This window comes from uncultured Cyclobacterium sp. (genome assembly GCF_963977555.1).
In the GTDB taxonomy this organism is placed as follows: Bacteria; Bacteroidota; Bacteroidia; order Cytophagales; family Cyclobacteriaceae; genus Cyclobacterium.
Map to the genome: position 1 here is coordinate 173,014 of NZ_CAXBPD010000009.1, position 57,671 is coordinate 230,684.

Here is a 57,671-nt window from a genome sequence, read left to right on the forward strand (position 1 = left end):
AATACCTGAGCCCATAGGTAGCTATCATAAACAATTTGGGACGAATTTCAATGTGTTTTCTCAACCCCACCCATACATCCAATTCCTTTCTTTCCGAGCCAGAAGCATTGGGATTTTGGTTGATCCTTTTATTATTCCTTTTATAAAAACTCCCACCACCTATGATACTGAGCTGGTCTTTAATAAAATAGGAATAGCTAGGCGTTAAACTGAAGAAATCATTCTGTTGGATCCCTTCATCAAATAAATCTACAGACCTATCACTCCATCCGAATTCCAAGCCTACAGCATGATTTCCTTGCGAAATCTGAGCATTTGCCTCTTGATCCATGGCATAAATCCCCAAGCAAACAAAAAGGATTAAAAACTCCTTCATTGGTCTTTTTGATTAATGAAATAAACGATCCCTATACTATTGGTGCTGATTAAATCAAAGGCAAACCGGGAATCATCATAACCCTGATTTGTTCCTGAAGAATTATAGGACTTATGATAAACCAAACCACCCAAAGCAGCTTCTACCATCCATTTGGGGCTAATTTTATAGGATGCACCAGGGGATAAAGAAAATCCAAATGACTTGGGCTTATTTTCCTCATCAAAGGATGAATTATAGGAAGCTTTGGGTTCAAGAAAAAGATAAAAATTATCGACCACAGGAAAATACCTTCTATAAAACAAGCCTATACCACCTGATACACTATTAGAACTGATTTTCTCGTTACTTGATGTAATGTTTTTATTCCTATAAAAATTAACCTGAGGATTGATACCGATAACAGATAGGTCGCTAATAAAGTAACCTAAATTTGGACTAAGGTTTATAGCAAGATAGGTGGAGCGGCCTGGGTTTGAGTTTTCAGTGGTATTTATGGAGAAACCAAAATTACCCCCAACAAATAAATCTCCTTTATCGAATTGCGCAAAGGCAGTAGAGACCCCGGAAATAAAAAAGAGCAATAAGAGACCATGTTTCATATTAAAGACCTGTGTTAAAATTTATGAATTTTATTACTTATTTAGTTAGGAAGAGCTAATCGAATTTTATTACGAAATACTTAGTCCGATAGTTGTGGGTTATTACTAATAATTTATTTTTAAACAAATAATTCTTCATGACCTGCTTAGCAGACCATATCCCATGTCCAATGCTACAGGTAAATTGAATTGGTTTTTCTTAGAAAACTTATACTAGAGAAAAAATCGACTCATGAATCTCCTAGTTATCAGCCCCTTTGGATTTAGGTAAAAGAAATAACGCTTTACTCGTTCCCTATGGTTTAAAAGCAGGCAAAGAAAGCAACTATTAGACAAAACCCTCCCCATATATTTTAGGCCCTGCCCTCTCCTCTTTGAAAGGAAAGCCTTATATTTGCCCCTCGATAATCAGGAAGCAATTGACAATATGGATATTCAAGAAAGCATTTTAAAGACAATAGCGAAGGCCTTTGAGCAATTATTTAATCATAAGGTAGACAGTGAAGACCTAAGCCTTCAACCAACTAGAAAAGAATTTGAAGGCAGCTATACCTTTGTGCTTTTCCCTTATCTCAAAATAACCAAAGGTTCTCCTGAACAATCTGGGGAGAAAATAGGTAATTATTTGATAGAAAATCATCCTTCTGTAGCTGATTTCAATGTGGTTAAAGGATTTTTAAACATCAGTCTTTCTTCTGCATTTTGGGTAGACTTACTTTCCCAATTAATGACGGAGCAAACTCCTGGACATTTTGCGCCAAGAAATCAAAAGGTAATGGTAGAATACAGTTCACCAAACACCAACAAACCGCTACACTTGGGACATTTAAGGAATAATTTCCTAGGCTTTGCAGTTTCCAATATACTCAATGCCTATGGTTATGAAGTCATTAAAACCAACCTGGTAAATGACAGAGGCATTCACATTTGCAAGTCAATGGTCGCTTACCAAAAATTGGGACATGGGGAGACTCCTGAAATGGCAGGGATGAAAGGTGACCACTTGGTGGGCAAGTACTACGTACTCTTTGATCAGGAATACAAAAAGCAAATCAAAGAGTTAATGGCCGAGGGCATGACTGAGGAGAATGCAAAAAAAGCAGCGCCATGGATGAAAGAAGCACAAGAATCCTTGGTGAAGTGGGAATTAGGCGATGAGGAAACGGTTAGCCTTTGGAAAAAATTAAACAACTGGGTTTATCAGGGGTTCAATGAGACCTACAAAAAGATGAACGTTTCTTTTGACCAATATTACTACGAGTCAGACACTTACCTTTTGGGAAAAGACATTGTCACTGAGGGACTGGAAAAAGAAGTATTCTTCAAGAAAGAAAACGGCTCTGTTTGGGCAGATTTAAGCCGAAAAGGACTTGACGAAAAGCTTGTCCTGAGAGCTGATGGCACATCTGTTTACATGACCCAGGACATGGGCACTGCAGACTTGAAATTCAAAGACCATGGCATAGACAAGTCTGTATATGTAGTAGGCAACGAACAAGATTATCATTTTGAAGTTTTGTTTAAAATAATGGGCTTGTTGGAGCGGCCCTATGCCAATAACTTATTCCACCTTTCCTACGGTATGGTAGACCTACCATCAGGAAAAATGAAATCTCGTGAAGGAACAGTCGTAGATGCCGATGACCTGATCCAGGAAATGGTAGATACTGCACGAACCCACACCCAAGAACTTGGAAAAATAGATGGATTTAGCCAAGAAGAAGCGGAAAAACTGTACGAAATGCTGGGTTTAGGGGCTATTAAATATTTCCTTTTAAAAGTAGACCCTAAAAAACGAATGTTGTTCAACCCTCAGGAATCCATAGAATTCCAAGGAAATACCGGTCCATTTATCCAATATACCCATGCCCGTATTGCTGCTATCCTAAGAAAGGCAGATCAAATCGGTTTGGATTATAGCTGCAATAACTTTGACGGATTAGGCGAATTGGAGAATGTTGAAAAGCAATTGGTCTTTATGCTTTCAGATTATTCTAAAAAAATAGCCCTGGCAGCCGAAGACCTTTCGCCAGCAATAATAGCCATGTATTTATTTGATTTGGCTAAGGAGTATAATAGATTCTATGCGGAACTCCCTATATTTAGTGAAGCCAAAAATGAAATCCAGTCCTTTAGGGTAACGCTGTCAGATAGAGTAGCTAAAACAATCAATGCTGGAATGAAGTTATTGGGAATAGATGTACCACAAAAAATGTAATTATGAAATCAATTTTCTACGTTTTCGCTATAAGCTTGGTCGCTTTGCAGTTCTCCATTCAAAATCCACTTACAAATACTGCAGTCAAGTTCAATTCTCTGGATAATTTAAGCCCTAAAATCATGATAGAAGCAAAAAGTATTTATGATTTTACCTTAAATGATATCGATGGTAATCCTGTTGATTTGGCTAAATATAAAGGGAAAAAATTATTACTAGTCAATGTGGCTTCAAAATGTGGGTACACCCCGCAATATGCCGAATTACAAGAACTTTATGAAGCCTATGAAGATAAGCTTACTATACTTGCCTTTCCTGCCAATAACTTTGGGGGACAAGAACCAGGTAGCAGCGAAGACATCAAGTCATTTTGTTCAGAAAACTATGGCATTTCTTTTCCTATTTTTGAAAAAATTTCCGTCAAAGGGGTTGACAAGCACCCGCTTTATAGATGGCTTTCCGATAAGGATATGAATGGTTGGAACAATGAAGAACCAACTTGGAATTTCTGTAAATATTTTATTAATGAAAAAGGGGCTTTGGTAAAGTTCTTCCCTTCCGCTGTTAAGCCAATGGATGAAGAGATTATAAATTTAATTAATTCCTAAACCCATTGCCCGATCTATATTTGAAAAATGGATAATTTAACTACATTTCCACTGGTGAATTTTAGCTATCTCTTTTACAATTATTAAAAATTATTGAACTTGATCATTACCACTAAAAGACAAGCATGGACCCATGCGCTGAGACTTAGAACACTCCCACTTGCGTTATCGAGTATTTTCATGGGGAGTTTTATCGCTTTTCAAACGTCTGGGTTCAGGTGGTCAGTATTACTGTTGGCAGCAATCACAACTACCCTATTACAAATCTTGTCTAATCTAGCCAACGACTATGGTGACAGCATCAATGGTGCAGACCATGATGGAAGACAAGGACCTGTAAGGGCTGTTCAATCAGGGCTTATAAAGGCTGCTGAAATGAGAATAGCAATGATTATTTTTTCAGCCCTGTCCTTAATCAGTGGCTTGATACTTTTATTCATCGCTCTGGAAGACATATTTAAGTTTCTATTGTTTTTGGGCATTGGTTTATTGGCTATCGTTGCTGCAATTACCTATACTTCAGGAAAAAAACCTTACGGTTACGCCGGTTTAGGCGATATTTCGGTCTTTCTGTTTTTTGGTTGTGTTGGCGTCATGGGCACTTACTACTTGCATACCATGACATTTGACCCTGTTCTTTGGTTGCCAGCAGCTTCTATTGGACTCCTAAGCACGGGCGTGTTAAACATCAATAATATAAGAGACATAGCTTCTGATAAAGCCGCAGGTAAACTTTCCATTCCTGTTAGGATAGGAAAAAAAGCAGCTCAAAAATACCACTGGGCACTTATCATTACTGCATTGTTATTGTTATTGGCTTTTATACTAGTTGAGCAAGCTTATGGGGCATTGGCCTTTTTATTTATGGCACCTACTATTTTAAAAACTGGCTGGGCAGTTGGTAAGTTTGAAGCCCCTGAAAAACTAGATCCTTATTTAAAGGTGATGGCCTTATCTACACTCTTTTGCGTATTATTTTTCGGAATAGGTTGGATGATTTTTTAAAGTATTGATTCATTTTGCACCTAAATTGGTTACTTTTATGTAGTTTAAATGAATAGTTAAATTTAACAGCACAAATTCTATGAAAAGTATTTTAGTACCTTACGATTTTTCAGAAGAGGCTGAATATGCCTTTGAACTCGCTCAAGAATTAGCTACAAAAGCTGCCTGTAAACTTAAGCTAATCCACATCATCGAAATACCTACTTCTCAAAACTTTAACACCATGGGTGAAGTAAGTATGGGCGAAAACTTTATAGATAAAATCTATATGGTAGATGTGGTTAACAAAAGAAAAGAACAATTCAAAAAACTTGAGGAAACCCATTCAGGCAAAGCCTATAAATTTAGCACAAACTTATCTTTTGGTAATCCTTATGCAGGTATATCAGGCGAAATAACGGAAATAGGTGCTAGCTTGGTAATTATGGGCTCCAAAGGATCTAGTGGACTTGAAGAAATACTTATAGGCTCGAATACTGAAAAAGTAGTAAGGCACTCAGCATGTCCTGTTATCACTGTAAAAGGTCCAGTAAGTTCCACTTCCATTAAAAAGATTGTATTCGCAAGCGACTTCAGTGAAAACAGCAAAAAAGTTATCAAAAAATTAAAAACACTACAGGATTTGCTTGGCGCAGAAATTAGGCTTGTGAAAATAAATACACCTAATTCTTTTGAAAAATCCATTGACTCAATGGAGAAAATAAGTGCATTTATACAGTCTAACAATTTAGAAAATGTTGGCATAGATGTTTTCAATGCTGACAGCGAAGAAGAAGGAATTAATGAATTTGCAGACTTCATAGAGGCTGATCTCATCGCTATGTCTACACATGGTAGAACCGGATTTCTGCACCTTTTAGGTGGCAGTATTGCCGAAGATGTTGTCAATAGCTCCAAGAAACCAGTATGGACGATGAAATTTAAAAAATAAAGAGAGAATATGGGTAGAAAAAAGAGCAACGATTGGAAACAGAGAGATGGGTTAGTCTATTCAACAGCGGACAACTTTGATTTTGATACAAATAAAGATGGGGAGGAAAATACACTTCCACCTCAACAACAAAATTTAAAGGTTTTGCTAGACAAAAAATCAAGGGGTGGAAAACAAGTTACCCTCGTAACTGGCTTTATTGGGCAAGAAGATGATTTGAAAGCATTGGGTAAAGACCTAAAAGCAAAATGTGGTGTAGGAGGAAATACCATGGATGGGGAAATTTTAATCCAAGGTGACCAAAGAGATAAAGTAATGGATTATTTGGTTAGTAAAGCCTATAAAGCTAAAAAGTCTGGTGGTTAAACCTGACTTTTATTTTTTTAACAGCTTATAAAACATTAAGTTAGCCCTCCGAATTATTTCACCGTCACTTTGGGCTATTTTACCGACGGTAGTTGCGTGTTCATCGACTAATTTTTAGTTGTTTTTATATTATTTTTAAATTTGAGTATTAATTTTTATAGACCGGTAAATCCGGCAAAGTATGAAGATGCGTATAGTATCGAAGTACTTAAGTCAAATAAAAACAGCAATAATGGGACAGTTTAGATTATTGAGTTTTAGCGGGAATTTATACAATTTAAAAAGCGATGCTTTTTATTTGAGTGATGAGGAGAGCAAACAGTTACTATACAGACTAAAATCGTGGCCAGAAATTAAAGAATTGATAATCCTTTCAATTCCGGAGAGAACTGAAATAATATATTTTAGTGATTTAGATCTTGAAGACCGAATATTTGAAGCCATAACTGAAGCTACTTTAAGTGGCGGAGTACCTATAAAAAATGAATTCCACCAAACTTCAGACGAAGAAAAATTATTAGTCCACCTTTCAGAGCTTTGTTTTGGTGTACAATCTTCAAATTATGGGTCCACTCCATTGTTCCCAAGATTTATTCAGGCTTATAACTTAGCACTAGAAAATGGCATGGTAGGTGAATACCTTAAAACATGGTGGAATAATTTAATGGCAACCAATAAACGCATCAAAGAACAGGTGGATTACCAATTGCCTAACTTCTCAATTACCTATACTGTCTCAGACTTAATTACTGAGTTGGTAAAGAGTTTAAAACATCCAAAAATTGCGATTTTAGGATTCAATGCCTTAAGCAAAAGAATTTACAAAAATCTTACTAATAAAGGTTTCAATAAAATCACGATAGTAGATAGAAGCATTGCTTCGTTTTCAACCTTGGCAGATATCGATTTAAACAGCTTTATCTTCGAACCCATCTCAGAAGTTGAAAACGTAATCAATGAAAATGACATATTAATTTCAACTTTAGAGAATTCACTTCAAATTCTTGATCCAGCTTACTTTCAGAAAGAATTTAATACAACCAAAATTTTCATTGATCTGTCTATAAAAAATAATTTAGCAACTATCTTCAATGACAACCAGCAAGTAATTCCATTTAACCTGACAGATATTTACAAAATAGTTGAGCAGAAAATGGAAATAAATAAAAAGTGGCTGAAGAAAGCCAAGCCAATTATTTCAGAAATGAATCTGATATTTTTTGAATGGATAGATGATAAAAAAGGCCAGGAAATGCTGACTATAGCAAATGAACTATTGGGCAAAAACATTCAAAATAGTCAATATACAAAGGTTTTAATCGCTGATGAGCCAACTTTTAAGACAGTAATGTTTGATAATCGAATCATTAACATGCTGCTTAAAAAATCAATTGCAAAAATTAAAAGTAACGCTCAATACAAGGATATCATTAATTATGATAGAATAGTAAATGATTTTTATCAGTACAACTAGCCTTATGGCGCATAAAACCGGCCATTTTATAGTCCTATTTTTATAATCACCTTAGGAACGAATTGGTGTTTTTTAAACTGAAAGTCCAAAAATCTTAGGAAAGCCGATTGATTTTGATGTAAAAATAGTGACTACAAACAGCCTAATCAATCACTTTGACTATTACGAAAGCAGAATAAATGAAATTAGGCGTTTTGCTTTCCCTACAATACTCCTGTAACTATTTAAAAAGAATAAAAAGAGTCTTTTTTTATCACAGTAAACCTCATTTTTTTTTGCAAATTTGCAATAGCTGACTAAATTTGCACTACTATGATGAATACAGGAAGTTTACGCTTTACCTTAAAATTTTTATATCCGGCAAATGCACATATGCATCATGCAGGTCATCATTGCTCCTAAATGGAGGTTTCCTCTGCCTCTAACCTCCTACCCCGGGGGAAACAATTCAAACTAAATATATTCTAAGTATTTATTGTATACATAATTCCATGGAAAACATTATCAGGATTGCCGTTCAAAAAAGTGGGCGTTTAAGTGACGATTCCCTCAAACTCATTAAAGAGTGTGGCATAAAATTTCATAACGGCACAGGTAAATTAAAATCTACGTCAACCAATTTCCCTATAGAATTTTTGTTCCTAAGAGATGATGACATTCCAGGATACGTTGCCGATGGTATTGCAGATTTAGGAATAGTAGGAGAAAATGAGCTTGTTGAAAAAGACAAAAATGTCGATGTCCTTAAGCAATTGGGCTTTTCTAAGTGCAGGCTTTCTTTGGCTATCCCAAAAGGAGAATCTTACTCAGGTATCGAATATTTTGAGGGCAAAAACATTGCCACCTCTTACCCTAAAATTCTTGGTGATTACCTTAAAAAAGTAAATATCAACGCTGATATTCACGAAATTAGTGGCTCAGTTGAAATTGCTCCAAGTATTGGTTTAGCGGAAGGGATATGTGACATTGTTAGTTCAGGATCTACATTGATGATGAACGGCCTTAAAGAGGTGGAAGAAATTTTCCAATCCCAGGCTGTACTTATAAGTCACAAAGCCATCAATGCTGCCAAGCAGACTTCAGTTGAAAAGTTACTCTTTAGAATAGATGCTGTCCAAAAAGGCAAAAAGAACAAGTATGTCCTTTTGAATGCACCAAATACTTCTTTAGACAAAATTATTTCATTAATACCTGGTATGAGAAGCCCAACTATTTTGCCATTGGCAGAAGAAGGATGGTCTTCTGTTCATTCTGTAATTAGTGAAGACCAATTCTGGGAAAACATTGAGGAACTAAGAAATGCTGGAGCACAGGGTATTTTGGTTGTTCCCATTGAGAAGATGCTTATTTAGGAATAGATTGAACACTGATGGGAAATAGCCTCAATTCATTGTTTATTCCCATTACAAAATTCATAGCGTATGAAAATCCTGGTCAACCCTGATAAAAAGATCTGGAAGAAAGAACTGGCAAGACCAGTCCAAAAAACTAAGGACATAGAAAAGATTGTAAAACCGATCATGAAGAAGGTGAAGCGGCAGGGAGACAAAGCCCTTCGTAAATTCGCCTTTGAATATGACCATGTGGAAATTGACTCCATAATGGTAGATCCTATGGAGATTAAAAATGCTGGAAAGCAAGTTGATAAAGCACTGAAAGATGCGATTAAAACAGCCAAGTCCAATATTGAGAAATTTCATAAATTACAAGAATCGCCACCTTTAAGCACAGAAATAATGCAAGGGGTGACTTGCATGCGCAGGAGTGTAGCCATTCAGAAGGTAGGTTTGTATGTACCAGGTGGTACAGCGCCCTTGTTTTCTACTGTACTTATGCTCGGCATACCTGCAAAATTAGCAGGCTGTGAAGAAATTATTCTTTGCACCCCTCCAGATCAAAAAGGTCAAGTTCATCCAGCCATTTTATATGCTGCCAAGTTAATTGGTATAAGCAAAGTAATTAAAGCTGGAGGTGCCCAAGCCATTGCCGCCCTTGCCTATGGAACAGAATCAGTTCCCCGTGTAGACAAGATATTTGGTCCTGGAAATCAATATGTAACAGCAGCAAAGCAAATAGCTGCTAAAAAAGGAGTTGCGATCGATATGCCTGCAGGCCCTTCTGAGGTTTTGGTCTATGCGGATGAAACTGCTATACCAGCATTTGTGGCTGCTGATTTACTATCACAAGCTGAGCATGGAGCAGACAGCCAGGTAATTCTTGTAAGTCCTTCGGAAAAAGTAGTGGATAAAATCATTGTTGAAGTCAATGATCAATTAGAACATTTGCCACGCCAGAAAACAGCGAGGAAAGCATTGGAAAACAGTTTGGCGGTTGTGATTGAAGACATGGATATTGCTTTGGAACTGATAAACGAATACGCTCCAGAGCATTTGATCATTAATATCAAGGAAGAAGACAAAGCTGTAAAAGGAATTATAAATGCAGGCTCGGTATTTATAGGGAATTTTACCCCAGAATCTGCTGGAGACTATGCTTCTGGTACCAACCATACCCTCCCTACCAATGGCTATGCAAGAAGCTATTCAGGTGTGTCATTGGATAGTTTTGTGAAGAAAATCACCTATCAGAAAATCACAGAAGAAGGGCTAAGAGCTTTGGGCCCTGTGATAGAAGTGATGGCAGAGAATGAACAACTTATGGCCCACAAACAGGCTGTTAGTATACGTTTGAATTACCTGGATAAAGAAAACAAATAGATGGCATTTGATCTTCAAAAGTTACTTAGGCCGCATATAGCTTCACTGAAACCTTACTCATCTGCTAGGGATGAATATACTGGTAAAGAGGGGATTTTTCTAGATGCAAATGAAAATGCACTGGGTTCAGTATCAGAACAACCTTTCAATAGGTATCCAGATCCATATCAGACCAAGTTAAAGGAGAAACTAGGGGCAATCAAGCAGGTGTCACCCTCCAATATTTTCTTGGGCAATGGCAGCGATGAAGCCATAGATTTGTTGTTCAGGGCTTTTTGCAGACCGGGAATTGACAATGTTATCATCATGCCCCCAACTTATGGCATGTATGAAGTAAGTGCTGGTATTAATGATGTGCTAACAAAGAAAGTCTCCCTTTCCCCTGCATTTGACATGGAGGTGCAAAATGTATTGGATGCAGTAGATGACCATACAAAAATCATTTTCATTTGCTCTCCTAATAACCCAAGTGGAAATAAAATTAACCGTCAAGCTATCTATCAAATTCTATCAAATTTTGATGGATTAGTGGTAGTTGACGAAGCCTATATTGACTTCAGTGATGAGGCTAGCTTTAGCCTGGAATTGAGCCAATATTCCAACTTGCTCGTTATGCAAACGCTATCCAAAGCTTGGGGCTTGGCAACGCTACGCCTGGGAATGGCTTTTGCCTCCCTGGAAATAATCGGCATACTTAATAAAATCAAACCCCCTTATAATATTAGTGGTTTGACCCAAGACACCGTTTTAGAAGCCATTGGCAATACCAAGCAACTCCAACAAATGGTAAAGGAAATTCTGGTTCAAAAGGAACAATTAAAGATAGCCCTAGAGACAATTCCTGAAGTTGAAAAAGTTTATCCATCAGCTGCTAATTTTCTATTGGTAAAAGTACCCCAGGCCAATCAGGCCTATCAGCAATTAATTGATAAAAAGATAATCGTCCGAGACCGTTCAAAAGTACAACGATGTGAAGATTGTTTGAGAATAACAGTTGGAAGCGAAGTGGAAAACACACAGTTGATCAATGCTTTAAAAGAAGTCCTTAGGAATAATACTAACAAGCACTAGAAGAGATTGAAGCATGAAAAAAAAGCTATTATTTATAGATAGGGATGGTACAATCATTAAAGAGCCCCCTACAGATTATCAAGTAGATAGTTTAGAAAAACTTGAATTTATACCCCGTGCTATTAGCAACTTGGTCAAAATTGCCGAGGAAGGTGACTATGAGCTTATACTTGTTACAAACCAAGATGGCTTGGGTACAGATTCCTATCCTGAAAGCACTTTTTGGCCAGCACAATTCAAAATGCTTAAAACCTTGGAACAGGAAGGTGTATTTTTCAAGGATATCCATATTGACAAAACCTTTGAACATGAAAATGCACCGACCAGAAAACCTGGTACTGCCATGCTCACAGCCTATCTCAACGGAAATTATGATTTGGATAACTCTTACGTAATAGGTGATAGGGAAACGGATGTAACCTTAGCTGTAAACCTTGGTTGCAAATCCATTTTTTTTGGGAAAGAGGTAGTCAATAATGCTGACAAGAGTGTTGACAATTGGGATGCCATTTATGAATATCTAAAACTTCCTCCAAGGAAAGCTGAAGTCATTCGCAAGACCTCTGAAACCAATATATCCATACTATTGAATCTTGACGGTTCAGGAAAAAGCAGCATTAGCACTGGGCTTCCTTTCTTTGATCATATGCTAGACCAATTGGCCAAACATGGAGGATGCGACTTGGAAATCAAAGTTGAGGGAGACCTACACATAGATGAGCACCATACTATAGAAGATACTGGTTTGGCCTTGGGTGAAGCATATCTGAAAGCCATGGGAGACAAAAAAGGCATCTACAGGTATGGTTTTTTGCTGCCCATGGATGATTGTTTGGCTCAAGTGGCCATAGACTTTGGTGGTCGCCCTTGGATCGTTTGGGAAGCAGATTTCAAACGTGAAAAAATCGGAGACATGCCAACAGAGATGTTTTATCATTTCTTCAAGTCTTTTAGTGATACTGCCAAATGTAACCTAAATATCAAAGCTGAAGGAGACAACGAGCACCATAAAATTGAAGCCATATTCAAAGGCTTGGCAAGAGCCATTAAAATGGCGGTTAAAAAGGACCTCAACGCACTGGATCAACTTCCAAGTACAAAAGGAACATTATAGAATAAAACCTAAGTAGGAGAATAATCAGGGCTTATACCGATTAATACTTCTTCAAAGGCATTAAAAGCAATAGGCCTCATTTATAAAATGAGGCCTATTGCTTTTTATTCAATTATTTTATTCTAAAAATCAATTAAAGTCTTCTTTTAAAGTTACTAAGAAACTAACCAAGTCCCTAATCTCCCTTCTACTCAAAAATTGCTTCATGTCTGGCATACTCGAAGGCGCATCTTTCCTTTCTAGTATTTGACTTTTCATTATCAGGGTATCAGGCTGATTACCCATCTTCAAAGTAATGCTTTCTTCTGTTTCGTCCATTTTGATTCCAGCTAGCTTCTCCTCATTGTCTAGAGAAAGGGTGACAACACCAAATCCTGGTGCAAGCCGATTGCTTGGGTCAATAATTGCTTCTAACAATTGTTCCCGAGTCAAATTGGCTCCTACACCATTCAACTTAGGCCCTGCATTTCCACCAAAATCATCATAAGCATGACATTTGATACACTGAGCAGTTGAATGTTGAAAGAAAATCTTTCTTCCTTTTACAAGATCGCCGCCATATAAACTGCCACTATAAGAAGCCAAAAGGTCGTCTTGACTCATGCTTTCGTGAACCTGATCGTACCTTTCTTTAAGTTGGTTATCCTCTCTTTTCTCCATGGCTTCAAAAAATTCGAGTTCAATGGCTTGAGGTAACTCCCCTTTTTCGAATTGTACCAATAATTTCTCAAAGATTGCTTTGGTACTATTTTGATCCAGTTTTGCCAAGGTTGTGACGGCAGCTTGCTGTTCTTCTACCGTTCTTTTCTGAATAACTTCATCTAAAAGCGCCGCTTTTCTTTCATCAGGAATTTTGAGCTCCTCAAGAAGATCGAGTCCTGCCACCCTTACACTTCTCTCTTTATCAGAAAGTGCTTGTTCTAAAGCTTTATCCATTGGTGATTCTGGGATTTTAGCAATTGCCCTTAAACTTTCCGCTCTAACTTTTGCATCCTTGTCATTTGAAAGTACAGCGAGTAAGCGCTCATTGGCTTCTGAAATTTTCAACTCACCCAAAGCCCTCACTGCTTCTTCACGAATCAAATGGCTATTGCTTGTAGTTAAATCCATTAATACCTTTGATGCTGAAGCCTGATAGCCCTCAATATCTCTGCTAAATTCACCTCTATACCATCCATCAACCCTGTCCAACACAGAGGGAGAAGTCCAAGTACTCAATGCTGCTATGGCCTCTACACGCATTGCCTCAGGGGCTTTTGCTTGATTGGCATAAGTCAATAAGTTATTGAATGCTTCCTCAGACCCCCACCTTAAATTGGCACTGATAGCTCTTCGAAGTAGCGGTTCTGAAGTATAATCTCCAGTCACCAACAATTTCCCGAGAGCTGGTATGGCTGCTTCAATAGAAAAATCATCATTGATGGCTCTGGCTGCCTCAGCAATTATGTATTCACTTTTATCATTTAAGAAGGCTACAATACCTTCGTCTCTTAATCTTCTAAGTGCAATTACAGCCCCAAGTCGCACAGCATCTGAAGAATGGCTTGCCAAATCAGCAATCGCTGAAGGCTTCCCTACCCTGGATAAGGCAAGACTGGCTGCATGCCTAATGTATAAATCTTCATTGTCATTTTCCTGAAGAAGTGTTACCATGTCTTCAAAAGCACCTTCATACTTCATTTTACCTAGGGCTTCTGCAGCAAAAAACTGAACCCTTTCCACATCTGATGTAAGCAGCGGAAGTATATATTTGGCTGCATTTATAAATTTTAAATCCCCTAGCCATTTGGCTGACTGAGCGACTATTTCAACATCATTGTCTTTCAAATAAGGCAATAAAATTTCCGCTCTTTTAGGATCTTCTCTCGCGAGCTGAGAGATTCCCCAAATGGCATGGATCCTCGCCAACTGACTATCTTTTTGGGCCAAAACTGCAGAAAATACTTCCATTCCCTCTTCTGATCGCTTTGCCAATTCAAACTGTGCTTTTTGTCTGACACGTTGGTCTTCGAAGCCTAATAATGTGGAAAGTTCATCTTTAGATAAATCAGCATATTTTTTTGCTAAATGAGATGCAGTAAGTTTTCTGATATCAGCAGTTGCAGTTTGATCAGTAAATTTCCAAATCCTTCCGTAACCTTTGTTCACCCAACCATCAATCCAATCAGAGAAGTACAAGGCTCCATCAGGTGCGAAGTCCATTCCGGTGGCAAGAATGCCCGTGAGAATCTGCTCCGTTTCTCCCATTTCAAAACCTGCTCCCATTGGTTTTAGGTCAAAAGCATGAATCCCAGATCTAGCAGCATTGCCACCAAACTCTGCAACAAAGAACTTGTTTTTCCATTGTTCGCCAAGGCCGGTTCCCGGATTGTGCTGCATCCCTGTAGGGCCATTTACATAGTTGGCTATAGTAGGTATATAATAAGCTGCCTGATCTTCATTTCTTGGAAGATGCATCTTTTCATCCATCCAAACCTTGTATCCATTGTTCTTAGGGTCACGGTATTTGCCAAACTGCCAATTGATTCGCCAACCTGTATCTGATCCTTCCACTAAATAGACGATTCTTTCCCGTTCGCCTTTATGATCTCCATCGTTGTCTACACTTATAAGATTGCCATAATCATCGAAATCAAATTCGTGGGTATTTCTAACACCATAAGCGAATATTTCAAAATCCGAACCATCTGGATTGGCACGAGCTATTACGCCACAATTGGGATAATCGAGAAGGTTTCCCTTGTCATCTTCCCCACTAAATCCTATATCGCCTATTCCCCAATAGATTTTACCTTCAGGCCCCACTTTAAGCCCAGACATATTGTGTCCTCCAAAACCAATATGCACACCAAATCCATGGGCAAGGGATTTTTTCTCGTCCATAAAACCGTCCCCATTGGTATCTGTCATCCTCCAAAGATCAGGCGCCACACCTACAAATAGGGCATCATCATAATACAACACCGCACCAGCCACGTCAGATGTTTCTTCATTAAAATCACTGGCAATTAATGTGGAACGATCTGCTTTACCATCACCATCTGTATCTTGGATTTCAAAAACGTTCTCTTTTTCAATAGTGAGGTCCTTCCAGTCATGTGAGCCATCTCCATTAATGTCAGGAAGCCATTCGTTTTTAGCACTGTTTTCTGGAGCCAATTCTTTATGGATAAATGCTTTTCGCTCGGCTACATTTTTAAATTTAATGGAAGAAATCTCCCAATCCTGGTGACTTCGAATATCAAATTCTGAGATTTTTCTTCTATTTGTTTTTGAATAGTAAGCATTGCCCTGATCATCTATTTGTAAGGAAATTGGATCAGCTACCAATGAGTCTACTGCCCATAATTCTAATTTGAGATCATTATTAAACACAGGGTTGACCAAGCCTTCGATGGCGACTGTTTGTTTGTTAACTTCTTCCTGGGTCAGTTGTTTTACCTGAAGTGGTGCAGCATTTTCACCTGAGTTACATGCAGTAAGGACAGTGCAGAAAGCAAGGATGTTTAAAATCTTGTATTGTGCTGTCAATTTAATTTTTCTCAACATGGATAATCAATATAAATTAATGAGATGAGCTATTTAACTAAAACTTGATAAAAAAGATTAGTGTTCTTCTTTATCTAATGTTACTAGAAAACTTACTAAATCTCGTATTTCTCTTTTCGTCAATAAAGCCTTCATATCAGGCATAGAAGACAAAGCATTTGACCGCTCTTTTATCGTTTCTTTTGCTATAATCATATCTGGTTCATTTCCCACCTTTAAAGTAAGGCTATTTTTATCCTCACTTAACACGATTCCTGAAACGCTTTTATCACTGTTAAGTTTTATGGTAACTACACCAAAACCTGGAGCCAAACGATTGCTCGGGGCAATAAGGGCTTCAAGCAAAAGCTTCCTATCAAGCTTCTTGGCAATTCCATTTAACCTAGGTCCAGCAATGCCTCCAAAGTCATCATAAGCATGGCAACGAATACATTGGGCAGTCTGGTTTTGGAAGAAAATCTTTCGCCCTTTCGCAGCATCTCCACCAAATAGACTTCCATTGTAACTAGCCAATACATCTCCTTCATAAAGTTTGTCCGTTATGGCTTTGTACTTGGTCAACAAATTCACATTGCCTAATGTTTCGAGCGCTTCACTTAATTCCAACTCAACTGCCGCAGGTAATTTTTTATTGCTCAATTCATCCAAAAGTTTCTCAAATACAGGAGTAGCATAACTTTTATCCACCTCTCCCAAGGTGGCGATGGCTGCTTGTTTTTCTTCAACTGATTGATTCATAATTACTTTCTCTAATAAAGCAGCTACAGTATTAGCAGGTAAATCTAATTCTCCCAAAATTCCCAAACCAGCAACCCTGACACTTTTATCCTTGTCCGTAATGGCTTGTTCCAAAGCGATATCAATGTTTTCTGAATCTGATTTAGCCAAGGCCAATAATGCAGCCTCTCTTACTTTTGAATCCCTATCTGTTTTAAGTATAGACAGCAATTTATCAGAGGTATCGGCCACCTTTATAGTCCCAATAGCATTCACAGCAGCATAACGAATGGAGGCATTAGAATGATTGGTTAATTTCAACAATGGTGCAGAAGCCAATTGTCTAAGAACATTGGCATCCCGCTTCATCTCTCCTCTATACCTTCCGTCCACCCTGTCCAAGACGGATGGATTATCCCAGGTGGACAAAGCATTGATGGCTTCAATCCGCATGCTTTCAGGTGCAGATTCCATAGCGATAAAGTGCGAAATTTGATTTAGGGCCTCTTCGGTACCGACCCTTAGATTAGCATTTATCGCCCTTCTTAACAATGGTTCAGAGGATAGATTTTCTCTGGTGAGTACCTTACCCAATGCTGGCAATGCCTCTTCGATAGAAAAATCATCGTTGATTGCCCTGGCTGCTTCAGCTAAAATATATTCATCTTTGTCGGATAAAAACACAGCCACTTCACCAGCCTCCATGCGCCTTAAGGCAACCACGGCAGCAATCCTCACAGCCTTTGATGGATGTTGATGTAAAGCTTCAACGGCTGCAACATCCCCTATTCTAGCCAAGGCCAGGCTTCCAGCATGGCGCAAATAAACATCCTCCTCGTTATTTACTTCTAGGAATGCGATTAATGGCTGGACCGCTGTTTTGGCTTTAATTCTGCCCAATGCCTCTGCGGCAAAGAACTGTACTCGGACCGATTGGTCTTGAAGTAGAGGAATTAACTTATCCTCAGCCCCCTCAAACCTGATATCACCAAGCCATCTAGCCGCTTGCGCCCTGATCTCTTGGTCAGCATCATTAAGCAATGGAACTAGCAGTTTACCCACTTCATCTTCACCTGAACGGGCAAGCTGAGCGACTCCCCAAATGGCATGGATTCTTGCCATTTTTCCACTGTTTGGATTCAGTTTAGCCTTAAATATTTCAAGTCCCTCGCCACCTCTTTTGGCTAATTCAAATTGGGCTTTGTGTCGAACCCTTTTATCAGGGTTGTCCAGCAAATTGCTCAACTCAGGATTCTTCTTGTCCTTGAAATTAGCCTTGATAAGGGTTTCTGTATCTTTTCTCAATTGGCTGTTTACCCCTTTAGTAACTTCCATTTTCCAAATTCTCCCATTGTCCTTGGTGCCCCAACCATCAATCCAATCAGCAAAATAAAGGGATCCGTCAGGACCAAAGTCCATTCCAGTGGGCAGTAAGCCTCCCATGATCTGCTTGGTCTCTGTCATTTCAAATCCAGCTCCCATTGGTGCCAATTTGAAAGCGTGTATTCCTGATCGAGCAGGATTTCCTGAAAACCCAGCTACAAAAAAAGTTTCTTTCCACTGTTCTCCCAATGCAGTCCCGGGATTGTATAACATACCTGTGGGGCCGTTAATGTAATTTTTTAAAGGCGGAAGAAAATAAGCTGCCTGACCATCATGTCGAGGTTTATACATTTCCTCATCCATCCAAACCTTGTAATCATTGTTTTTAGGGTCCCTGTACTTGCCAAACTGCCAGTTGATTCTCCATCCTGTATCGGACCCGTCTACTATATACACCAGGCGTTCACTCTCTCCTCTGTGATCACCATCATTGTCTACGCTGATAAGATTGCCAAAATCATCAAATACGAATTCATGGGTATTTCTTACCCCCATGGCAAATATCTCAAAATCACTCCCATCTGGATTAGATCGAGCAATTACGCCCCTATTCGGATATTTATGAGTGTTCCCTGCCTGGTCCTTTCCATTAAAGCCAATGTCTCCAATCCCCCAATAAACCCTGCCATCAGGGCCCATTTCAAGACCCGACATTCCATGCCCTCCAAATCCAATATGCACACCATATCCATGAGAAATAGACACTTTTTCTTTAGTCAAACCTGTTTTGGGGTCTTCTTTGACCCGCCACATATCAGGTGCTGCACCTACAAAAAGGTCGTCGCCATATTTCATTACCGCACCTGCTACATCGGTCACCTCATCATGTAATTCTTCAAAAACCAATTGGTATTTATCAGCCAACCCATCACCGTCAGTGTCTTCCAGGCGGTAAATGTGATCCTTTTCAATGGTCATGTCTCTCCAGTCATTGAATCCATCGCCATTTAGGTCTTCCATCCACTCGTTTTGCGCACTGTTTTCTTCTGAAAGTTCTTCTCTCAGAAAGGCCCGCTTTTCCTCAATTGTTTGTAAAGTAATAGATCTGATCTCCCAGTCCTGATGCCGTCTAATCTCATGTTCGGAATTTTTTTGCCTATTGGTACGGCTATAATACAACTTTCCCTGATCATCAAAATCAATGGATATTGGATCAAAAACCATAGAATCAGAAGCCCAGACACTAACCTTAAGACCTGAGTCTAATTCTGGTTGGATGATCTCCTCCAACTGAGAGGCCCATTCCTTCGTATTTAAAGCATTAAAATTTGTAATTTTTAAATCCTGCTCCTCTTTTGGGCCACAACTAAATACAATCAATAAGCTTGCAATCATAAAATATTGCAAGGGCTTTCTAAAATTCAAATTCAATAGGTTCATAGCATATTCTCCGGTAATTATAAACAATCTGGGTTGAACCCTGATTGTGTGAAAATAGGAAGATGGGTCAATACTTTTATACCTTTCAACAAACAGCACTTCCTCCCTCCTCTTGAAATTTCTGAACTCCCCACTTTACCAAAGTTGTTAACAGAGACAATTTTCAAGTTCAGAAATATAAGAAAAAGATTATTAGTTGAAAATTAAAATTTTATAAAGATAGGAAACTAGTTTTAATGATTAATTCCACTCCTATTAATGGTCAATGCGAGGTGTGAGGGATCACGAAGTTTTTGTTCGCAGTTATTCATCGATCTAAAGTTGTGATAGGCGGTTTTCCATATATGTCCCTTCTGGGCATTTTTCAATGCAGCTTGTTTGTCCAATCCTCCTGCATACCATTCTCCATATTCATGATCGATGAGATATTCTTGAATATAATTCCATTGAAGCTTAAATTTCTCATAATACAACATTGCGTCATCCGGATACAAATCGGCCATGATTAAAAGGGTGTTGAGCCCCTCCGCTTGTGCCCACCAGTTTTTGGTATCCTTGATGACTTCTGGTGTTGATTCCCCTGAAAAATAATATCCCCCATCATAAAATCCCCCTACGTTTTCATCCCAACCAAATTGAAGCGAATGATCCACCATTTTCTTTCCTATTTCCCAGGTAGCATCATCATCTACTAGCCCCAGAACATGTGAAGCCTCCATCATTAAATAGGCCGTCTCTACATCATGACCATAAGAAACATGGTCTATGGAATGGTGCTTGTCTATAGTGGCTTTACCTTCCCCCCTGAAACTAACTGGAGTCCAATCTGGCTGTAAAAACAACTGAAGATAACCTTCGCTCTGAACAATTGTGTCTCTGATCAAAGTCAGCAGTTCCGTAGTTCTTTGCTTCAATAAAGGATCTTTCCAAACAGTATATAATTCAGTAAAAGCTTCTAATAAATGTATAGAGCTGTTTTGGTCTTTGTATCCAATGGTGGATGTAGAAGGAGTACTACTATCTCTAATCAGAGGAGAACCATCCATAGCAAGCGACTGGAAATACCCGCCATACTCAGGATCATAACTGTTTTCCTCCAACCAGTAAAAGGCCTTCTTGGCCAATTCAAGCACTTCTGGATCTGAGGACACCTTATAATAAGCCGCAAGCCCATAAATACCGAAAGAATTTCCATAGGCAGTTTTCGCCCCTTGACCACTGCTTTCTACTTGACCTTCACGACTTAATAAAGTATGAAACCCACCATTTTCTTTGTCCCAAAATTTATCTCTTAAAAAGGTGTATCCAAGCCTTGCTCCTTTCTTATAATGGTCTGTTTCAGAATTTCTCTCTATCATTTTTGATAAGGTCCACAAATGTCTGGCCTGTGAAACAATCATCTTGTCTTGATTTTCAGTAGGATTAAATGCCGCATCAAAGGAACTGATATACCCGCCATATTCGGTATCATAAGCTTTGGGGTACCAATGATTGATTAATTCATTGTTGATGGAGAAAGCGATCTCATCTGCCAATTTAATTCTTTCAGATGTTTGAGCATATAGGGCTTGGCTAAGCCAGCAAGTAAAAAAAACTACAATCGTAAGGAGCTTCATATAATTTTGGGTTTAAATAATTACTTAAATTTAAATTCATTCTTTGGCATTTCCAACTGAACTATTTCTAGGGCGAAAAAGGAAATAAATCTATAATAGATACCCTATTTAAAACAATTCAAGGCTGAAACTTTGAAATATATTTAATTTTTTAGTTAAAAAACTGGGAAACCAATTGACAAACTGGGAAACCCGTTGTATCTTTAAATAAAATTAATTGTTATGTGTCTATGGAGAAATTGACCAAAAAGGAAGAGGAGCTAATGCAAATACTTTGGCAGCTTAAAAAAGCTTTTGTCAAAGACATTGTAGCCAAATATCCTGACCCTAAACCTCATTACAATACCATTTCTTCCCTCGTAAGAGTATTGCAGGAAAAAGAAATAGTAGGATTCAATGTGTATGGTAATACTTATGAATATTTCCCATTGCTTAAGAAAGAGGCCTATCGAAAGGTTTACATGAAGGAAATAATAAGCAATTATTTTGACAATTCATTTTCCAGTGCTGTAGCTGCTTTTGTACAAGAGGAACAATTGGATAAAGATGAAGTAGAGGAATTGATTAATCTAATTAAATCGAAATAAGCTATGGAGGCTATCTTTCTTTATTTGTTGAAGGCATCATTGATAAGTTTGGTATTGTACCTCTCCTACCATTTTATACTTAGAGGACACAAGCAATTCGTATTTAACCGGATCTTCTTGCTGCTTGTGCTCCCGGTGGCACATATTATCCCATTGATACAAATACCTATCCGAGAAGACCTTTCAAGAGCATTGGTGTATGTCAATGAAACCACTCCAATTACTCCCGAAGCTGACATAGCCATCCAAGCAACAAACAATCCTGAAACAATGAATTGGTTAACCATATTGGGCACCCTATATATTATTGGAATAGTTTTCTGTTTACTAAGGTTTGCCCTAAGCTATTTGCAAGCTTACAAAATATACAAAACAGCTAGAAAAAACATGGTGGGAAACCAAACCGTTTACCTATCTCCTGAAAACATCCGAGCTTTTACCTTTATCAATAAAATTATCATCGGAAGCAATATTATCCATCATCCTGATTTGGAAATGGTGGTTGACCATGAAAAGGTACACCTAAATGAAAAGCACTTTATTGATTTATTCCTAATAGAATTTCTTTCAGCCTTTCAATGGTTCAACCCAGTGGTTTATGTTCTAAACAGGGCTATTAGGCTAAATCTCGAGTACAGAGTTGACGACATGGTGACACAAAATTCCAACATGAGGCGGTACCAAATGGCCTTGGTCTCGATGGTGAGCGATCGAATAGCACTTCCTCAATTTACAGAGCTGAATTCCAATAATCTCAAAAACCGTATACTTATGATGAAATCAACTAGTAATTCGAAATTTACAAGGATCAGGAAATTAGCCATTTTGCCTATATTCCTAATTTTATTGGCATGCCTATCCGAAAAAACAACAGCATTCAGGGAAAGTGATGGTAATGAGAATACCTTAATGGCTTCTGAAACCGCAAAAGCTAAAAATAATCCATCAAATAATGAGATTTCTACAATAGATGATTTGAGCAGGTATTTTTCCAAATCGCTAAGGTACCCCGAGGAAGCACGGAAATTTGGTCAAGTTGGGTCAGTAATTTTATATTTTAATGTAGACAATAAAGGAAAATTGACAGGTTTTTATGAAGAGCAACCTTCGGGAGAGGTTTATTATTATCCTGATGGTAGCCTCAAAGGCGATCCCTTCAAAAGTAGTGATATTGTAATCGTCGGCTATGAGAGCAATCCATCAGCAATACCAATACTTATTAATAAATCAAACCAGCATTCAAAACTGTATGAAGAATGCAAAAGAGTAATCAATGCGCTCCCAATTGTAAACATTGATAAACTAAAAGGCAAAACGGTTAAAATAGCATTTGAATTTAAATTAAAATCGATATAGTAACAGAAATAAATCGTATGAGGGCAATTTTGAATGCAATTTCAAATAAAACAAAAACACTTGTCTTGATTTTTTACACTTTATGTGGAAAAATGACCTACAAATAAATTAATAAATCCTTTTCATTCCTTCCTTTTATCAGGATGCCTTATATTTGCGCACGCATAATAAAAAGCCGAGTAGAATGAATGATTTTATAGCTGAATTGAAGTGGCGGGGCATGGTTCAAGACATGACCGCAGGAATTGAAGAACATATTCAAAAAGGTAAAGTAGCAGCCTATCTTGGTTTCGACCCTACTGCTAATTCACTTCATATAGGCCATTTGGTTGGGGTGATGACCTTACTCCATTTTCAGCGCTCAGGACATCAGCCAGTTGCGTTAATAGGTGGTGCTACGGGCATGATAGGAGATCCATCCTTTAAGTCCTCAGAGCGAAACTTATTGGACAAGGCTACTTTGGATCAAAATATTGCTGGCATCAGAAAGCAATTAGAGAAATTTTTAGATTTTGATGCAGAGGCTTCGAACAAAGCCTTGCTGGTCAACAATTACGACTGGATGTCTGAGTTTTCCTTCTTGGAATTCATAAGGGACGTGGGTAAATACATCACTGTCAACTACATGATGGCAAAAGATTCTGTAAAAAGAAGGCTTGAAGATGGCAATGGTCTATCCTTTACTGAGTTTACTTACCAGTTGATCCAAGGCTATGATTTTTATTATTTGTGGAAAAACAAAGGTTGCAGCATTCAGTTAGGCGGCTCGGATCAGTGGGGTAATATTGTTACTGGAACGGAACTGATACGTAAAAAAGCTGGTGGTGAAGCATTTGCACTTACCGTTCCGTTGATTACAAAAGCGGATGGTACTAAATTTGGAAAAACAGAAGGCGGTAGCGTTTGGCTTGATCCTGAAAAGACCTCACCCTATGCTTTTTACCAATTTTGGCTCAATGTTTCTGATGAAGACGCGGCCAAATATATCCGAATATTCACAATATTAGACCAAGAAGCTGTCGAGCGCTTAGAAAAAGAGCACCTAGATGCACCACATCTTCGGGTTTTGCAAAAAGCCTTGGCACAGGAAATAACAATTCTAGTCCATAGCCGTGAAGAATATGAAGTGGCCGTGAAAGCATCAGGAATTTTATTCGGAAAATCTTCACTGGAAGATTTGTCAACATTAGATGAACGTACCTTTCTTCAGGTTTTTGATGGTGTAGATGTCATAGAGATGAATCAAGCAACTTTTGAAAATGCTGAAAATGTCCTTGATTTATTGACTTTAGACCAAACAATTTTTAAATCTAAAGGCGAAGGCAGAAAAATGATACAGGGTGGTGGTGTATCCCTCAACAAGCAGAAAATAGAAAACCCGAACGATAAGGTAGATACCCCTTTGCTTCAAAACAAGTACCTTTTGGTCCAAAAAGGAAAGAAAAATTATTATATAATCAAGGTTCTCGCTTAAGAAATAAAATATAAAGCGATTTATAACAGGCATAAATAGAATATGGGCGTTTACGAAAGACAGCAAAAAGAAAAAAAGATCCTTGAATCAGCCATTGCATTGTTTGCTGAAAAAGGACTCCATGCAACAAAAGTCGAAGACGTAGCCAAGAAAGCTAAAATAAGTAAAGGTCTTGTTTATTTTTATTACAAAAGTAAAGAAGACCTTTACATGGCCATTACTAAAAAGGGCATTGAAGAATTAAAAGAAGTCTTCAACAAGTCATTCGGTAAAGGCAAAGATAAAACAGGAATTGAAGTAATGACAGATTTGGTAAATGGGTACTTTCAATTTGTCCAAGAAAAGAAGGTATTTCACGACGCCATACTCTATTTTCTATCTGTTTTAGAATTGTACCAGCAAAATTCAGAAAAAGTAAATCCATTGCTTTTAGAAAGTCAATTCTTCAATAAATTGCTACAAAGCCACAATGATTTGGCAAAAATTGGCATTAAAGCAATTTCGCAAGGTATAAAAGATGGTAGCATGCGCCCAGATTTGCAGGCTGACAGCACTTTTTACACCATCTGGAGTATGGTAATTGGCTACTGCCAATTGTCAGGCTCTGTTAATTTAGAACCGAATGATATTAAAATCAACATTGAAAGTTGGAAAAATGGTTTCAATAAAATACTTTTTGAGATATTAAAAGGAACCAGCAACCCATATAAAACCCAACCAGTCCAAGGAAATCTTTTTTAGGAGCTGAGTTCAAACGAGAAGAGAAGCAATTGCTTATCAGAAAATCGGCAAAAGCTGATGCATAGGGTAAAGAAAAAAGTTTTCTTCTAAGTCTAGAAAGGTTTGATTCACCTGAAAGGATGAAAAATATGAGTGTATTCCCATTTTAGGCATCTTTATTGTTCTATGAATAAATAGTAGAATTAAATAAAGATAAAACTATGGATTTATTAATAGGAGGCCTTATTATTGTTGCAATAGTTATTGCAATAATTTTGCTTTACAAGAGAATTTTCAACACCAAGCGATCTAAAGTTGGTACTGAACAAGAAATATCTGCCAAAGAGGTTTTGGGTAAGGAAGTTTCCGAAATCAATGATAGGAACATAACCCATCCCAAATCGGACAAAATAAAAAAAGAAGAATAGTACTCTAAATAGGCCCAAGCGTTAAAATAGATTTTGGTTACAATTATTTTATCTTCTTAACGATCAATTAATTCTTAATATTAATTAATCGTTAAGAACACGCCTATATGCACTAACAAACTATAAATCAGTGAATTAATAGCCAATAAAAAAAGATCCCTGGGTGCTACTCCTTTATAGCTAACCTCTTAAATTACACTTGGTTGCAATACTTACTGAGATGTAGGGCATATACTATTGCTTTATTCCTGTTAAAAATTTAAATTTGGTTAGGTATATCTCTTATATATAAAATTAATTTTTATGGATTTAAGCACACTATTTTCATTACATGGCAAAGTCGCTATAATTACTGGCGCAAGTAGTGGCATTGGTTTTTCAATCGCCCATTTTTTTGCTGCAGCAGGAGCTAAGGTGGTGATAAATAGTAGAAATCAAGAAAGACTTGATGAGGCCATTGCTAAGCTTAAAGAAAAAGGCTATGTGGCCATGGGAGTGGCCAATAATATCGGGTATGAGGAGGATAGGAAGAATTTGATAGAGCAAACTGTTAGCAAGTATGGACAAATTGATATTCTTGTAAACAATGCTGCTACCAACCCTGTATACGGGTCTATAGAAAGCACGGACTTAGGTGTGTTCGATAAAATCCTGGATGTGAATTTGAAAGCACCTTATGAGTTGTCAAAACTAAGTCTGCCCTATTTAAAACAATCATCTTCCGCTTCCATTATAAATATTAGCTCAATCAGTGCACTTTCCCCTGAAAAAGGCCTGGGACTTTATAGTGTCAGTAAGTCAGCACTTATCTCTTTAACAAAAGCTTTTGCTAAAGAATGGGGAACCTACAATATTCGCGTAAACGCCATATGCCCAGGATTAATTAAAACCAAATTCAGTGAAGTATTATGGTCTAATCAAGAACTTCGCGAAAAATTTTTAGAAGAACTGCCTTTACAACGAATAGGCGAAGAAGAAGAAATTGGATCAATGGCTTTATTTTTAGCCTCTGAGGCATCTAGTTATACAACAGGTAGCATATTCACAGTTGATGGCGGATTTCAAGCTTAATGTTTTAAATGCCACAATCAATTTTTAAGGGAAATGTCTCCACTTGATTGGAAGCATTTCCCTATAAATTTAAACCACTGAATCTTTAGAGTAAGATTGGATTATTAGTGATAGGTTTGGTCAAGATTCAGACTTTTAATCTTCTATTTTTTGGAAAAGAGCCCATGGTTAATCTCCCTCCTCTTCTTCTTCCTCTTCAGTGACCTCTATAATTCGAACCTTAACTGCTTGCTTGATAGGCGTCACATGCCCACCTATATTCTCAGCAATATAGTAAGTTAATTGAGCTCCAAAAAGAAAGATCACCACAGAATAATACACCCAGATTAATACAACTACTAGTGAACCTGCCGTACCATAATAGCTTCCCACATCTGCACTTCCCAAGTATAGTCCGATTAGAAATTTTCCTAATCCAAAAAGAATCATGGTCACAAAGGCCCCTAACCAAACGTCCTTCCACTTTACCTTGGCATCAGGGAGAATCTTATACATAAGTCCAAACACAAGTACAAATGTGGATTGAGTCACAAGAAAATTAATGACCGATGCAAGTTTCAAAGTACCAGTATCAAAAATATCAGAGAAGTAATTCAGTAAAATTACAATAAATGCGTCTGCAAGAAGAGACACTAGCAATAGAAATCCAATAGAAGCCACCATAGAAAAACTAAGGATTCGATTCATTATAAATTTTAAAAATCCTTTCTCAGGTTTTGGCCTAATATGCCAAATGTGGTTAATGCTGTTTTGCAAACTCACAAATACAGTTGTAGCAGAAAAAATCAGTACCGAAATGGCCACCATTCTAGAATAAAATGTTTGCCCGCTTATGGCTACATTGGTCATGACTCCTTCAAGCGTGGTTGCACTTTCGCTACCCATCATTTTTGAGACTTGAGCCAAGAGCTCTTCTTTTACAGTATCTTCATTTAAAATTACCGAAGCAATGTTAAGTATAATGATCAACAAAGCTGGGAGAGAAAATATGGTATAGAAGGCGGTGGAAGCTGCAAAAGTAATTGAGTCATTCTTCCCAAAATCTTTTACTCCATCTATGAGTATTTCAAAAATGGTATATTTTTTAAGTCTTTTTAATTTATTCTTAATCATATTTTTTCAGGCTGGATTTTATTTTAATATACCAAAAACCATTCCCCATTTTTGGACTGCATTAGATAATTGATTTTTACATGTAAAATAAAAAGCAGCCATGAATCTAGGGATTCAATGGCCAATATTGCCGAATAAACGTTAAGCCCAGTTTATGAAAAAAGAATCTTAAACCTATCTCATGTTTACGAAAAATATTCTAATCTCAAGAAAATCAAACCGTTTGGATATAATAACATGGCACCGCTATGGTGAAATTGAAAACAGCAACGAAGTGGCTAAATTTATCCACCGCGACGGGTAAGCAGGTAATAGGTCGTTTAGTGCATGTTTTGGGTTAGAGTGGGTGCAAATATTAAAGGCTCGCCTCACGCCGATAACATATTGAACTGTTCACCAATGAAAAAAACATCAATAAAACAATGAGGTTTTGTAAATGCTTAAAAAGGCTAAGGCATTAGATAAAATGATATGAAAAGGCGGCAGTGAAGTTATCGGATACCCTGATCTGGATATTTGCCGGTAACGGTTCTACCAAATGCTTTTAATTCTTCTACCTGTTCTTGAAGATTCCCATTTGGGTAGATCATAGGACCAATTCCTGCCAACTTCTTTTTGTAATCTAAAAACCCTATCACTATAGGCACATTGGCACCAAGGGCAATATGGTAAAAACCAGATTTCCAACGTGGCGCATAGCTTCTAGTCCCTTCGGGGGTTACCATCATAACCAACTCTTCCTTTTCCTTAAGCATCTGTATCATGGTTTCGGTATAGGTTTGCTTTCTTTTCCCAATTACCTTTTTCCTGTCGATTGGAATTCCTCCTAAAGCCTTAATTAACCAACCAAGGGGGCCTATCATTATTTCCTTCTTAATAGTGAATTTTACAGGTACTCCCATTATATAAAAAGCTGATAAGGCATATACCAAATCCCAATTACTAGTATGGGGGATCGCAATTAGAACAGCTTTTTTTAAACCTTGTGGCCAATTTCCTGAAACTTTCCAACCAGAAATCCAAACTATAAGACGGGCGATTAATTTCATGATTTCGATAGACTGTTAATGCCCCGGCCTTTTAACCTAGACATAGAGGGGTTTTGAAGTAAAAATTCTTTGCAATATTGGTATCCGGTATTATAAATTTCGGCAGCTCTTTTAATTTCCAAAACACCGAATTGAGCCAGACCAGGGGGATCAATAAAATAATCACATTTATCCTTCCTGCTGTAAACATTGTAATTCAAAGCCATGATCACAGACCGCTCTATCAATCCCTTAATGTTGGGCCCAACTTTCAATTCAGGTAAATTATTGCAATTTATACCAATAATCGCATCACAGGTATTGACTAATGGCTCTACAGGAAGATTGTTTAGCACGCCTCCATCTATGTACAAGTCACCATCGGTTAAAATTGGCTCAAACATACCAGGGATGCAGGATGATGCCATCAACCGCTTTATCAAAGGTCCTTTGGAAAAAAATTCCGTACGATTTTTTTGAAAATTGGTAGCTACAACATAAATAGGGATTTCCAAGGCTGAAAAATCATCTTCTGGCAAATACTTGGCAAACAAGTCTGCCAAAAGATCCATTCTCAACAATGCCTTAAAACTAATTGAAGGCTTGAAGAATTTAAAGTATTTAGTTTGAACAATAATATCAAAGATTTCTTTTGGTTGATAGCCATGAGCGTACATCGCAGCAACGATAGCTCCTGCACTACTACCTGAAAGACAATCAGGATAAATACCTTCCTCATTTAGCCCTTGCAAAATCCCAAGGTGCGCAATACCTCTTACTCCACCTCCGGACAGTGCGACTCCTAATTTATTGGTATGTTCCAAAATAATAATTAAATGGAAATCTTAAATCGCTCCACAATTCCTGCAATAAATAATATTTATTCTTGAACAAAACCCATAGAGCAAAACTTTTCTATACGTTTTTCTATGCGTTTATCCACTTTCATTTTGTCAAGCTCAACCAAAGACTCATTTATTTTATCTTTGATTCTCAAAGCCATGTTTTGCAAATTTCTATGCGCTCCACCAAGGGGCTCTTCTATAATAGAATCGATTAACCCATTACTTTTCATGTCCGGCCCTGTCAATTTAAGCGCTTCGGCAGCCTGCTCTTTATGGTCCCAACTTCTCCATAAAATGGTAGAACAGTTTTCAGGAGAGATCACAGAGTACCATGAATTTTCTAGCATCATGACCTTGTCTCCAATGGCAATCCCTAAAGCACCACCAGAAGCACCTTCACCAATTATGATGCAAATTACAGGGACTTTAAGCTTAAACATCTCTCTAAGGTTTTTAGCAATCGCTTCACCTTGTCCTCTTTCTTCAGCTTCTATTCCCGGATAGGCTCCTGGAGTATCTATTAAAGTCACGATAGGCTTGTTAAATTTTTCGGCCATCTTCATTAGCCTCAACGCCTTTCTGTAACCTTCAGGATTGGCCATTCCGAAATTTCTTTCTTGTCGCAGTTTGGTATTTCTACCTTTCTGTTGGCCTATAAACATCACCGAACGTCCGTCTATGTCTCCAAGGCCTCCAATCATTGCCTTATCATCCTTTACGGTTCTATCACCATGCAGCTCTATAAAATTATCAGTCATTTCATAGATATAATCTAAAGCATAAGGCCTATCGGCATGCCTTGAAAGCTGCACCCGCTGCCATCGGGTAAGGTTTTGAAAAGTTTCTCTTTTTAAAACTTGAAGCTTTTCATCCAGAGATTTAATATCTGTTGACAGATCTATGTTTTTTTCATTGGCCAATTGAATCATTTCCTGAAGCTTAAGTTCAAGATCAGCAATAGGCTTTTCAAATTCTAATACCATAAATTGATGTTTTGAAGTATCAAAGATAAAAATTAATTTTTGATTACATGACCAACTTTTATCAAAGATGTTTTATACGCTATTAAGTCAAGGTAAAATCCTACCATCTTTCATGGTAAGCATTCTATCTGACATTCCAGCCAAAGATTGGTTATGGGTAACAATTACAAACGACTGCCCTAATTCATCCCTTAGTTTAAAGAACAACTCATGAAGGGCTTGGGCATTTTCTGTATCGAGGTTACCGCTTGGCTCATCTGCAAAGATTATATCAGGGCTATTGACAAGTGCTCTTGCTACCGCTACACGCTGTTGTTCTCCACCGGAAAGCTGCGCAGGTTTGTGACCCAGCCTAGAAGTAATCCCAAGTAGATTGGCTAATTCAGCTGTTCTTTTTCTAAGCATATTCTCAGGCTTTTTACCAATTAGACCTGGAATCCATATATTTTCTTCAGCAGTAAATTCTGGAAGCAAATTATGAAATTGAAAGATAAAGCTTATTCTATCATTCCTAAAGCTTGCCAAATTATCGCCACTTAGTTTAAGCACGTCTATATTGTCTACCATTAAACTGCCTTGGTCAGGCTTATCTAAGGTACCAAGAATATGCAATAAGGTACTTTTACCTGCACCAGATGCGCCAACTATGGACACTATTTCTCCTTTCTCTATGGTTACATCTACTCCTTTAAGGACATGGAGATCTCCATAATATTTCTGAAGTGATTTGGCGTAGAGCATAGGATTAGCGGTAGTTGAATTTAGTGTTGATGACAAACATACTTGTATTTTAAAATTAATCAAAAATATAATTACTATTGCGCTTTTAAATTTATAGCATTCCAAGAGAGCTATGCACTTGATTTATAAGGTGTGAAAACTTAATAATGACTAAAACAGAAAAAAAACATTTAAAGAATGAATAAAAAGCCGCTCCTAAATCTTGAATAATCGGACATTTGACATTAACTTCGAGCAAAAATTTGACCAGAATGAATATACACGAATATCAAGCTAAAGAAGTTTTAAAATCTTACGGAGTTAAAATCCAAGAAGGGATTGTTGCGGAAAGCCCTGAAGCTGCTCTAGAAGCGGCAAAGAAGCTTAATGCAGATACAGGTACTTCCTGGTATGTTCTAAAAGCACAAATCCATGCTGGAGGTAGAGGTAAAGGAGAAATTAAAGAAACCGGATCAAGAGGCGTGGTTTTGGCAAAATCGTTAGAAGAAGTTTCAGAGAAAGCCAAAGCAATTTTGGGTGGCACTCTAGTTACTATTCAAACAGGTGAAGAAGGAAAATTGGTTAAAAAAATCTTGGTCGCACAAGATGTTTATTATCCTGGAAATTCAGAGCCAAAAGAATATTATTTGTCAATATTATTGGACAGAGCTACTGGCAGCAATATTATAATGGCATCTACAGAAGGCGGAGTGAACATTGAAGAAATCGCTGAAAACACCCCTGAGAAAATAATCAAGGAGTGGGTAGATCCTATGTTGGGCATCCAGCCTTATCAAGCAAGAAACGTAGCCTTCAAGCTTGGCTTGGAAGGAAATGCATTTAAGGAAATGGTGAAGTTTATCATGGCCCTTTATGCAGCATATGATGCAAGTGATGCATCACAATTTGAAATTAACCCAGTATTGAAAACATCTGATGATCATATTTTGGCAGTAGATGCTAAGGTAAACTTGGATGACAATGCGCTATACAGGAATAAAAGTCTTGCTGAGATGAGAGATGTTGATGAGGAGGATCCATTTGAGGTGGAAGCAGCCAAATCAGGACTTAACTACGTGAAACTTGATGGAAACGTTGGTTGTATGGTAAATGGTGCCGGGCTTGCTATGGCCACCATGGACATGATCAAACTTTCTGGTGGCGAGCCGGCAAACTTCCTAGACGTTGGAGGCGGGGCCAATGCTCAAACTGTTGAAGCTGGTTTTAGAATCATTCTTAAAGATCCTAAGGTTAAAGCCATTCTAATAAATGTCTTTGGTGGAATCGTTAGGTGTGACAGAATTGCATCCGGAGTGGTTGAAGCTTATAAATCTATTGGTGATATCAGAGTTCCAATTATTGTAAGACTACAAGGTACTAACGCCGAAGAAGGCGCAAAAATCATAGACGAATCAGGTCTTAAAGTTACTTCTGCAATTACTTTGAAAGAAGCTGCAGAAAAAGTACAAAATGTGCTAAATGCTTAATTAATTTAACTAATATTGCGGCCCCATAGGCCTGCATGCACTCGTAGTTCAACTGGATAGAATATCGGATTTCGGCTCCGAGGGTTGAGGGTTCGAATCCTTCCGAGTGTACATAAAAGGCCCCTTATGAAATTCATAAGGGGCCTTTTTTAATTAAAGAACATGTAAAACTGAAAAGTTTTAAATACCCCCATCAAGTAACAAAGCAGTAGGCTTTTCCTAAGGGGGTAAATAAGCCTTCGTTTAGTGTCTTATGATTCTTTGATCCACTTGAACAACGTTTGGTAAGTGACACCCGTATCCTTACTGAAATCAGCCTTGGTTTTACCTTCTGCTTCAGCTTGCTTCCAATTAGCAAGTATACTTGCTTTTTCATCTGCTGAATAAGTACGTCTTCCTCGCGTGGCTGTTTTATCCGCCTTGGCGTCTACTCCGTAAATAAATTGTATAAGGCCCATAAGTTTAGAAGCCTCGTTTTTAGAAGATAAGCCTAAATCGTTTAGGTCAGCAATTGCTGAATCTTTTAAATTTTTTGTTGTAAAGGGATGGTTACCTTTCTTGTGCGCTTCGTCAATAGAATGGAAAATATTTCCATCTGCATCTTCCATATAAACCACAGCATTGGTTTTAGAAAGATCTGAATACTTGTTTAAAAATTCTTGAATAGACATAATATATTAATTATTTAGATGATAATACTTGGCAAGTTACATTATAATTTTTACTTGGTTTACAAAATCCATACCGGAAATTGTATTTTATTTATTTTCTTAAAGTAAAACGCATTAAAATGATAATTGTTTTAATGATGTTGACAAAAAGCAGAGAAAATAAATTTTTATCTTCCACTCCATTTATACAATTAGCGGGGTTTCCGGAAACGTTAACGATAAATATGTTAAATTTTATTAAAAATTTTATTTATACGTCCAACACGAATCCTGAATTGATTTTTGGAATTAAGCCTTTAAGTATTTTTTTTAAATAATCTAGGATTTTTAAAACTAAATCGATAAGTTTAAATAGGCTTGTTTCTAACTTGGACAATTTGTATATGGTTTCACCCATAAAGTAGGTAACAAAACCTTAGTCCTTGATCAATTATTGTTCTTTTACCCAATAAAATCAGGGGCTGCCATACCCTTAATTTTCAAAGTTTATGGCTTGAGAAATTATAGTGCGAATTCTTTTTAGATTTTAAATCTGACAGAAAAAAAATACTTATCTGCAAAAATATTTAAAAACTGAATATGGCTTTAATCATCAATTTTATTTGGCAAAGCATCGTTTGCCTCTCCTTTTTTTACGCCTTTTATTGGGTTTTTTTAAAGGATGAAAAAACTTTCATGTTTAACAGGATTTATTTATTAATAACGCCTATTTTAGCCATAGCCTTCTCGCTAATCGAAATCCCTGTTTCTTTTGAAAAGCCGAGTATATCCTTAGAGAACACAGCCTTTTTAAAGGCCTTTGATATTAATACTCAAAGTGAAATAGCTGGAACCTATGGACTACCTGAAGTAACCGTGACGGGTAGTAGGTTACCAACCTTATGGGTGTTTACTGATTATTTATATCTAGGTTATCTAATAGTTGTCCTGTTTTTATTTGCCAAATTTTATTGGCAGTTTCTTCAACTAAAAGAAATTTTAAGAAAAGGATGGTACCAAACAACTTACATTCTCAAAGAAAATTATTTCAAAGTACCTACTTTTGGGCTTGCACCAGTATTCTCTTACTTCGACAAAATATTTTGGGATGACGCCATTGTTTTAAGTGCCAGAGAAAAAAAACAAATTCTAATTCACGAAATCGAACATGTTAAACAAAAACACAGCTATGATGTAATTGTATATCAAGTGATGTGTAATATTTTTTGGTTTAACCCCATCATTCACTTAATGCACAATGCGTTAATTGATTTACATGAATTTCAGGCTGATGAAAAAGTCATTAAAGATGTAGAACTTAAAGATACCTACCCAAAATTAGTTGCCAAGATGGCTTTTCAAGGTTTAGATCTACCTTTGGGTAATTATTTTATTCGTTCTACCACCCTGAAACGAATTCAAATGATGAAAGCAACCAAAAAAACGAATTGGTTTAAGCTAGGGATGTTAATCCCCCTAATGGTCATGGTTTTCGGTTTAATCTCCATGAAAACCAACAGCAGTGTAATATCCTTTAATAACTATTCAACTCAACCCATCTCTTTTCTGAAAAATCAGATTGAAGCGTTTCAGGATTCATTGGCGGTTGGCATCAAATTAAAGAGTATCAAAAATCCAACTCACTATGAAAGCATTGGAAAACTTAACCATGAATCGCTCAACGTTCAAGTTGGCGAATTGTCCTACGAGTTTACTGGAATCAAAAATCAACAAGAATATTTAAAAATCCTTAGTTTGGTTGAGGCATTAAGACCCAATTCAACACTCAATAAAAAGTATGAAAATGCCTACCATTATTACGCTATCGACCATAAGCCGGAGCCCAAGATAGGTTGGCAAGCTTGGGAAAATTATCTAACGAGTAAAATTCCTGAACCACTTATAGACGAAATACCTATAGCTGGAGGAAATGTTGAGTTGGAGTTTGTAATAAACCAAGAAGCTAAAGTAGTAAATGCCTCTATCAAAAAAAGCTTGGGTCATGAGATTGATCAAATTTTATTAGCAGCCCTTACGAATACTGAAAGTCCTGCTTGGCATCCGGGTAAAGAGGCCAATGAAAATATTGCAGTTATAATAAATGCTAAGATTGAAATTCAAAAACTGAATCAACATGAAAATAGTATAAATAACTTAGCATTATCTACAGATAATAAACAAATACCTACTAAAGGAAGTCAGAATGACTTTCCCAATACATTTCCAGAAAATCTAGCAATCAAGGTAAAGGATGACCTCAAATCCGGAGATATTACGCTTGGGGCCCAGTTCAAAAACCATTTAGGCAACATGCTAACTTTTCCTATGGGATCTATTAAAGATGGCATATCTGGTACTGCAATTCTGAGGCTTAAAACGAATTCCGAGGGTGAATTAACAGACATATCCTTTTTACAAAACATTAATTCACAATTTGAAGAATCTATAATAAATGCATTAAAAAAGGCGCCAAACCTTACACCAATACTTCAAAAGGATGAATACGAATTGTTCTTACCGATCTCCTTCAAAATAAATGGGGCAAGCATAAATAATGTAATTCCAAATTTGGATAAGGCATATGGAGATGTTATTTATATAGATGGCTTCAAGGCTCAAGAAAAGAGAATTACTAAAAACCCCTTTAATTTTCCCATAGAAGAAATTCCAGTCCATATTATTGAACAGGGCTTGGTTTCTTTTAATGGTGTCGTCCTGCCTATTAATTCAAGCTTATCTAATATTATCAATGTTTATACCGGTTACCATTCCATTAATCCGCAAAAGATAAGCGTCAGGCTTTCCGCTGGAAAAAACATTAAAATGGGCGAAGTGCAAAATGTGCAGCTAGCCCTTAAAAAGGCTGGAATTAATAAATTAAACTTTAATGCAGAAGACAATCAACCTAGACTAAATGCTAAGAATACCCCTGTATTTATTATTGATGGAATATTACACTTAAATGCTAGTATTATTAGTTTTCCTAAACCTGAAGAGATAGACTCCATTTCAATGGTGAGTTCAGAGAAATTGCATTTGTATGGAAATAAAACCAAAAATGGCGCAATTGTTATCAAAACAAAGCAATAAATTTGATGGACCAGTTTCATTAGATAATTTGGCTAAAAGAGCTTTCTAACGCTACTTAAACCTACCTTTTGGTAGGTTTTTTTATATATTGCAGGAGTAATAATTCTAATCAAAATTTAAAATGACCTACAATTCCTTAATTTGCTTGCTCTTTATTTCACTTCTACCCGGCTTAACATTTGGTCAAAACAAGACGAATGAAAATGAACCAAAAGTTCCTGAATATTCTCTTCCTGACATCTTTGTAAACTTAAAAGGGCAAGAAATAAATACCATACAAGATTGGGTAAACCTCCGAAGACCTGAAATTGTAAATCTTTTTGAAGACAATGTGTATGGCAACATGCCAGAAGCAATTGATGCCATTAATTTCATTACTGTCAATGAAAATAAAATGGCAATGAATGGAATGGCGACTTTAAAGGAGGTGGACATTGAGGTTACCAACAAAAGCCAGAAGGTGACCATGAGATTGATCCTATTTATACCCAACAAAACCAGTAGCCCTGCACCTGTCTTTTTATTAATCAATCACAGGGACCCTGAAAACATTGATCCTACCAGAAAATCTAAAACAGGTTTTTGGCCAGCAGAAGAAATAGTTAAAAGAGGCTATGCCGCCGCAACTTTTCATGTTAAAGATGTTTCTGATGATGACAAGGTGACCTTTAGTGAGGATATTTTAAGCAAATTGTACCCAGAAGAATTAGACAAAGAAAATGGGCTTCGCGGCTTAGGTGCATGGGCTTGGGGGGCCATGCGTGCCATGGATTATTTTGAAACTGCACCTGAGATAGCCGCTCATAAAGCAGCTGTTATCGGCCATTCAAGAGGTGGAAAAGCATCTTTATGGACTGGAGCATCGGATCCAAGATGGGCCATTACCATTTCAAATGAGTCTGGATGCGGCGGTGCTGCGATTTCCAGAAGAAAATTTGGAGAGACTGTTAAAATAATAAATACTGTATTCCCTTATTGGTTTACAGATAATTTTAACAAATACAATGACAATGAAGCATCACTACCTATAGATCAACACATGCTTATAGCTTCTATTGCCCCAAGAGCAGTCTATGTGGCCAGTGCCTCTGAGGACTTATGGGCTGATCCCAAGGGAGAATACACTTCCTTACAATTGGGTACTCGGGTACATAGGGAGGTCTACAATATGGAGGGAAACTTTCCTAAAGAAATTAATACCGCGGGAAACCCAATCCACCTGCCCTACGCAGGACACCACATTCGAGAAGGGAAACACAATTTAACTCCTTACGATTGGAATTTATTTATGGATTTTGCTGACAAACATTACGGCATCATCAATGAAAATTGAAAGACGCAATTTTCTCCAAAATTCTGCCAAACTAACCGGGCTAGCTCTAGCTGGCCCGGTGGTCCTTCCGTCAATATCAAAGGCAGGTTTAACCATCAAGCATCCCTTTGAAAGAGACTTGGGAATGAAGTTGTGCTTGGCTTACTTTTGGGGCATAGAAACACATAAAACTGCTCTTTCCCGGCAAATGGATGTAATGGGAGCAGTAAGCCCAATACATGCTCATCTGGCAGGTTTGCCAAATGAAAAAGACAATTCAAGAAAGGTCATCCAAGCAATAAAAAATGCTTGGGCAAAAGAAGGGTTAAACCTTAGGGTAGTAGAAGGGCCTCCTTATCTAGGCACAAAAACCAAACTTGGTCTTTCGGGACGAGATGAAGAAATTGAAAACTTCATCATTTTAATGAAAAATTTGGCTTTGGAGGGTATTGATACCATCTGCTATAATTGGATGCCAGTGATAAGTTGGGCACGCACTTTTTTAGATAAACAAGGTCGCGGTGGTGCCTTGGTAAGTGGGTTCGATGTTAAAGACCTAGTAAAAAAGGATCCCATTACAGAATATGGAGATTTATCTCCTGAATTAATGTGGAAAAACTTGGCTTATTTTCTTGAGGCAGTAGTTCCTGAAGCCGAAAGGCATGGCATCAAACTGGCCTTGCACCCTGATGATCCACCAGTTGACAGTATCCAGGGCATACCACGTATAATTACCTCTGTCGAAGCATTCAAGAAAATGTTAGCGCTTTATCCAAGTGAAAACAATGGCATCACTTTCTGCCAGGGCAGTTTTGCATCCATGGGAAATGCTGATCAACCTGTGGACATACCAGAAGCCATCCGGTATTTCGGTAAAAAGAAAGCCATTCACTTCGTCCATTTCAGAGATGTAAGAGGAGACAAAAATAATTTTGAGGAGACTTTCCATGATGAAGGTAAAACAGACATGTTTGCAGCAATGCAAACCTATCATGAAATAGGCTTTAAAGGACCCATACGCCCAGATCATGTACCTACTATGGCTGGAGACAGCAACGACAAACCTGGTTATAGTACTATAGGAACCTTATTTGCAATTGGATACATAAGAGGGTTAATGGAGGGTGTAGGGAAATGCCAGGTCTGAAATAATTATTCATTTGCTGCTCTTACCATTTCCCCTAAATAAACAATTAAATACCTAATCTTTTAAAAATATTACTAATTTTTATTGCATTTAAAACTTCCCAACCAAAACCACTTTATCACTTAGATAACATTATGTATATTCTATAATCACCGAATATATTAAGTACAAATATATGATATGGTAGTCTTTTATTAACCTTCCTAGTAATATATAAAAACTATTATATGAATCGCTGGCTAAAGTATTTTCTCCTTTTTATAGGCATCCTTCTTTTATCAATTCTAATCTATGGCACCTATCAATTTCGAGACAGACATAAGGGCTATAATTTGGATCTTTCCTTAATGAATGAGGGTAAAGGTGAACTGTCCGCAGGATTTGCTATTGCAGACATTAGCCCTGTAGGATTCGACACTTGGGAGGATGTAAATGGTGATGCCAGGTTCAATGAATCAGATGGAGATTACTACAATGATCTCAATAAAAATGGCAAATTTGACCCTATCTGGGTGGCAGGTTTTCACCAGAACAAACCTGCATCCGGAATCAATGACCCATTATGGGCAAGGTCAATGGTGCTAAATGACGGTAAAATAAAAATAGGGCTATGCGTTATCGATATGATAGGTTTTGGAAATGATGAAGTCCTTACTGTAAGAAAACGAATTCTCGAACAAACTGACCTTGATCATCTTATTGTTACAAGTACGCACGTGCACTCCTCTCCGGACATGATGGGCATGTGGGGACCGGATCCTTTTACAAGAGGTGTAGATGAGGGGTATAAAAACTTAGTTTTCGAAGGGATCGTATCTTCAGTATTGGAAGCCTACAACAATCAAAAACCTGCTTATTTAAAATTTGCTATCAATGAAAGTGATGCCGCTCCGCTTGTAGGTGATACCAGGGCTCCAGAAGTATACGATGCGGCAATAAGGTTAATGCAAGTTATAGAGATAGGATCCAATAAAACTTTGGGAACAATTATGAATTGGGGGAATCATCCTGAAACACTATGGTCTCAAAACACGCTGATAAGTTCAGATTTCCCGCACTATTGGCGGGAATACATGGAAAAAGGCCTCGTATACAATGATTCCACCTACCATGAAGGATTGGGTGGCGTTTCCATATTTATGAATGCTGCACTGGGAGGGCTTATGACTACCAGGCCAAGTGACCCCTTGCTCCACCCCTACTCAAAAGACACACTTAAAGAGGCTACTATAGCAAAAATTGATGCCCAAGGAATGGCTTTAGCTAAAATTAGCTTTGAAACCATGAACAAAGGAATGGATACGGTCTACAGCAGTAGTATGTCATTGCGCGCTAAAACGGTGGTTCTTCCAATGGCCAATAAGCTTTTTAGACTTGCTGCTTTTCTAGGCGTTTTCGATAGGGGTTTTGTCTCTTGGGGCAATGTTAGGTCAGAAGTGAATGCCTGGAAAATAGGCCCTGCTACATTTGTACATATTCCAGGTGAACTGTATCCTGAAATTCTTAACGGAGGAGTGGAAGCTCCAGAAGGTGCGGACTTTGGAATAGAACCAGTCGAAGTCCCTGCCATTAAAAGTCAAATGCCAGGAAAATTTAAATTCTTTAGTGGCATGGCAAATGACATGATTGGGTACATTGTACCTAAAAGTCAGTGGGATGAAAAGGCCCCATTTACCTATGGGCGCGAAAAAGCTCCCTATGGTGAGGTTAACTCCCTTGGGCCTGAAACTGCGCCCATATTACATAAAGAGACTTTACAATTATTGCAAGACCTTTCAAAAACAGCTACTAACTTAGAAAAAAATTAACCTAATAAAACGAGCTATGAATAGCAAAGCACAATCGGTAGAAGCTTATCTTGAAGAAATTCCAGAGGAAAGAAAGAATGCTTTTTTTCAACTGAGAGAAACCATTCTCTCCCAACTCCCGGTAGGTTTTGAAGAAACCATGAGCTACGGCATGATTGGCTATGTGGTTCCTCTTGAGCGATACCCGGCAGGCTACCACTGTAATCCTAAATTGCCCCTACCCTTTGTTAACATTGCCAATCAAAAGAATTACCTGGCCTTGTACCACTCTTGCATTTATGCCGATGAGAATTTAATGAATTGGTTCAAGCAGGAATATCCTAAACACAGCAGCGCCAAACTGGATATGGGTAAAAGCTGTATTCGATTCAAAAAATTGGATAAAATACCATTTGCTTTAATTGGAGAACTGATAGCAAAAGTAAGTATGGAAGAATGGATAATCACTTATGAAAATAGCAAAAAATGAAAATAGGGTTGGAAATTTCCAACCCTATTAAATATTCTATAAGCTTTAACTTATTATTTTTTTGCAATGTATTGCAACAAGTCTACCACTTTATTAGAGTAACCCCATTCGTTATCATACCAAGCCACCAATTTTACGAAATTGTCGTTCAACTGGATTCCAGCGCCTGCATCAAAGATAGAAGTTCTTGGATCTCCGATAAAATCATTGGAAACAACTGCATCTTCAGTATAACCCATGATTCCTTTCAGGTCACCTTCAGCAGCTTCCTTCATTTTAGCACAAATCTCTTCGTAAGTAGCGCCTTTAGCTAATCTTACAGTAAGATCTACTACAGATACATCAGGAGTAGGTACTCTGAATGACATACCAGTAAGTTTTCCGTTCAATTCAGGAATAACTTTACCTACAGCTTTAGCTGCACCAGTAGAAGAAGGGATGATGTTTTGTCCAGCTCCTCTTCCGCCTCTCCAGTCCTTCATAGAAGGTCCATCAACGGTTTTTTGAGTAGCAGTAGTGGCATGTACAGTAGTCATAAGACCTTCTACTATCCCCCAGTTGTCGTTCACAACCTTAGCTAATGGAGCAAGGCAGTTGGTAGTACAAGAGGCATTGGAAACAAATACCATATCGGAAGTATAAGTACCTTCATTAACACCCATTACTATCATAGGCGTGTCATCCTTTGATGGAGCGGACATTACTACTTTTTTAGCACCAGCGTCAATATGACCTTGCGCTTTTTCTTTTGTCAAGAATAAACCTGTAGATTCTACAATAATTTCTGCACCTACGTCAGACCACTTTAAATCAGCAGGGTTTCTTTCGGCTGTAACTCTGATGGCATTTCCATTGACTACCAATTGCCCATCTTTCACTTCTACATCACCTTTGAACTGGCCATGAGTAGAGTCATATTTTAACATGTAGGCCATGTAATCAACATCTATTAAATCATTGATGCCTACTATTTGAATATCTTCTCTTTCTTGAGCGGCACGGAAAACGAGTCTTCCAATTCTACCGAATCCATTGATACCTACTTTAATTTTTTCCATAATGTTTATTGTCTATTCTATGGTTTAAAAGATTACTTTTTTTCGCTGTTCACCGCTTTGGAAATAAAATGAAGTTCTAGTGCTGAACAATTCAAAATTAGCCAAATCGGCCTTTTGATCTTTCCTTCCGAAATTTTCAATGGTCAAATTTATAAAAATTAAATTTATCATTGAAATTTTGTATTTGAATAGTTGTAAAAACTTATCATTTATTCAACAAAACCATCGTTCTGAAAATTTATCTTAATTTTGGCCTTCACACTTAAAAGCTTTATGGAAGAATTAGATCAAATGCAGATCAATTTTGGAGAGGATTCTCTTTTACTTATGAACATTTCCTTGGCGGTGATCATGTTTGGTGTCGCACTAGAAATCAAACTTTCTGATTTCAACTATATCTGGACAAAACCTAAATCATTTTTTGTTGGAATTGTCTCCCAATTTCTTTTATTGCCCTTCTTAACCTTTCTTCTAGTTTTATTAATCCAACCCATCCCAAGTGTTGCCTTGGGAATGTTTTTGGTGGCTGCATGCCCAGGAGGAAATATTTCAAATTTCTTAACCAACTATGCAAAAGGTAACGCTGCGCTGTCAGTTAGTCTTACGGCTTTTGCTACATTAAGTTCTATTTTACTCACCCCGTTTAATTTTGCTTTATGGTCCAGTTTATATGCTCCTACTGCCTTCTTATTAAAAAGTATTAACCTTGACTATGGGGATGTATTTGAAACAGTTGCACTTATATTAGGCATACCCTTAATTTTAGGTATTTATGTCCATCAAAAAAAACCAAAAACAGCTCAAAAAATAGCTTCGGTTTTAAAACCTTTAAGTGTAGTCATATTTATAAGCATCGTGGTTGTTGCTTTCTATAGTAATTTCGACCTCTTTATCAAGGTAATTGGATGGGTATTTGGGCTGGTTTTGATGCATAATATTATTGCTTTAGGCGCTGGATTCAGCTTTTCAAAGATTTTTGGATTAAACCTTGAAGACACCAAAACCCTTACAATTGAAACAGGAATTCAAAACTCCGGCCTGGCACTGGTATTGATTTTTAATTATTTCGATGGCCTGGGTGGAATGTCTATTATTGCCGGATGGTGGGGAATATGGCACATCGTCTCTGGGCTGACAATTGCTTCACTTTGGAAAAAATACAGCTATGAGGCAAAAACTGTTTAATGATTTTTTAAATCGATTTGTAAAAACTGCCCTCTGGTTTTACTTTGCCGAAATTAAAGTCAATGGTAAGTGGAAAGACTTAAAGGATGTTCCAATTATAATCGTTGCCAACCATCAAAATGCATTATTAGACCCTTTATTAATTGCTACCTATATTAATCTGAAACCCCATTTTTTATCAAGGGCTTCAGTGTTTAAAAACCCGATAATTGCTAAAATATTGGCATTCATTAGAATGGTCCCTGTGTATAGAATAAGAGATGGTTTTGGAAGTATTCCTGGCAATAAAGCTAGTTTTTCGTATTGTGAAAAGGTATTGAAAAACCAAGGTAAGGTGCTCATTTTCCCAGAAGGAAAGCACAGTCTGAAACGCCAAGTAAGACCTTTAAGCAAAGGTTTCACAAGGATCATTTCTGAGGCTTTACGCAACGAGCCTGAGATGGATTTAAGAATACTGCCCATAGGCATAAATTACCAGGCACACCAGAAATCTGGTTCTAAGGTATTAATAGACGTTGGAGAACCTATACCAGCGAAACAATATACTGGACAGGAGAGAATACTGCTTGAAAAGGTGGAAAAGGAATTACAATCTTTGACCTTACATCTTCCTGAGGACAATTATGATGAGTCCCTAAAAATGCTTCTTCAGTCCAATAAAGACATCAGGTCCTATCGATGGAAAGCTGAAACTTCATCGATAGGACCTGCAATCGCCTCTGAATACAACCATACTAAATGGAGAAATTGGGTATTTAAGGCCTTACATTTTCCGCTTTGGTTAATCTGGAAATTTCTTAAACCAAAAATAAATGACACGGTATTTTATGGTACTGTCAAATTTTGCCTTGGCATAGTAACCGCTCCAATTTATTATCTCAGTGTTTTTTATGGCATTTATTCCTTCACTTCTTTAAGCTTCGCTTTAATTTGTATCTTACTCATGTTTTTAAGTATAAAATTAAACCGAAATTGGTACAACCAAACTGAGGAAGAGTTGATCAAAAAGTAGACAGAAACAAAACGCTTAAAATTCATAAAATGTCAAATATAGCATTGATTATAGAGGAAAGAGCGGCTTCAATTGGGAAGTTTTTGGTGGGGAGATTATTGCCTTTTGTGCAAAAAAGAGCTGTTGGCCCATTTGTTTTTATAGACCATATGGGCCCAGTCCAATTAGATAAAGGGCAAAACCTGGATGTTCCCCCTCATCCACATATAGGACTTTCCACGCTCACCTTCTTATTTGAAGGGTCCATTTTGCATAAAGACAGTTTGGGAACCTCCGTAGAAATTAAACCTGGAGAGGTAAATTGGATGACGGCGGGAAAGGGCGTCGTCCATTCCGAAAGAACTCCCGATTACCTAAGAGGGGTGGACAAAAACCTCCATGGTTTGCAAATATGGGTAGCACTGCCTAAAAACCTGGAACAAATGTCCCCTTCTTTTTCGCATATCTCTTCACAAGAAATTCCAGCATGGGAACAAGATGGCGTTAAAATGAAATTAATTGCTGGCAAGGCATTTGGAAAGCAATCACCAGTGCCCACCTATAGCGAGCTATATTTTTTGGAAATTAAAAGCAGTAAAGCAACTGAATTAATACTGGGAGATCATTTATTTGGTGAAAGTGCGCTGTATATTTTGAATGGTGAAATAAGTGCGGAAGGGAATACTTTTGGGCCCAAGCAATTACTGGTAGCAAATGACAGTGAATTATGTACTTTCACCATAGGGGAAAATTCCACAGTATATCTTTTTGGTGGAGAACCCTTTCCCGAGGAACGCTATATTGACTGGAACTTTGTCTCCTCAGACAAAGAAGTTATCAAAACAGCCAAATTAAAATGGGCAGACCAAAAATTCCCAAAAGTACCCGGTGAAATAGATTTTGTTCCTCTTCCCCTTTCTAGAACAGGCAAATGATTCCTTAATAAATTTCGCCAATCAAAACCCAGTTTGAGAAGATGTTTACCTAAATAAGACTTAACTATTTCTTTTTAAAAAGCATTTAAAAGAAGCTAATTACCAGGATGAGTTTGCTCCCACAAAGATTAAAAGTATATTTGAGAGCTTTGAACCTAGTGTTCAACCCGGAATATGTAATAATATTCGTAATAGCCTGCCCCATGTTTACGGGAAGCGTTGAAATCGCAAGTAAATCAGGCTGTTTGTAGATTTTTAGCGGAGCGCTGCTTTGTTATAATTGAAAACAGCAACGAAGTGGCTGGTTTTCTCCGCTGCGACGGATCAATAAGTAATAGGTTTTCTATTGCATATTTCGGGTTCAATCATTCACCAAGGTTATAATGTAAATAGATACAATTTAATAATATGGAATTCAAACAACTACTTGAGAATAACAAAGTTTGGGTTCAAAAAAAACTAGAGCAGGAAAGTGACTTTTTTGAAAAGCTTTCCAAAGGTCAAAAACCGAAGCATCTTTTCATTGGCTGCAGTGACAGCAGGGTAACTGCCGAAGAGCTTTTAGGTGCGGATGCTGGAGAAGTTTTTGTTCACAGAAACATTGCTAATTTAGTTCCAAACAATGACAACAACTCCGCTTCCGTAATAGAATACGCTGTAGGTCATTTAGAGGTCCGGCATATTATTGTCTGCGGACATTACTTATGTGGGGGAATAGCCGCAGCATTGGAATCAAAAGACCTTGGAATATTAAATCCCTGGCTGAGGAATATCAGAGACGTTTACCGTTTGCATTTTCAAGAACTGAATTTAATTTCAGATGATCAGCAAAGGTACAATCGGTTGGTTGAGCTTAATGTCCAAGAGCAATGCATAAATGTGATAAAAATGGCCGTGTGGCAAAAAAGCTTTCTCAAAAATGGAGGGCCAATTATCCATGGGGTTGTATTTGATATCAAAACAGGAAATTTGATCGACCTGGATATTGACATCAATCATATATTACAAGAGGTCAGAAATATCTATGACTTGGGAACAGAACTGTTATAGCGAATGCTCCATATGAAAACGTTTTGTTCAGGCCAAGTATTCCGGCGTTTTAGTATATCAGTTCTTTAAATTTCACTCAGCAGTCCAAGGCAATTTTACTGTAGATTTCACTTTGGGAAATAAAATATGGTCTGCTTCACCAAAAAGAACCAAGGTGTAAACATCATCAGCTCGGACATTCTCTTTTAATAATTGCAAGGTTTTGCCTGTGATTGAAACATCATCTACAATTAAGATTCGATGATGACCGAAGAAATCCCAATCTACAATTTGATCAATTTCTATGGAAGGCAATGAAAAATCTCCTTGATCATCTTTAATCCCTAAATTTATCAATTTTAGTGTTACGCCTAACTGATGCGCAATCATAGCTGCTGGTGCCACAGCCCCTACCGAAATACCTAAAACCAAATCAATTTCAGGGAAATTGAACCCATGTAGTGCCTCACTAATGGCTCCAAATGAAATATCTAAAGAAGATTTCATAATAAAATTTAAAACGTTATGCTGAGATTAGACCCGAAAAATTAAAAAAGCTTAGTCACTATGGGATAATATTATTTCAAAAACTGTCATCACTTCTATTTTGTACTTTCAGCTTAAAGTACATTCAAAGTAAACGCCAAGGCTTTGAAACCTGCAAGAATAAATACTACTTAAATATATCTCTTAAAAAAGATAAAAAGGGTTTGAGTGAAATTTAAAAAAATTATCACCGTAATCTATCCCAATTTCAAGATAAATCCATTTCCAAATTAAACTACTTTAATCTGGGCCAAAATTAAACCTGCTGTTAAAAGGTTTAACGCTGATTTGGCAACGCGGTAGAAAAGCATTGAAACCATTAAAAACATACATTATCATCAACTGCAATTAACAACAACATACTGTAAACATAAATAAACTTTTTTTAAAAGACTAAATTACAACCACTTAAACAGCTACTTTTTTAATGGTCTGATAATTGCTTCAAATTATAAAAAATAAATCGACCACAAATAATTACATTCCTTATGCCCGTAATAGGTGAATTGATAAAGAAAGCCATTGAACTTGGCGGTAAATTAAATTCAGAAAACAGCCCTGAAAAAGATCAAGCGAAAGTATTAAGTCACCTTCTGGAAACGGCTAAAGATACCGCCTTTGGAAAATATTATGGGTTTAAAAACATTCTAGACGCTGGAGACATCTCTAAGGTTTTTCAAGAAAAAGTTCCCTATCATGATTATGATAAAATATACAATGAATGGTGGAAGAAAATCAGAGACGGACATGAAGACATTACCTGGCCAGGCATTAATAAATACTTCGCAGTAAGTTCAGGAACCACTAGCAAAAGCAAGTACATCCCTGTAACCGAAGAAATGATAGATGCTATAAGAAAAACGGGCATTCAACAGGTGGTGAGTTTATCAAAATATGACCTACCACCTGATTTTTTTGAGCGTCAAATCATGATGTTAGGTAGCTCAACTGCACTTCAAAGCCATGATGGTTTCTTGGAAGGCGAGATCAGTGGAATCAGTGCCAGTCAAATCCCTTTTTGGTTTCAAAGTTTTTACAAACCAGGGCCAGAAATTTCTGCCATTGAAAATTGGGATGATAGAATTGAAGAGATAGCGAAAAATGCCAAAGATTGGGATATTGGGAGTATTTCGGGCATCCCCTCATGGATTGAATTAATGATGAAAAGGGTTATAGCCTATCATGGCGTATCCTCCATTCACGAGATATGGCCAAATTTGTCCGTTTATACACCTGGTGGTGTTGCCTTCGAGCCGCATAAAAAGAGTTTTGAGAAAAACCTTGCCCATCCTTTAATCTATATTGATACCTACCTTGCCTCAGAAGGTTTTCTGGCCTTTCAGAACAGACCCGATACCGATGCCATGGCCTTGGTTTTAGACAATGGTATTTATTTTGAGTTTGTTCCCTTCGAACCAGAAAACTTAGATGAGAACGGGGCTGTCAAGGCGGATGCAAAGGCGTTAACTATTGGAGAAGTAGTCGAGAATAAGGATTACATTTTGCTAATCTCTACAGTCGCTGGGACCTGGCGTTATATGATTGGAGATACCATAGCATTTACCAATAAGGAACAGGCAGAGATTAAAATCACGGGCCGGACCAAGTTTTTCTTAAATGTGGTGGGAAGTCAATTAGGTGTTCACCAAATGGACAAAGCCATGGAAGCCGTACAAGAGAAATTCAACCTGACAGTTCCCGAATATACCGTAGCAGCTATTGAAGAAAATGGAGAATACCTTCATCGCTGGTACCTTGGCAAGGATTCAGGAAATGCGGATGAAAATTCGGTGAAGGAATTTCTAGATACTTTCCTTCGAGAAAACAATAAAAATTACAATGTGGCTAGATCTAAAGCTTTAAAGAGTATTGATGTAAAAATTGTGTCTGTCAATACATTTATTGCTTATAATGAAAAGGAAAAGAAAAAAGGCGGTCAGGTTAAGTTTCCTCGAGTAATGAAAGCTGAGCCTTTTGGTCAATGGGAAGATTTTGTCAAAAGCAATTAACTTTCTCCTACTTGGATGAAACCAAACAGCTAATTTTATGATTGTAAAAGATCATGGGCGTATCACATCTGATTTGTTCATGATCTTTTATTTTTGATCCTATACAATGCTTATTTTCAAATCACTTTCTTCAAAAAATTATCGGTATTTCTTTACCGGACAGGCCTTCTCTAACCTGGGAAACATGATGAAACAAGTGGTTGTTGGGTGGCTTGTATACAGTCTAACTGGCTCTGCCCTGCTCTTAGGGATAGTTGCCTTTTCAAGAGAGATTTCGGCCTTTCTAATTTCCATTTTCGCAGGTGTTTTTGCAGATAAATACAACAAGCACAAGTTGCTGATGGTATGCCAATCTACTATCGCCCTTAATGCTACCGTTCTGGCAATGCTCACCATTACGGATAACATTACCTTTAATATGCTACTCAGCCTGGAAATAATTTTCGGTTTGGTTAGCGGCTTAGAAATGCCTTCCAGGCATGCCTTTGTAAACGACTTAGTGGAAGACAAAGCCTACTTGACGAATGCCATTGCATTGAATTCGTCCCTTTTCAATACCGCTAGAATCGTTGGTCCTGCCGTTGCAGGTATTCTTATACCAATAATGGGTGAGGGCTATTGCTTATTACTTTATGCTATAGGGAGTTTTAGCGTAGTTGTGTTTTTCGCTTTTATCAAGTACTTACCTCTTACTAAAGATTCCCCAAAAAAGAATTTCAAAAATTCTTTTAAAGAAGGGGCAAGTTTTGCTTTTAAAACAAAGCACCTTCGTTTTATAATGCTTTTTGTTGCTGCCATTACCCTAATTGGAATGTCTTACATGGTGATTTTACCTGTATTTGCAGCAGAGGTTTTTAACGGAGATGCTGTGATTTTTGGTTACATGACAAGTGCAGTCGGTTTGGGTTCTTTAATGGGCGCATTTTTTGTAGGTACAAAAAACAACATTTTAGGATTGGATAAGTTAATACTCTTAGGCACTATCGTATTTGGTATTGGGCTGGCCGTTTTTTCTTTCAGTTCGATCTTATGGTTGTCCCTGCTGGCTCTTTTGGCAACAGGTTTAGGTAGGGTTATCATCTTTACAGGATCCAATACATTGATTCAATCCATTTCTCCCGAAGAAAAAAGGGGACGCGTTCTAAGCTTTTACATTATGCTATTCATGGGATCCCTGTCATTGGGGAGTTTCATGATTGGCATTCTAACAGACTGGATTGGAGCACCTACCACCCTGGCCTTTGGAAGTTTAGGGGTCCTCTTTTTGGCTGTATTATATGCCAAAAGTTTACCTTTGTTAAGAAAGAGAACCTATAGGGCTATCAAAAAACTTGAATTACATTGATGCAATAATTAACCTTTCACCAAAACCTAAACGCATAATGAAACCACTACCGCTTTTATTGATCAATACAATCAGTTTTATCATTACCTTATTCATTAATTATTTGGGAGGGTCGGGTGATTATTTTGGGAAATCGGTCGGCGATATCAGTGATGATTTTACCACCCTGATCACACCAGCTGCCTATGCATTTTCTATTTGGGGACTTATCTATCTTAGCTTGATTTCCTTTCTCATTTACCAGTGGGTAGGGTATTTTAAAAAGCAGAACGATACTTCATTGGTCCCAGCGGGAATTTGGTTTACAGTTGCCAATTTGAGCAATGCCCTTTGGATTTACGTCTGGGTAAATGAGCAGATTTTGCTTTCCGTCATTGTCATCCTTGTGCTCTTGTTTTCATTGATACAATTGGTATTGAGGCTTAGATTAGAAATTTATGATGCCCCATTGAAAACCATTTTTTTTGTATGGTGGCCCATTTGCATTTATACAGGTTGGGTAATCCTCGCGACTGTGTTAACCATCTCCGTTGGAATCAAAAGCACTGGTGTTTTAGATGGCCTTTGGTCAGCGACTACCTGGGCTTCCTTGATACTTATCATAGCCACCTCAATATATGCCTTCCTCACCTATAGCAGAAATATGAGAGAAGCTGCACTTGTGGGGGCCTGGGGAATTACTGCCATAGCGGTAAAACAATGGGGCCTAAATCAGCAATTAAGTATTGTGGCCATCGCACTGGCAGGAATTTTGGTCCTTATTGCTGGTATTCATGGTTACATCAACCGTAAAACTTCCATTCCAGCAAAAATGGGGAATTAAATCTTCAAGCGATTAACCATCAGTTATTTTCGGGTCGAGGAAGTATTTCTTCATTACTTTTTCGGCCATTTTGTTTTGGGGGGTAAAATCAGGCTCTCGCCCAGAGGGTTGAGGGTACCATTTCCAAAAATACACCCCTTGCATCCATGGTTTCTCCCAGACAGCTTCAAAGAAAGCTTCATAGCACAGGGCCTGAACTTCCTCCGAAAGCGTGGAAGTATGTCTCTCATTTGGCCATACCCAAGGTGATTGTGCTGCGTCTTCCGTATTACAATAGCCTATTTCAGTAAAAATAACTGGTTTTTGAAAGGCTCTATTTATTTTTTCAATATCTGGAATCACCTTTTCCCACCCTTCAATCAATTGGGCTAAGTCAGGCACTTTATCGTCTTTGACCAATGGAAAATAGGCTTGAATGCCGATATAATCCAAGGCATCCCAGAATTTGACCTTTTGGTATTCTGTAAAATTGGCAGCATAAGTAAGTTTTCCATTGTAAACTTCCCTGATGGCACCAATAATTTCGCGCCATTCCTTTTCTTTATGGCTGGCTTTTTCAAATTCGGTCCCAATACATAAAATGGGTATTCCTTGCCGTTCGGCGATACGGGCGTAATATAGGATAAACCCGCTGTAATTCTCAAACCAAAGGTCCCAATCTGTTCCATTGGTCATTTCTATTTCCCCAGGCCAGGATCCTCGCACCCAAATATGTGGCTTCAAAATATCGGTTAGCCCCAAGGAACTGGCAGTATCAGAAGTGGAAATTAATCCATTGCTACTTTCCCCCCACCAGGATTTTTCACGGTCTTTTTCCCAACTTAACTCTGGAGCATTAACCGATTTTTGCCAGCCAAATGGTGTCTGCGACAGGTGGCTAACACCTAAATTTTGCAAAGTGCGTAATTCACCTCCTTGAAGTGGATTTCTACTTCCCACCCAGCAGACCCCTTTGTGCTTCACGCCTTCAAAACTTGCCAATTTTTTATTGCTTTCACAAGAAGCAAGGCCCATTATTCCAAATAAAAGACCCAGCCACAAATACCCATATTTTGAATTAAATTGCATCATGATTATTTCTTTTAAAAAGGATAAAGAGAAAGCTGCCAATCATCAAAAGGTACACCCAACTAAAAGGTAGTGCAATTAAAACAAGTAATTGACTGACCGCCTGAAGAAGTTCTTCCTTGCCAATAAAAAGGGTAGCAATCGTGAACATGGATAAAATCAAACCCCAGCCTATTAAATGTTGTTTATTGGGTTCCATATTGCCTTTGTCTGCAAACATTCCCAATACATAGATAGCAGAATCCAATGAGGTAATGAGAAAGGTAAATACCAAGACAAAGGATAAAATCTTAAGAAATCCGCCGTAAGAGAAGCTGTCAAAGAAAACGAAAATCGAACCATACAAGGAATCATATTGACCGGCATAGTTTTCAGGGTTTCCAATCATGTTAAAGACGCTGGTACCAAACACTGTGAACCATAAAAATGTACCCAAAGATGGCACTAGAATAACCCCAAATATAAAAGTCCTAAAAGACCTTCCCTTAGAAATTCGAGCGATGAACACACCAGTAAATGGCGCCCATGAAAGCCAAAAGGCCCAATAGAAAAAAGTCCAATCCATTAAAAATTCCTGTGAAACACTTTTGCTTCCATAGTTGACACTCATGGGTAAGAAATCATAGGCATAGGCAGCAATGGAAGACAAATAATTCCCCGTAATTCCTAGCATATCTCCTGAGAAGAAAGTCGCTAAAAGTAAAAACAAGGCCACACTTATATTAAAGCGGGATAGGTTTTGAATTCCTTTACTCAGACCTGAAAAAGCTGAAATCGTAGCCAAGCCACCAAGCAAGAGCACCACAAGAGCATTGTTGAAATAGGTGATTTCTACCTCCATGAATAATTTTTGAAAACCAACCAACAGCTGTCTGCTACCAAGACCAACGGCACCTACCACACCAAACAATGTGCTGATGATCGTTATTACGTCAACTATTACAATTAATATTGGACGGTGATACCGGCCTACCAAAAGGGAGGAACTTAGCATGGCTCTCCCCTTCCCATAAACTAGGTAACCTATCATAAGCCCAAACAAGCCATAAAATGCCCATGGGGTGAGTCCCCAATGAAAGAAGGTATATTCCAAAGCAAATACTTCTCCGGATAAATCAGTGGCTCTGGGTGGATTGGTATAATAAAAAACAGGTTCCTGAACAGCTCGCAACATCAACCCAGCTCCCATGCCGGTGCTGTAGAGCATGGCTACCCAGGAATACCAGTTGTAAGCCACCGGCCCATCACCAATTTTAAGTTTGCCCCAGGGGGATATCGCGATTCCTATTAAAAGCAAGACCATAAAAAGCCCCAAGACCAAATAATAATTTCCGAACAAACTTAAAGTCGCTGCGGAAGCAATGGCCAATTGTTCTCTGATTCCCAGTGGAAAGCTAAAGGCCAACACCAAAAAGAACAAGCATATTGACAATGCGATGACGAATGTTGGTTGGCGGTAAAAATTCACAATAGAAGGTTTATATTTCTTTCAATTTAACCATAAATCAGCTAGGTAACCAAAAAAAAATTACGTGAAATTATAACCACCTGAATCCTTCAAATCCTCCGCTTGTTCCTGTTAAATAAAGATAAATGATCGGAGCAACACTAGAGGCTGAGCGAAAAGACTTACGGCGAATAGGAAAATAGAGAAGATTATAATTTTTTAACCAGCTTATAAATTATATAAATGATTAAAATCACAAGAAGACCCCCTGAAATCTGCCAAAAAATCAAGGACTCTCCATGTAATGTTATTCCGTTATTTGCATCCAAATTAAAGGTAATTAGTTTAGAAATAATTTAATGAAGATAAAAAAATATATCTCCATCAAAAATTATTCAACGCTAAAAAGCTAGATTTTAAGGAGACCGAGATAGGATAGTAAATCTCATTTATCCTGTGCTAAGTTACTATGCCCTTTCAGGGCTAAAATGAAAAAATATCCGTTTATAAGTTCATTTACAACTAAAATATTAATGAATTTAAACATCAATTCCTACAAATCAATCCCGGCCCTGAAAGGGCCAAATATAATAGCACAGGGTGAAGCCCTGTGTGGGAAATAAGTATTGCAACCTAAGCCCTGCAGGGGCGAAATATATTCGTCGATCCATACGCCAGCTCAGGAAAATATCAAGTCCTTACTCCGCATACCTCCGGCTTTAGCAAAAATGGTGAAAAGGTAAGGCCATAGAAGCCATTTTGAGTTGGCTAAAGCCAAGAATGCCGAAAAAGCACCAGTTGACTACAGCTAAAGCAGTAGGCAATTGATCAAAAATCTATAGCTGCTAAATACACTTGGTCGGCCATGTATTTTTTGCTCACGAAATTTTGAAATAGGGCCATTTAAATAGTCTGACAAACGGATCGCTAAAAGGAAACATTTTCCTTAAAATAGTAAGATTGGGGGTTTTAGGTAAACCAAAGGCAATAATTGTTGAACCCGAAATATGCAATAGACATTCTATTACGTGCTGAAATCGCTTTAAAATCAGCCACTTCGTTGCTGTTTTCAATTTCACCATAGCGGTGCTAAGCTAAAATCTCCAAACAGCCTGATTTTCTTGCGATTGCAACACTCATCGCAAATTCTATTACATAATCCGGGTTGAAATTTTTACTGAGAAAACGAGGGAAATTATCAGAATGGAAGGAAAGGCAACAATGTGTTATTGCTGGTTCAAGAGAATTCCTCAACCTTTCAGGTAGACCGCAAGTTAATCTAACTTGTGATATCGTAGTCATATTTGTTAAGGCAACACGATTAAACTAATCTATATTTTTTTTGACTAATTTTTTATTAAAATACATATTTTGATTGCGTATTTAATTTTAACATGCTAATTTTAAATAAAATATAATTTTTTATTTACCAAATTATCCCATGAGAGAATCTTTGTACCTCGCAATTTTACCTTTGCTTTTGGTTACAAACATTGTATTTGCCACTAAACCTACAAGTGTTGACCCTGTTCCTCCTAGGGTTAATGTAGATGGCACCTGGTACAACGATGGCGAAATAGCATACATCGAATGCAGTAAAACCAGTATTACTATATTAATAGATCCGGTTTTTACGGGTTCGGGGGTATTGGGAATATCGGTTGAGACTACCGCCAATTTTAGTGTTAGCGACACACCTTCTTCATTGCAAAAATCGCTTAATCTAGATCCTAACCGGCAAAATGGACATATAGATTTAAGTTATCAGGATGTAGTCGGTGACCACATTAGAGTATACGTTCGACAAAAGCCTCCTGAACCGATTATTACAGCAGGATCCAACGTTTGTGCTGGCAATAGTGGTAGTTTTACGGCTATCAGTAATTATGATTTTCAAAGCACAAAACCAATAAACCTGGTTTGGCAGACAACTGGCGGGGTCACCGTAAATGGTAGTAGTAGCTATACGGAACAGCCTGGAGTATCCAGTACCGTCACGATCGCGAATGGTTCTTCGGGCTCCTTTTCTATCAAAGCTGTTATTGCCGGTTGTGGTAGTTTAGAAAGCACCCCTAAAACCGAAAATATGGGTGCGCCGGTCATAGCAAATCCCAATTATTGGTTATTTGATTCCTATTCCAATATGTGGCAATTCAGCCAAAGTGTAACCGGGCCTGGAATAACTTATAACTTTTATGTTTCTTCTGGTTCTGCCCAACTAAATCAACAGCTTCAGGACTGTTACATCACCACAACAGTAGGAGCTACGGTTTGTGTAACCGGCACTAATTCATGTGGAACAGGTACACCTTATTGTTTTTACATTCCTCCGGCCAGTGGACTACTTCAAACAGTTTATCCAAACCCTGTTACCAACCTACTAACTTTAGAATTCAATACCAGTAAATCATCCTATTCCATTCCTTTTGAGGTGATTCTTTATTCTGAAAAATCTATGAAAGCAGTTAAGCACCTGACTCAAGAGGAGGTCAATTCACTAGAATCTTTTAAAACAAATCACCGAATTGATATGGATGTAGCAGATTTACCACGAGGGGTTTATTATCTTCATACAAAACCTGATAATAAATCAAAGCTTGCTATTCAAAAAGCCAAAATCATTTTAGAATAAAAAATCGTTATTAATACGAACAAAAAAATACTGACCTTTCATCATTAATTAACCTGATTATGAGATACACAAATAAGGTTGTTGCTTTTATTGGCGTTGTACTTTTTTTGAGTGCTTCCTGGGACGGGTACGGACAGAGCGGTATCCGGGTAGGAATTACTGGCGGGGTTAACGCTGGTCAGCTTAAAAACAGTATTAACCTGACTGATAGGATATGGAAGTACAATGCAGGGCTTGCATTTGCAAAACCGCTTTCAGGAAATTTTTCCTTGGCAAGCGAACTGGTCTACAGCAAACAGGGTAGCAGTATAGACGGATCCCAATCGAACAAATTACTTACCCATTTTGACTACATCGCGCTTCCTGTCCTGGTTCGTTTCAGTCCAGTTGGGAAAAATGTTTTCCTCCAGGCAGGTGGCAAGTTTGGCTATCTGCTAAAAGGTGAAAGGTTAAATACCAACAATAGTTCTCCAAATGACATACCGCATCTCCGCCAATGGGACGCTGGAGCATTAGCTGGTCTGGGCTATCGGCTGGGAAGCCATATTGTATTAGATGTCCGTTATTATCATGGATTGGCACCTTTGATTAAAGATCATTGGATATTGGATGGTGATTTAAATCCAATTTTATATGGGGCCGACCGGTTGGTTCACCGGGTTTGGTCGATGAATCTGACCTATTATCTCTGAGCAGAAAATATTCCGCCCCGACAGGGCTCAAAACAATTCGGGATTTATGTAACATGGATGCCACCCTTTCCTCAGGATTTAAATATTTACCTATTTCCACAGGGCTGACACCCTGTGCTAAGTTACTATGCCCTTTCAAGGCAAAATGAAAAAATATCCGTTTATAAGTTCATTTTCAACTAAAAACCCAAGGTGGTTAAGCACAAACTCCTACAAATCAATCCGGCCCTGAAAGGGACAAATACAATAGCACAGGGTGAAGCCCTGTGTAGAAAATCAGTATTGCAACCTAAGCCCTGAAGGGGCGAAATATTTGAGAAATTCGGGATTTATAAGTAATGAATACTTGTCCAAAATTAAGTTTACCGATTATTATTTTAATTCTACTTTTAAGTTTACATTTTATGTAAAAAAATCCCCTTTACCCTCCGCCGTGGCGGAGGGATTTGTAACGAATGGATTAACGAATACATCTTCACATTTCACTTTCTCAGAC

At 37.8% G+C, this 57,671-nt stretch carries 46 protein-coding genes and 1 tRNA gene (1 of these 47 running past the window's edge); 32 read left to right on the top strand and 15 right to left on the bottom strand.

What is annotated here, in order from left to right; translation table 11 throughout:
• Positions 1-376 carry the 5' portion of a hypothetical protein gene (locus tag AAC073_RS13430; protein ID WP_339924291.1) on the bottom strand. It extends 287 nt beyond the left edge of the window, so only the first 376 of its 663 coding nucleotides appear in the window; it begins with the start codon at positions 374-376; its stop codon lies off the left edge, out of view.
• Entirely contained in the window at positions 373-978 is a 606-nt protein-coding gene (locus AAC073_RS13435; RefSeq protein WP_339924292.1) for an outer membrane beta-barrel protein, read from the bottom strand. Before AAC073_RS13435 ends, AAC073_RS13430 begins: the two co-directional genes overlap by 4 nt.
• A 427-nt stretch (positions 979-1,405) precedes the next feature.
• Here AAC073_RS13435 and argS point away from each other — a divergent pair, with 427 nt between their 5' ends.
• The 10 genes from argS (at position 1,406) to hisB (ending at position 12,482) form a co-directional block, all read left to right on the top strand.
• Positions 1,406-3,196 carry an arginine--tRNA ligase gene (gene argS / locus AAC073_RS13440; RefSeq protein ID WP_339924293.1) on the top strand — a complete coding sequence of 597 codons (1,791 nt, stop codon included), beginning with the start codon at positions 1,406-1,408 and terminating at the stop codon, positions 3,194-3,196.
• A 2-nt stretch (positions 3,197-3,198) separates the two neighbouring features.
• A complete protein-coding gene (locus AAC073_RS13445; protein ID WP_339924294.1) occupies positions 3,199-3,804 on the top strand; it encodes a glutathione peroxidase in 606 nt (201 codons plus the stop codon).
• 93 nt (positions 3,805-3,897) lie between these two features.
• Entirely contained in the window at positions 3,898-4,809 is a 912-nt protein-coding gene (locus tag AAC073_RS13450; RefSeq protein WP_339924295.1) for a 1,4-dihydroxy-2-naphthoate polyprenyltransferase, read from the top strand.
• 79 nt (positions 4,810-4,888) lie between these two features.
• Positions 4,889-5,740, top strand: coding sequence for a universal stress protein (locus tag AAC073_RS13455; protein WP_339924296.1), 852 nt, complete (start codon positions 4,889-4,891; stop codon positions 5,738-5,740).
• A gap of 9 nt (positions 5,741-5,749) precedes the next feature.
• Positions 5,750-6,106, top strand: a complete 357-nt coding sequence (locus AAC073_RS13460; RefSeq protein WP_339924297.1) for a translation initiation factor — start codon at positions 5,750-5,752, stop codon at positions 6,104-6,106.
• Between the two features lie 181 nt (positions 6,107-6,287).
• A complete protein-coding gene (locus AAC073_RS13465; RefSeq protein WP_339924298.1) occupies positions 6,288-7,580 on the top strand; it encodes a hypothetical protein in 1,293 nt (430 codons plus the stop codon).
• Between the two features lie 491 nt (positions 7,581-8,071).
• The gene (gene hisG / locus AAC073_RS13470; protein WP_339924299.1) at positions 8,072-8,932 is read left to right on the top strand and encodes an ATP phosphoribosyltransferase; all 861 of its coding nucleotides are present in this window, start codon (positions 8,072-8,074) and stop codon (positions 8,930-8,932) included.
• 69 nt (positions 8,933-9,001) lie between these two features.
• Entirely contained in the window at positions 9,002-10,297 is a 1,296-nt protein-coding gene (gene hisD, locus AAC073_RS13475) for a histidinol dehydrogenase (protein WP_339924300.1), read from the top strand.
• Positions 10,298-11,368, top strand: coding sequence for a histidinol-phosphate transaminase (gene hisC, locus AAC073_RS13480; protein ID WP_339924301.1), 1,071 nt, complete (start codon positions 10,298-10,300; stop codon positions 11,366-11,368).
• Between the two features lie 13 nt (positions 11,369-11,381).
• Positions 11,382-12,482, top strand: a complete 1,101-nt coding sequence (gene hisB, locus AAC073_RS13485; protein ID WP_339924302.1) for a bifunctional histidinol-phosphatase/imidazoleglycerol-phosphate dehydratase HisB — start codon at positions 11,382-11,384, stop codon at positions 12,480-12,482.
• Between the two features lie 129 nt (positions 12,483-12,611).
• Here hisB and AAC073_RS13490 read toward each other — a convergent pair whose 3' ends face one another.
• The 3 genes from AAC073_RS13490 to AAC073_RS13500 form a co-directional block, all read right to left on the bottom strand.
• Complete coding sequence (locus AAC073_RS13490; RefSeq protein ID WP_339924303.1) at positions 12,612-16,031, bottom strand: HEAT repeat domain-containing protein; 3,420 nt, start codon at positions 16,029-16,031, stop codon at positions 12,612-12,614.
• Between the two features lie 57 nt (positions 16,032-16,088).
• Positions 16,089-19,466, bottom strand: coding sequence for a HEAT repeat domain-containing protein (locus AAC073_RS13495; protein ID WP_339924304.1), 3,378 nt, complete (start codon positions 19,464-19,466; stop codon positions 16,089-16,091).
• Positions 19,467-19,744: 278 nt separating this feature from the next.
• Positions 19,745-21,127 (bottom strand): AGE family epimerase/isomerase, encoded by a 1,383-nt coding sequence (locus AAC073_RS13500; RefSeq protein ID WP_339924305.1) that lies wholly within the window; start codon positions 21,125-21,127, stop codon positions 19,745-19,747.
• Between the two features lie 230 nt (positions 21,128-21,357).
• Between AAC073_RS13500 and AAC073_RS13505 the strand changes: the two genes are divergently transcribed.
• The 6 genes from AAC073_RS13505 to AAC073_RS13530 all read left to right on the top strand — a co-directional run bounded on the left by AAC073_RS13505 (position 21,358) and on the right by AAC073_RS13530 (position 26,763).
• Positions 21,358-21,714, top strand: coding sequence for a BlaI/MecI/CopY family transcriptional regulator (locus AAC073_RS13505; protein ID WP_339924306.1), 357 nt, complete (start codon positions 21,358-21,360; stop codon positions 21,712-21,714).
• Positions 21,715-21,717: 3 nt separating this feature from the next.
• Complete coding sequence (locus AAC073_RS13510) at positions 21,718-23,070, top strand: M56 family metallopeptidase (protein WP_339924307.1); 1,353 nt, start codon at positions 21,718-21,720, stop codon at positions 23,068-23,070.
• Positions 23,071-23,254: 184 nt separating this feature from the next.
• On the top strand, positions 23,255-24,544 hold the full coding sequence (tyrS, locus tag AAC073_RS13515) for a tyrosine--tRNA ligase (RefSeq protein ID WP_339924308.1): 1,290 nt from the start codon (positions 23,255-23,257) through the stop codon (positions 24,542-24,544).
• A 42-nt stretch (positions 24,545-24,586) separates the two neighbouring features.
• The gene (locus AAC073_RS13520; RefSeq protein WP_339924309.1) at positions 24,587-25,285 is read left to right on the top strand and encodes a TetR/AcrR family transcriptional regulator; all 699 of its coding nucleotides are present in this window, start codon (positions 24,587-24,589) and stop codon (positions 25,283-25,285) included.
• Positions 25,286-25,485: 200 nt separating this feature from the next.
• On the top strand, positions 25,486-25,692 hold the full coding sequence (locus AAC073_RS13525; RefSeq protein WP_339924310.1) for a hypothetical protein: 207 nt from the start codon (positions 25,486-25,488) through the stop codon (positions 25,690-25,692).
• A gap of 303 nt (positions 25,693-25,995) precedes the next feature.
• Positions 25,996-26,763 carry an SDR family oxidoreductase gene (locus AAC073_RS13530; protein WP_339924311.1) on the top strand — a complete coding sequence of 256 codons (768 nt, stop codon included), beginning with the start codon at positions 25,996-25,998 and terminating at the stop codon, positions 26,761-26,763.
• A gap of 168 nt (positions 26,764-26,931) precedes the next feature.
• On the opposite strand, the gene AAC073_RS13535 is transcribed toward AAC073_RS13530, so the two are convergent.
• The 5 genes from AAC073_RS13535 to AAC073_RS13555 form a co-directional block, all read right to left on the bottom strand.
• Positions 26,932-27,876: a YihY/virulence factor BrkB family protein gene (locus AAC073_RS13535; RefSeq protein WP_339924312.1), complete on the bottom strand. Its 945-nt coding sequence runs from the start codon at positions 27,874-27,876 to the stop codon at positions 26,932-26,934.
• A 491-nt stretch (positions 27,877-28,367) separates the two neighbouring features.
• Positions 28,368-28,925 carry a 1-acyl-sn-glycerol-3-phosphate acyltransferase gene (locus tag AAC073_RS13540; RefSeq protein WP_339924313.1) on the bottom strand — a complete coding sequence of 186 codons (558 nt, stop codon included), beginning with the start codon at positions 28,923-28,925 and terminating at the stop codon, positions 28,368-28,370.
• Positions 28,922-29,728: a patatin-like phospholipase family protein gene (locus AAC073_RS13545; protein WP_339924314.1), complete on the bottom strand. Its 807-nt coding sequence runs from the start codon at positions 29,726-29,728 to the stop codon at positions 28,922-28,924. The genes AAC073_RS13540 and AAC073_RS13545 overlap by 4 nt, the downstream gene beginning before the upstream one ends.
• 56 nt (positions 29,729-29,784) lie before the next feature.
• Positions 29,785-30,732, bottom strand: coding sequence for an acetyl-CoA carboxylase carboxyltransferase subunit alpha (locus tag AAC073_RS13550; RefSeq protein ID WP_339924315.1), 948 nt, complete (start codon positions 30,730-30,732; stop codon positions 29,785-29,787).
• Positions 30,733-30,819: 87 nt separating this feature from the next.
• Positions 30,820-31,473, bottom strand: a complete 654-nt coding sequence (locus tag AAC073_RS13555; RefSeq protein ID WP_339924345.1) for an ABC transporter ATP-binding protein — start codon at positions 31,471-31,473, stop codon at positions 30,820-30,822.
• Between the two features lie 251 nt (positions 31,474-31,724).
• On the opposite strand from AAC073_RS13555, the gene sucC reads away from it, so the two are divergent.
• Together sucC and AAC073_RS13565 are read left to right on the top strand one after the other, a co-directional pair.
• Complete coding sequence (sucC, locus tag AAC073_RS13560; protein WP_339924316.1) at positions 31,725-32,939, top strand: ADP-forming succinate--CoA ligase subunit beta; 1,215 nt, start codon at positions 31,725-31,727, stop codon at positions 32,937-32,939.
• Between the two features lie 37 nt (positions 32,940-32,976).
• A tRNA-Arg gene (locus AAC073_RS13565) sits at positions 32,977-33,050 on the top strand.
• A gap of 140 nt (positions 33,051-33,190) precedes the next feature.
• Here the strand turns inward: AAC073_RS13565 and AAC073_RS13570 are convergent.
• Positions 33,191-33,610: a hypothetical protein gene (locus AAC073_RS13570; protein ID WP_339924317.1), complete on the bottom strand. Its 420-nt coding sequence runs from the start codon at positions 33,608-33,610 to the stop codon at positions 33,191-33,193.
• A 579-nt stretch (positions 33,611-34,189) separates the two neighbouring features.
• Here AAC073_RS13570 and AAC073_RS13575 point away from each other — a divergent pair.
• The 5 genes from AAC073_RS13575 (at position 34,190) to AAC073_RS13595 (ending at position 41,415) form a co-directional block, all read left to right on the top strand.
• Positions 34,190-36,679 carry a M56 family metallopeptidase gene (locus tag AAC073_RS13575; RefSeq protein ID WP_339924318.1) on the top strand — a complete coding sequence of 830 codons (2,490 nt, stop codon included), beginning with the start codon at positions 34,190-34,192 and terminating at the stop codon, positions 36,677-36,679.
• Positions 36,680-36,800: 121 nt separating this feature from the next.
• Complete coding sequence (locus tag AAC073_RS13580; RefSeq protein WP_339924319.1) at positions 36,801-38,012, top strand: acetylxylan esterase; 1,212 nt, start codon at positions 36,801-36,803, stop codon at positions 38,010-38,012.
• On the top strand, positions 38,002-39,138 hold the full coding sequence (locus tag AAC073_RS13585) for a mannonate dehydratase (RefSeq protein ID WP_339924320.1): 1,137 nt from the start codon (positions 38,002-38,004) through the stop codon (positions 39,136-39,138). Before AAC073_RS13580 ends, AAC073_RS13585 begins: the two co-directional genes overlap by 11 nt.
• Positions 39,139-39,365: 227 nt before the next feature.
• Positions 39,366-40,946, top strand: coding sequence for a hypothetical protein (locus tag AAC073_RS13590; RefSeq protein WP_339924321.1), 1,581 nt, complete (start codon positions 39,366-39,368; stop codon positions 40,944-40,946).
• Positions 40,947-40,962: 16 nt separating this feature from the next.
• The gene (locus tag AAC073_RS13595; protein ID WP_339924322.1) at positions 40,963-41,415 is read left to right on the top strand and encodes a DUF1801 domain-containing protein; all 453 of its coding nucleotides are present in this window, start codon (positions 40,963-40,965) and stop codon (positions 41,413-41,415) included.
• Between the two features lie 53 nt (positions 41,416-41,468).
• On the opposite strand, the gene gap is transcribed toward AAC073_RS13595, so the two are convergent.
• Positions 41,469-42,473 (bottom strand): type I glyceraldehyde-3-phosphate dehydrogenase, encoded by a 1,005-nt coding sequence (gene gap, locus AAC073_RS13600; protein WP_339924323.1) that lies wholly within the window; start codon positions 42,471-42,473, stop codon positions 41,469-41,471.
• Between the two features lie 249 nt (positions 42,474-42,722).
• Between gap and AAC073_RS13605 the strand changes: the two genes are divergently transcribed.
• The 4 genes from AAC073_RS13605 (at position 42,723) to AAC073_RS13620 (ending at position 46,634) form a co-directional block, all read left to right on the top strand.
• Complete coding sequence (locus tag AAC073_RS13605) at positions 42,723-43,658, top strand: bile acid:sodium symporter family protein (RefSeq protein WP_339924324.1); 936 nt, start codon at positions 42,723-42,725, stop codon at positions 43,656-43,658.
• A complete protein-coding gene (locus AAC073_RS13610; protein ID WP_339924325.1) occupies positions 43,639-44,670 on the top strand; it encodes a 1-acyl-sn-glycerol-3-phosphate acyltransferase in 1,032 nt (343 codons plus the stop codon). The genes AAC073_RS13605 and AAC073_RS13610 overlap by 20 nt, the downstream gene beginning before the upstream one ends.
• A gap of 29 nt (positions 44,671-44,699) precedes the next feature.
• Positions 44,700-45,584, top strand: coding sequence for a pirin family protein (locus AAC073_RS13615; RefSeq protein WP_339924326.1), 885 nt, complete (start codon positions 44,700-44,702; stop codon positions 45,582-45,584).
• A gap of 408 nt (positions 45,585-45,992) precedes the next feature.
• Complete coding sequence (locus AAC073_RS13620; RefSeq protein WP_339924327.1) at positions 45,993-46,634, top strand: carbonic anhydrase; 642 nt, start codon at positions 45,993-45,995, stop codon at positions 46,632-46,634.
• Positions 46,635-46,706: 72 nt separating this feature from the next.
• On the opposite strand, the gene AAC073_RS13625 is transcribed toward AAC073_RS13620, so the two are convergent.
• Positions 46,707-47,120: a phosphoribosyltransferase gene (locus AAC073_RS13625; protein ID WP_339924328.1), complete on the bottom strand. Its 414-nt coding sequence runs from the start codon at positions 47,118-47,120 to the stop codon at positions 46,707-46,709.
• 527 nt (positions 47,121-47,647) lie between these two features.
• Here AAC073_RS13625 and AAC073_RS13630 point away from each other — a divergent pair.
• The 3 genes from AAC073_RS13630 (at position 47,648) to AAC073_RS13640 (ending at position 51,336) form a co-directional block, all read left to right on the top strand.
• Positions 47,648-49,168: a GH3 auxin-responsive promoter family protein gene (locus tag AAC073_RS13630; RefSeq protein ID WP_339924329.1), complete on the top strand. Its 1,521-nt coding sequence runs from the start codon at positions 47,648-47,650 to the stop codon at positions 49,166-49,168.
• Positions 49,169-49,274: 106 nt separating this feature from the next.
• Complete coding sequence (locus tag AAC073_RS13635) at positions 49,275-50,513, top strand: MFS transporter (protein WP_339924330.1); 1,239 nt, start codon at positions 49,275-49,277, stop codon at positions 50,511-50,513.
• 37 nt (positions 50,514-50,550) lie between these two features.
• Positions 50,551-51,336 (top strand): hypothetical protein, encoded by a 786-nt coding sequence (locus tag AAC073_RS13640; RefSeq protein ID WP_339924331.1) that lies wholly within the window; start codon positions 50,551-50,553, stop codon positions 51,334-51,336.
• 12 nt (positions 51,337-51,348) lie between these two features.
• On the opposite strand, the gene AAC073_RS13645 is transcribed toward AAC073_RS13640, so the two are convergent.
• Both AAC073_RS13645 and AAC073_RS13650 read right to left on the bottom strand, forming a co-directional pair.
• A complete protein-coding gene (locus AAC073_RS13645) occupies positions 51,349-52,407 on the bottom strand; it encodes a hypothetical protein (RefSeq protein WP_339924332.1) in 1,059 nt (352 codons plus the stop codon).
• A complete protein-coding gene (locus tag AAC073_RS13650; protein WP_339924333.1) occupies positions 52,394-53,872 on the bottom strand; it encodes a BCCT family transporter in 1,479 nt (492 codons plus the stop codon). Before AAC073_RS13650 ends, AAC073_RS13645 begins: the two co-directional genes overlap by 14 nt.
• 1,420 nt (positions 53,873-55,292) lie before the next feature.
• Between AAC073_RS13650 and AAC073_RS13655 the strand changes: the two genes are divergently transcribed.
• The gene (locus AAC073_RS13655; RefSeq protein WP_339924334.1) at positions 55,293-56,483 is read left to right on the top strand and encodes a T9SS type A sorting domain-containing protein; all 1,191 of its coding nucleotides are present in this window, start codon (positions 55,293-55,295) and stop codon (positions 56,481-56,483) included.
• A 59-nt stretch (positions 56,484-56,542) separates the two neighbouring features.
• A complete protein-coding gene (locus AAC073_RS13660; RefSeq protein ID WP_339924335.1) occupies positions 56,543-57,175 on the top strand; it encodes a porin family protein in 633 nt (210 codons plus the stop codon).
• Positions 57,176-57,671: the final 496 nt, after the last annotated feature.

What these genes read in the sequence shown, in the direction of transcription:
- AAC073_RS13435 (WP_339924292.1), bottom strand. Translation starts at nt 978, where the DNA reads ATGAAACATGGTCTCTTATTGCTCTTTTTTATTTCCGGGGTCTCTACT.
- argS (WP_339924293.1), top strand. Translation starts at nt 1,406, where the DNA reads ATGGATATTCAAGAAAGCATTTTAAAGACAATAGCGAAGGCCTTTGAG.
- AAC073_RS13445 (WP_339924294.1), top strand. Translation starts at nt 3,199, where the DNA reads ATGAAATCAATTTTCTACGTTTTCGCTATAAGCTTGGTCGCTTTGCAG.
- AAC073_RS13455 (WP_339924296.1), top strand. Translation starts at nt 4,889, where the DNA reads ATGAAAAGTATTTTAGTACCTTACGATTTTTCAGAAGAGGCTGAATAT.
- AAC073_RS13460 (WP_339924297.1), top strand. Translation starts at nt 5,750, where the DNA reads ATGGGTAGAAAAAAGAGCAACGATTGGAAACAGAGAGATGGGTTAGTC.
- AAC073_RS13465 (WP_339924298.1), top strand. Translation starts at nt 6,288, where the DNA reads ATGAAGATGCGTATAGTATCGAAGTACTTAAGTCAAATAAAAACAGCA.
- hisG (WP_339924299.1), top strand. Translation starts at nt 8,072, where the DNA reads ATGGAAAACATTATCAGGATTGCCGTTCAAAAAAGTGGGCGTTTAAGT.
- hisD (WP_339924300.1), top strand. Translation starts at nt 9,002, where the DNA reads ATGAAAATCCTGGTCAACCCTGATAAAAAGATCTGGAAGAAAGAACTG.
- hisC (WP_339924301.1), top strand. Translation starts at nt 10,298, where the DNA reads ATGGCATTTGATCTTCAAAAGTTACTTAGGCCGCATATAGCTTCACTG.
- hisB (WP_339924302.1), top strand. Translation starts at nt 11,382, where the DNA reads ATGAAAAAAAAGCTATTATTTATAGATAGGGATGGTACAATCATTAAA.
- AAC073_RS13490 (WP_339924303.1), bottom strand. Translation starts at nt 16,031, where the DNA reads ATGTTGAGAAAAATTAAATTGACAGCACAATACAAGATTTTAAACATC.
- AAC073_RS13495 (WP_339924304.1), bottom strand. Translation starts at nt 19,466, where the DNA reads ATGATTGCAAGCTTATTGATTGTATTTAGTTGTGGCCCAAAAGAGGAG.
- AAC073_RS13500 (WP_339924305.1), bottom strand. Translation starts at nt 21,127, where the DNA reads ATGAAGCTCCTTACGATTGTAGTTTTTTTTACTTGCTGGCTTAGCCAA.
- AAC073_RS13505 (WP_339924306.1), top strand. Translation starts at nt 21,358, where the DNA reads ATGGAGAAATTGACCAAAAAGGAAGAGGAGCTAATGCAAATACTTTGG.
- AAC073_RS13510 (WP_339924307.1), top strand. Translation starts at nt 21,718, where the DNA reads ATGGAGGCTATCTTTCTTTATTTGTTGAAGGCATCATTGATAAGTTTG.
- tyrS (WP_339924308.1), top strand. Translation starts at nt 23,255, where the DNA reads ATGAATGATTTTATAGCTGAATTGAAGTGGCGGGGCATGGTTCAAGAC.
- AAC073_RS13520 (WP_339924309.1), top strand. Translation starts at nt 24,587, where the DNA reads ATGGGCGTTTACGAAAGACAGCAAAAAGAAAAAAAGATCCTTGAATCA.
- AAC073_RS13525 (WP_339924310.1), top strand. Translation starts at nt 25,486, where the DNA reads ATGGATTTATTAATAGGAGGCCTTATTATTGTTGCAATAGTTATTGCA.
- AAC073_RS13530 (WP_339924311.1), top strand. Translation starts at nt 25,996, where the DNA reads ATGGATTTAAGCACACTATTTTCATTACATGGCAAAGTCGCTATAATT.
- AAC073_RS13535 (WP_339924312.1), bottom strand. Translation starts at nt 27,876, where the DNA reads ATGATTAAGAATAAATTAAAAAGACTTAAAAAATATACCATTTTTGAA.
- AAC073_RS13540 (WP_339924313.1), bottom strand. Translation starts at nt 28,925, where the DNA reads ATGAAATTAATCGCCCGTCTTATAGTTTGGATTTCTGGTTGGAAAGTT.
- AAC073_RS13550 (WP_339924315.1), bottom strand. Translation starts at nt 30,732, where the DNA reads ATGGTATTAGAATTTGAAAAGCCTATTGCTGATCTTGAACTTAAGCTT.
- AAC073_RS13555 (WP_339924345.1), bottom strand. Translation starts at nt 31,473, where the DNA reads ATGCTCTACGCCAAATCACTTCAGAAATATTATGGAGATCTCCATGTC.
- sucC (WP_339924316.1), top strand. Translation starts at nt 31,725, where the DNA reads ATGAATATACACGAATATCAAGCTAAAGAAGTTTTAAAATCTTACGGA.
- AAC073_RS13570 (WP_339924317.1), bottom strand. Translation starts at nt 33,610, where the DNA reads ATGTCTATTCAAGAATTTTTAAACAAGTATTCAGATCTTTCTAAAACC.
- AAC073_RS13575 (WP_339924318.1), top strand. Translation starts at nt 34,190, where the DNA reads ATGGCTTTAATCATCAATTTTATTTGGCAAAGCATCGTTTGCCTCTCC.
- AAC073_RS13580 (WP_339924319.1), top strand. Translation starts at nt 36,801, where the DNA reads ATGACCTACAATTCCTTAATTTGCTTGCTCTTTATTTCACTTCTACCC.
- AAC073_RS13585 (WP_339924320.1), top strand. Translation starts at nt 38,002, where the DNA reads ATGAAAATTGAAAGACGCAATTTTCTCCAAAATTCTGCCAAACTAACC.
- AAC073_RS13590 (WP_339924321.1), top strand. Translation starts at nt 39,366, where the DNA reads ATGAATCGCTGGCTAAAGTATTTTCTCCTTTTTATAGGCATCCTTCTT.
- AAC073_RS13595 (WP_339924322.1), top strand. Translation starts at nt 40,963, where the DNA reads ATGAATAGCAAAGCACAATCGGTAGAAGCTTATCTTGAAGAAATTCCA.
- gap (WP_339924323.1), bottom strand. Translation starts at nt 42,473, where the DNA reads ATGGAAAAAATTAAAGTAGGTATCAATGGATTCGGTAGAATTGGAAGA.
- AAC073_RS13610 (WP_339924325.1), top strand. Translation starts at nt 43,639, where the DNA reads ATGAGGCAAAAACTGTTTAATGATTTTTTAAATCGATTTGTAAAAACT.
- AAC073_RS13615 (WP_339924326.1), top strand. Translation starts at nt 44,700, where the DNA reads ATGTCAAATATAGCATTGATTATAGAGGAAAGAGCGGCTTCAATTGGG.
- AAC073_RS13620 (WP_339924327.1), top strand. Translation starts at nt 45,993, where the DNA reads ATGGAATTCAAACAACTACTTGAGAATAACAAAGTTTGGGTTCAAAAA.
- AAC073_RS13625 (WP_339924328.1), bottom strand. Translation starts at nt 47,120, where the DNA reads ATGAAATCTTCTTTAGATATTTCATTTGGAGCCATTAGTGAGGCACTA.
- AAC073_RS13630 (WP_339924329.1), top strand. Translation starts at nt 47,648, where the DNA reads ATGCCCGTAATAGGTGAATTGATAAAGAAAGCCATTGAACTTGGCGGT.
- AAC073_RS13635 (WP_339924330.1), top strand. Translation starts at nt 49,275, where the DNA reads ATGCTTATTTTCAAATCACTTTCTTCAAAAAATTATCGGTATTTCTTT.
- AAC073_RS13640 (WP_339924331.1), top strand. Translation starts at nt 50,551, where the DNA reads ATGAAACCACTACCGCTTTTATTGATCAATACAATCAGTTTTATCATT.
- AAC073_RS13645 (WP_339924332.1), bottom strand. Translation starts at nt 52,407, where the DNA reads ATGATGCAATTTAATTCAAAATATGGGTATTTGTGGCTGGGTCTTTTA.
- AAC073_RS13655 (WP_339924334.1), top strand. Translation starts at nt 55,293, where the DNA reads ATGAGAGAATCTTTGTACCTCGCAATTTTACCTTTGCTTTTGGTTACA.
- AAC073_RS13660 (WP_339924335.1), top strand. Translation starts at nt 56,543, where the DNA reads ATGAGATACACAAATAAGGTTGTTGCTTTTATTGGCGTTGTACTTTTT.